The sequence below is a fragment of the Catenulispora sp. GP43 genome (assembly GCF_041260665.1).
GTDB lineage: Bacteria > Actinomycetota > Actinomycetes > Streptomycetales > Catenulisporaceae > Catenulispora.
The window spans coordinates 1-56,644 of record NZ_JBGCCT010000017.1 but is presented as its reverse complement, the minus strand read 5'-3'; the positions used below and the strand labels follow the sequence as shown (position 1 = coordinate 56,644).

Here is a 56,644-nt window from a genome sequence, read left to right as displayed (position 1 = left end):
CTCGGTGGCGTCCGACGGGTAGCCGGAGGTCATCACGCCCTCATAGAAGGTACCGTCCGAGCCCCGGCTGTTGTCCCCGCCGGTGCCGAGGATGATGGCGCCCTGCTTGCGCATCGGGTTGTAGCCGGAGACGTTCGGCCGCGGGCCGCTGTAGAAGGTGGACAGGCTGCCGGACTGGGCGTTGCCGCCACGGATGGCCCACTGGTTCGCGCCGCCCTTGATGATCGCGGTGGTGAAGCGGTCGCTGATGCTGGGGTCGTTGGCGTTGTAGCCGGCGTTCTGGCCGGAGTACAGGCCGTTCTCCATGTCGGCCATGATCCAGGGGCCGTTTCCGGAGCCGTAGCCCCAGACCCGGATGTTCCCGAAGTAGATGGCCTCCATGGTGCCGTTGCCGTCGTCGTTGTTGTTCGTCTCGGCGTTGCCGTAGTCGAAGCAGCAGCCGCCGTTGTAGTGCGAGCCGTCGAAGATCGCGTACTCGCCCTCGGGGTTGTCGCCGGTGGCGATGCCGTTGGTGGAGTCGTCGCGGTAGCCGGTGCCCGCCGGGATGAACACGCCATAGGCTTCGTGCCCGCTCAGCGTGACCGGGGCGGCGGTGGCGACCGCCAGGTTGTCCGCGCCGGGCGCGGCGCCGCCGCCGAGCGCCTGGGTGAGGTTGTTGCCGCGGCCCGACTGGTCGTAGATCACGGTGATCACACAGGTGGTGTTGGCGCAGAAGGAGTCCTGCGCGGCGGCGTTCGCGAAGCCTCCCGCGTTCAGCACGCCGATGTTCGTCGTGGCGTTGTCCGAGGATCGCCGCACCTGGTACAGCGGGCCGTTGTAGGCGCCGTACAGCGCACGCGTGGTGCTGTGGGCCGCCACGCACGGCGTGCCGCCGGAGGCGTAGATGTCGCAGGGCCCGGTGGTCGCCGCGCGGGCCGGGCCGGCGTTGACCATGCCGGTCGCCAGGACGCCGGCCACGAGGAGGATCGCCGCCGCGAGGAATGTTAGCGGTCGCAGCCGGTGACGAGCGGGCGGACTTCCGGATAGCAGTGCGCTGTAACCCATCTGAGCTCCTTGAACGTGACTCGTTCCGATGAGGGGCGCCGTCCTCCGATGCTCGCTGCTGCCGGTCAGGAGCGGCGGAATGTTAGCGCTAACATTTCTTCCCGCGCTTGTCGTCCTCTGACGGGGATGTCGCGGGGGTGTCTCGGCGGTAGACGGTGCTGCACGTTGCGTGTTCTGTCAAGGGCACTCTGATGACCAGTCACGTTGTGTCGTCCGAGCTACGAAACTTTCGCAGTTGCTTGACACCCGTCCGATCGCGAGCTTTCGTGTCACTCGCAGCGTCGCCCATCGCGGATGCCGGGCCGATCATCGCGAGCTGCTCCCCAGTCATGTCCCGAACAGCGGAGTCCTTGATGATCCATTGCAGAATCCCGGCACGTCGTGGCCTTGCCCGAGGCCTGGCCGTGGCGGCCGCGGCCGTCCTGGCCGTCCCCGTCGCCGCGGCGCTCACGGCCCAGCCGGCCGCCGCGGCCACATCGCTGCGAAGCCTGGCCGAAGCGCAGAACCGCTACTTCGGCACCGCCCTGACCGACGGTGACCTCGGCGTCAGCGGCGAGATGAACATCGCCGGGGCCCAGTTCGACATGGTGACGCCGGGCAACGAGATGAAGTGGGACACCACCGAACCGTCGAACGGCTCCTACAACTTCGGCCCCGGCGACCAGATCGTCTCCTGGGCCCAGAGCCACAACGCCCGGGTGCGCGGCCACAACCTGGTCTGGCACAGCCAGCTGCCGGGGTGGGTCAGCAGCCTGCCGTCGAACCAGGTCCAGGGTGCGATGGAAGCGCACATCACCACCGAGGCGACGCACTACAAGGGCAAGGTGTACTCCTGGGACGTCGTCAACGAGCCCTTCAACGAGGACGGCACCCTCCGCCAGGACGTCTTCTACAACGCCATGGGCACCGGCTATATCGCCGACGCCATCCGCACCGCACGCGCCGCCGACCCCAACGCCAAGCTCTACCTGAACGACTACAACATCGAAGGCGAGAACGCCAAGAGCGACGGCATGTACAACCTGGCCAAGTCGCTGCTGGCCCAGGGCGTGCCGCTGAACGGCGTCGGCTTGGAGAGCCACTTCATCGTCGGCCAGGTGCCCTCCAGCATGCTGGCGAACATGCAGCGCTTCGCCGCTCTCGGCCTGGACGTGGCGGTGACCGAACTCGACGACCGGATCCAGCTCCCGGCCAGCTCCTCCAACCTCCAGCAGCAGGCCTCCGATTACAGCTCGGTCGTCAAGGACTGTCTCGCGGTCAGCCGGTGCGTCGGCGTCTCGCAGTGGGGTGTGGACGACGGCCACTCCTGGATCCCCGGCACGTTCCCCGGGTACGGCGCGGCCACCATGTACGACCAGAACTACCAGCCCAAGCCGGCCTACAACGCCACGGTGACAGCCCTCGGCGGAACCGGTGGCGGTGGCGGTGGTACGGGTGGCGGTGCGTTGCACGCGGTCGGTGCGGGCAAGTGCCTGGACGTGCCCAACGCCACCACCACCGGCGGCACCCAGGTGCAGATCTACGACTGCAACGGCCAGAGCAACCAGAGCTTCACCCACAACTCCTCCGGCGAGCTCACCGTCACCGACTCCGGCACCACCGACTGCCTGGACGCCAACAACAAGGGCACCACCAACGGCACCAAGGTGATCATCTGGCCCTGCAACGGCCAGACCAACCAGCAGTGGAACCTCAACTCCAACGGCACCATCACCGGCGCGCAGTCAGGCCTGTGCCTGGACGTCACCGGCGCCTCCACCGCCGACGGAGCCCTGGTCCAGCTCTGGACCTGCAACGGTGGCAGCAACCAGCAATGGACCCTCGGCTGAGACATCGAATCGATTCGAGGAACGAGATGCGAATAAGACTTCGATCAAGCATGAGGCGGCTTGCGACGACGACCGCGGTGGTTCTGGCACTGGCGGTACCGTCACTGTCGCCGGCACATGGGCAGACGCTGTCGCAGCCACAGCCCGCGGCCGATGAAGCGTTGAGCGTGAACCTCGCGGCCCCGACCGGCCCGGCCACCGGGGTGGGGGAGGGCTTCCTCTACGGCCTGAGCGTCGATGGTACTCAGCCGGCCGACCAGTACCTGCAACCGCTCGGGGTCACAGCGCACCGGGGCGGCGGTTGGTACTCGGGCGGCTGGATCAAGGACGGCTACCGCAACGGCTCGGCTACCCAGGCGGACGTCGCCTCCATCATCGACCAAGCGCGCCGCCTCACCCAACCGCCGTACCACGCGCAGTACCAGGTGCTCCTCACGGACATCTACGGCCTGAACGGCGGCCAGCCCTCGAACACGACCTATCCGTGCGACAACGGCGACTGCTCGAACTGGACCGCTTTCATCGACTCGGCGGTCGGAGCGTTGCAGGCCTCGGGCTTGAAGCTCGCCTACGACATCGACAACGAGCCGGATATCTCGTACTTCTGGACGCGGGGTGTGAACAGCACGCAGTACTTCCAGATGTGGGACACCGCCTACCGCGAGATCCGCAGGATCGCCCCCGGTGCGCAGATCGTCGGACCGTCGTTCGCCTACACCCCGCAGAGCCGGTCGAGCCAATGGCAGACCTGGCTGGCGCACGTGAAGGCCGCCGGCACCGTGCCGGACATGATCACCAACCACGACGAGGGCGACGTGGACGACCCGGTCACGGTCTCCCAGTCCCTGAACGGTGCGCTGTCGGCGGCCGGGATCGGCTCGATCCCGCTGTCGGCCAACGAGTATCAGCCCGCTGACCGGCAGACCGCCGGGGTGACCGCGTGGTACCTCGCGAGGTTCGCACAGTCGGGCTACACCGACGCGATGCGCGGCAACTGGCAGTGTTGCATCTCGCCGAACCTGACCGGCGTCATCGATCCGAACGCGAGCGGCGGCGCCGCCTACACCGGCAACTGGTGGGCGATGCGTGCCTACGCGGACATGACCGGTTCCCTGGTCTCCACCTCCGGTCAGGTCGGATCGACCGCGATCTCGGCGGCGGAGGACAGCGCACATCGGCGCGCTGTGGCCGTCATCGGCGACGCGAACGGCTACACCGGCGCGGCGTCGGTGACCTTCAGCGGCTTGTCGGCGGTGCCCTGGCTGTCGAACAACGGCACGGTGGAAGCCGTCGTCTACCGGATCCCGGACCAGTCGGCGCTCACCGCGCCCCAGGTGGTGTCCGACCAGATCGTGAACGTCTCCGGGGGATCGGTGACGCTGCCGCTCTCCTTCCAGGCGTCGCACGACGCGTTCGCGGTCTACCTGCTGCCCGGCTTCGCTCAGGGGTTCGCCAGCGGTCTGGTGAACCAGGGCGACAAGCTGTGCATGGAGAACCCCGGATTCACCACAGTCGCCTCGGCACAGTTCGACCAAGGCGCCTGCGGAGCCGGGACTGACCAGCAGTTCCAGTTCGTCCCGACCTCGGCGGGCGGCAGCACGTACTTCATCCGTCCCATGACCCCCGGCGACTGCGTGGAGGTCGCCGGCGGCTCGACGACCGCCGGTGCGGCGGTTGTTCAGAACCCGTGCTCATACGGCAGCGACGAGCAGTTCACTCTGCACTCGGTGGCCACTGGTGTCTATCAGGTGACCTCCCAGAACTCAGGGCTCTGCATCGCCCCCAGCGGTAGTGGCACGACGGCCGGAGTGGGGCTCGTCCAGACCGCGTGCAGCACTGCGGCCTCCGACGAGTGGAAGACCCAGCAGGGGCAGACGACTGGCTTCCCGAGCGGCTACCACCAGCTGGTGGTCGGAAACGACAGCCTGTGCCTGGACGTCTACGGTGCCGGCGCGGCGGCCGGAGCCGCGATCGACCAGTGGACCTGCAACGGCCAGACCAATCAGCGGTTCCAGTTCGTGCCCGTGTCCGGCGGATACGGCGAGCTTCAGGCCCAGAACTCCGGCGACGACGTGGCGGTGTCCGGCGGCTCGACCACGGCCGGGCAGCCGGACATCGTGCAGCAGGCGCCGAACGGTGCCGCCGGCAGCTTGTGGCTTCCCGTCCAGCAATCCGACGGCGGCTACTCGTTCCGGAACCAGAACAGCGGTCTGTGCCTGGACGTCTACGGTGCCGGCAGCAACCTGGGCCAGCAGCTGGACCAGTGGCAGTGCAAGAACGCCTCCGGCGGCAACCAGGACTTCACAGTCCGTTGACATCCCGCCCGCGGTCGTACACTTCGGATCAGTCAACGGTTCGATCTGCCGACCGCGGAGGGCCATGAACATCGGAGAGATAGCGCGCCGCTCGGGGGTGGCGCGCAGCACCGTGTCGTATGCGCTCAGCGGCAAGCGGCCGGTCTCGGAGCAGACCCGGCAGCGCATCCAGGACGTCATCGACGAGCTGGACTACCGTCCCAACGCCTCGGCCCGCGCGCTGAAGGAGGGCCGGACCCGCACCGTGGGTCTGGTGATCCCGCCGGCCGGGGCGCGGATGACGTCCATGCAGTTGGACTTCGTCGCCAGTGTCGTGGAAGCCGCGGCGGAGGCCGACCTCGACGTTCTGCTCTCCCCGTCCGGCGGGGACCAGGACGGCTCGTTCGAGCGCCTGATCAGCGGTCGGCGGGTCGACGGCGTGATCCTGATGGAGATCCGGCTGGCGGATCCGCGTGTCGTCCGGCTCGAGCAGACCGGGATACCGTTCGTGACCATCGGCCGGGTCGCCGAACCGGACGGGACCTGGTGGGTCGACGTGGACTACGCGACGCTGGTCGGCCAGTGCGTCGACCACCTCGCCGACCTCGGCCATCGCGACATGGCGCTGATCAACCGTTCGTCCGGGCTCGTGGCCGCCGGCTACGGTCCCGCCCGCCGGGCGCACGAGGGGTTCGCCGAGGCCGTCGGCCGGCGCGAAGCGGCCGGATCGGAGTTCTGCTGCGAGGACGACGCCGCCGGGGGCGAGCGCTGTGTGGCGGAGATCCTGGCCGCGCGCCCCGCGACGACCGCGATCGTCACCGTCAACGAGGCGGCGCTGCCCGGGGTCCAGCGCGCACTGGAGCGGGCCGGCCACGAGATCCCGAGGACCTTCTCCATCGCCGGGGTCGCGGCGGATCAGTGGGCTGAGGAGTTCCGTCCGCCGCTCACCGCCGCAGACGTCCCGTCGCTGGAGATCGGCGCGATCGCGATGGAGCTGCTCATCGAGCGCATCGCCGACCCGGACGCGGTCGCCCGGCATCGCATGTTCACCCCGCCGATCTCGCTGCGAAGCAGTACCGGACCCGCGCCGCGGCCGTCGGCGCGACCGGCGTTCTTGAGACCGCCGGCCGCGCCGGTGTGGCTCAGCGGAACAGACGGGGATTGAACGTCAGTGCGGGTACGGCGTTCTGGGCCAGCGTGAGCGCCTGAGCGGGCCACCAGGCACCGGCCGCCGGGTCGACCGTGCCGCCGTACTCGGGGTCGCCGGGGCCGGCGGTGCCGCGGGTGCAGCTGCCGTCGGACTCGCCGATCGTCTTGATGTAGAGGTAGGCGTCGACGAGCGCGACGCCGGTGGCGGCGGTGGGTTCGGCGCCGATGCCGCGACCCGGCGGATTGCACCAGACCTGCGGATCGCCGGAGTATTCGCCCGGCGCCGGGGTCCAGGCGCCCTGGCCGTTGCGGCTGGTGTCCACGACGAAGTGGGTCAGCTGGGCGGCCGGGGGTGTGCCGACGTTCTGGTCGAACCAGGCGTCCGTCCAGTGCCAGGTGCTCGGATCGGTCGGGGACACCGCGTCGCCGGGCTTGCCGTCGTTCGGCGCGGCCGAGGAGTAGTACTGGCTGGCGCAGTAGTCGGTGTGTCCGGCCGCCCACGCCGGACCGTCGGTCGCGAACCACAGGCACTTGGCGATCCAGGTGCCGTAGTGGTCGGTCTGGTCGGTGGGCTGGTAGTTGGACACGTTCAGGAAGAAGCCCTGGGCCTGGCCGACGCCGGCCTGGATCAGGCGCTGCGCCATGTCCCCGACCGAGTGCCACTGGCTGTTGCCCGCGTCGAGGTAGACGACCGTCTGCGCATCGGATTCGAGCGTGGACACGGCGTACTTGATGTCGGCGATGCGCCCGGCGGTCAGGGTCCCGGTGGGGTCGGTGGTGGCACCGCAGTCCGAGGGCAGGTTCGCCAACGCGTCGGGCTCGACGATCACCACGGCCCGGCTGGCGCCGACGCCTTGTGCGAACGCTGATATCCACTGCTGATACGCGGCGTCGGAAGCCGCGCCCCCGGCCGAGTACTGGCTGCAGTCGCGCAGCGGGATGTCGTAGGCGACCAGCACCGGTACGGCGCGCTCGGCCGCGGCGGTCCGGACGGTGGCGCGCACCTGGTCGCGCACCTGGTCCGGTGTGCCGCCGGTGAACCAGGCCGCCTCGGGCCAGGTGGCCAGCTTCGCCATGGCCGCGGCGCCGGTGAGGTCGCCCTGGTGCAGATCGGTCAGAGCCTGCTGGGCCGCCTCGTTGTCGGGGGTGACGGCGAAGCGCGTGTCCGCCGGCAGGGTGTGGCCGGTGGCCGGGGCAGTCTGCGTGGTCGCGGTGGCCGCTGGGCCGAGGGCGACGGCCGATGCGGTGAGACCCGCGGCGAGCAGGAGTCTGGCGGTTTTGGACAGCATGATCCCCCACAGGTGTAGGTGTCGGTGGAAGCAATGTCCACGTGCTGCGAAATCGTGTCAACGCGTCGCTGTGTCGTCGGGGGCGGCCCGCTTCTCAAGGGCGGTCCGCCTTCCGCCGCCGATGAAAGTTTCATCCGGTCAGCCCTTGACCGGAAGACATGGGATGTCGCTGCTACGCTGCCGCCCATGTCCCTGTCCGACAAGGCGATCACCAGAATCCGCGAGCTCATCCAGTCCGGCCACCTGCCGCCCGGATCCCGGCTCCCGCCGGAGCAGCAGCTCGCCGCGGAGCTGGGCCTGTCCCGGAACCTGACCCGTGAGGCGGTCAAGGCACTCGTGGTGGCCCGGGTGTTGGAGATCCGGCGAGGCGACGGGACGTATGTGACCAGCCTGGAGCCGGCGGTCCTGCTCGAAGGGCTCGGCTCGGCCGTCGAACTGCTGCAGGGCGACACCCAGCTGGAACTGGCCGAGGTGCGCCGGCTGTTCGAGCCGGTCGCCACCGGTGTGGCCGCCGCCCGGATCACCGCCGCGGAACTCGGCGAGGTGGAGCGCCATCTTGCGGCGATGCGTGCGGCCAAGGACGACGTGGAGCTGCTGAACGAGCACGACGCCGCGTTCCACCGTGCCGTGTTCGCCGCGACCGGCAACCAGACTCTGGCCTCCCTGCTGGAGGGCATCTCCAGCCGCACCGTGCGGGCCCGCATCTGGCGCGGACTGGTCGACGACGCCGTCGCCGATCGCACCATCGCCGAACACCAGGCCATCTACGACGCGCTCGCCGCAGCAGACCCGGCGCTGGCCCAGGCCGCGGCGCTCCTGCACATCAGCGCCACCGAGAAATGGTTCCGTGGGCGTCTGGCCAGCTCCGAGGACGAAGTGTGAGATCTGGCCCACGGTGTATCAGGCCTCGGCATCGAGGGCAAATCATCTGGACGTGGCGGCACTGGACGAGCAGCTCCGCCGGCACACGCCGCGCATCGGCTCGTGGTTGGACACCTCGGAGCAGACCGCGAACGAGACCGTGGCGGAAATCCTCGCGCGGCGCGGTGAAGCAGAGGTCTGACAGCATTCTTCACCGCGCCGTGCTTCGTGAACGTCTTGACCTTCAGCTCAGCTGAGCGTCCACTGCTGGTTGGTCTGGCCATTGCACGTCCACAGCTCCACCGGCGTCCCGTCGGCGGTGGCCGCTCCCGTGACGTCCAGACACAGGCCGGACTGCACGCCGGTGATGGTGCCGTTGGAGTTGAGGGTCCACTGCTGGTTGGTCTGGCCGTTGCAGGACCAGATGATCACCTTGGTGCCGTTGGTGGTGCCCTTGTTGTCGGCGTCCAGACACAGCTGGCCGCTTCCGGTGTAGACCGTCAGCTGGTTGGCGCCGGTGTGTGTGAAGACCTGGTTCGCGGCGCCGGTGCAGGGGTTGATGTCCAGCTGGGTGCCGCCGGTGGTGGAGCTGCCCGGGACGTCCAGGCACTTGCCGGCGCCGACGGCGTGCACCTCACCGGGGCTGGACCCGCCGCCACCGCTGCTGGTGCCTCCGGCGACGCGGAACATGACCGTTCCGTGCCCGGGAACCGAGGCGCTGATCGTGTTCGTGGTCGTCGACGTCGCGCCGCTCCACACGTCGGTCAGGGTGTAACTGCTCGCGCCGGTCTTGCCGATCGCCGTGGCCGTGGTGGAGATTGTGGCGGTGCCGCTGTTCTCATTGAACAGCGCGACCGAGACGTCGCCGTCGGCCAGTGGCTTGGCCAGCACGTCCAGACCGCCGGAGGAGGAGACCTCAGTGCCCTGCTTGCCGAGCGAGTCCTGATCGACCGCGATCACGCGCGAGTTGGTGAGGATGCCCAGTGTCGCCGAGCTCGCGCTCGCGATGTTGGTCCCCGAGATCAGCGGAGCGGCCATCTCCGACCACAGGCTGAACTCGCTGCGGTCCTCGGTGGCGGACATGCCGTTGCCGACCTCCAGCATGTCCGGGTCGTTCCAGGCGCCGGGACCGGCGTAGGCGGCCAGGCCCACGTTGCTGTGGAAGATCGACAGCATGCTGCCGAAACTGGCGTTGATGTCACCGGTGGTGCGCCAGCTGTTCCCGACCCCGGCTCCCCAGCTCCACGGGTTCTGGAAGCCCCAGTCGCACAGGCTGAACAGGATCGGCCGGCCGGTGGCGGCCAGCGCGTCGCGCATGGTGGTGTAGCGGCTCTGGGCGCTGGGGCCGCCGTTGCTGGTTTGGGTGACCCCGTCGGAGTAGCAGTTGTCGTACTTCAGGTAGTCCACGCCCCAGGACGCGAACGAGTCCGCGTCGGTGGTCTCGTGGCCCAGGCTGCCCGGGAAGCCGGCGCAGGTCATGGTGCCGGCGTCCTCGTAGATGCCCAGTTTCAGGCCGAGGGAGTGGACGTAGGCGGCGGTGCCGGAGATCCCGTCGGGGAACTTGGCGGGGTCCGGGACGAGGTGCCCGGAGGAATCCCGGTTGTGGGTGAGCCAGCAGTCGTCGATGTTGACGTACTGGTACCCGGCGGCCTGCATGCCGTCGTCGTGCATGGCCAGCGCCGTGGACTTGATCAGTGACTCGGACACGTTGCAGCCGTAGGCGTTCCAGTCGTTGAACCCCATCTGCGGGGTCAGAGCCAGCGAGTTGTTCAGCGCGTGGGCGGGCTGCGCGGCCCCGAGGGCGAGAAGCGGTGCGGCGGTCAGCGATACGGCGACGGCCACGGTCGCCCGCCACGCCCCGCGCAGGCGTGTTCGCAGATTGTTTCGGTCCATGAGGTGCCTCCGGAGGCGGGCGGGAATGTTAGCGCTAACAATTGCACCGACGAAGACGGTGCATCGGTCGGTGTGCTGTGTCAAGGTTCGATGACGGGAGGCAGCCCTGGAAGCGCCGGGTTTCCTGAAAGTTTCGTTCCGCAGCCCGGCCGGAGGACCAGGGCGTCGGCCGGGCTGACGCGCCGTGACCTGCGGTGCCCGGCGGCCAACCGCCCCGGTCGCCAGCGAATCGAGTCGACTCGGCCTTGCGGTCCGGCTGCCTCCTTGGCAGCTTCACCGGCGACGCGGTGTACGTCGGCGGATGTTCGAAAGGATGGCAACCCGGTGTCTCGTCTTCTCAGACTGCGTGCCCTCGCGGCCGCTGTCGCGATCGCCTTCACGGCGGCGCTCTCAGCGGTCGCCATGCCGGCCGCGCAGGCCGCCACGACCACGTGCTCCGGGACCGGCACGATCCCGGCCGGCGACTACATGATCCAGGCCAACGAGTGGAACTCCACCGCGCAGCAGTGCATCACCTACAGCGGTGGGACGGCGTGGTCGGTGAGTACCGCGAACTTCAATCTCAGCGGCGGCGCGCCGGCCACCTACCCCTCGATCTACAAGGGCTGCCACTGGGGGCTGTGCACCAGCAACAACAGCTTCCCGATCCAGATGAGCAAGCTGGGCAGCGCCGTCACCTCCTGGAGCACCACGCAGCCCTCGTCGGGCGCCTATGACGTCGCCTACGACATCTGGTTCAATTCCACACCCACCGCCACCGGCCAGCCGGACGGCACCGAGGTGATGATCTGGATCAACAGCCGCGGCGGGGTGCAGCCGTTCGGCTCGCAGACCGGGACGTCGAACGTCGACGGCATGAACTGGAACGTGTGGACGGGGCAGCAGACCTCGTGGAAGATCATCTCCTACGTCCTGAACCCCGGTGCGACATCGGTGTCCAACCTCGATCTCAAGGCGCTGTTCCAGGACGCGGTGTCCCGCGGCTCCATCAACCCCTCGAACTACCTGCTCGACGTCGAGGCCGGGTTCGAGATCTGGCAGGGCGGCCAGGGGCTGGGGACCGACGGCTTCTCGGTGGCGGCGACCACCGCCGGATCCGGCGGCGACACCACACCGCCCTCCGTGCCGGCGAACCTCGCCGTCACCGGGACGACGGCGTCCTCGGCCTCGCTGTCCTGGTCGCCCTCCACGGACAACGTCGGCGTGGCCGGATACCGGGTGTACCGCGACGGGGCGCAGGTCGGCACGGCCGCCGGGACCACGTTCACTGACACCGGTTTGTCCGCCTCGACGCAGTACACGTACACCGTCGCCGCCTACGACGCGGCCGGCAACGTCTCGGCCCCGTCCACCGGCGTGACCGCGACGACGGCTTCGAACGGGGGAGGGGGAGGCAGCGGATGTACGGCGACGTACTCGGTGACCAACCAGTGGAACACCGGGTTCACAGCCAACGTGACCGTGACGAACAGCGGGAGCGCGCCCACCAACGGCTGGAAGGTGGCCTGGACCTGGGGCGGCAACCAGCAGATCACCAGTGTCTGGAACGGTGTGCTGGCCGGCGGCGGGCAGCCGGGAGTGGCCGTCACGAACGAGGGCTACAACGGCTCGATCGCCCCGGGAGGGAACACCTCGTTCGGCTTCCAGGCCGGTTACTCGGGTACTAATGCCTCTCCGACCCTGAGCTGCGCCGCGAGCTGAGAGGGACACGGCCGCAGCCCGCGCCGGTTCTAGTCGCGCGCGCCGCCGAGCCGCTTGCGGGCCGTCTCGGCGAGCGCCTCGACCGTCAGCAGCCGGGGGAGCAGTTCACGCTCGGTCGTCAGCGCGCGGAACGCCACGCCGATGGTGACCTCGTGATCGGGACGGTCCAGGACGGTGACCTCGTCCCCGGCCTGGACCTGCCCCTCCTGGATCACGCGCAGGTACGCACCGGGGGCGGCGCGTTGTGTGAACGTCTTGATCCAGGCGCGCTCGCCCAGCCATCCGGCGAAGGTCCGGCACGGGATCCGCGGCGCGGTCACCTCCAGCAGCACCGTGCCGACCCGCCAGCGCTCGCCGACGACCGCGCCGGTGACGTCCAAGTGCGAGGTGGTCAGGTTCTCCCCGAAGATCCCGTTGCTGAGTTCCCGTCCAAGAACGGCGGACCACTCGTCCAGATCCTCCCGAAGGGCCGAAGGGAAGCCGTTCGGCACGCTGACCGACGTGGCCGCCGGCGTCGGCTAGTCTGCTCGGGTGAGTCTCCTCGATGACGTGGCCGAACGCGACGGCTGGCGGTGCTGGGTGTGCGACGAGCCGGTCGACCCCGACATGTCGGTGAACGATCCGCGGGGCCCCAGCGTCGACAGCCGGACCGCTGACCGGAAGGCCAAGGTTGCCGAGCGGCTCGCGCACCGCGGATGCAACACCCGCAAGGGCGCGGTCCAGGTGGTGATCCCCTGGCCGGAGCACCTGTACGTGATCGAGCCCGCACCGCTGGCCACCGTGGCTGAGCGGCTGGAGCGCAAGGGCGGCCGCGAGATGGTGGGCCGTTGCCCGACCAAGCAGGACGCCCAGGACGCGGCGGAATGGCTGGTGGACCGGTTCTCCCGGCTGGTGCCGGGCATGCCGGTGACCGCCGGAGTCGAGGCGGGCGGCGGCCAGTTTCTCCTGATCGTCGCCACCGGCCGCCGCTGAGCGGGTGTATTCGGCACCGCTATCAGGACCGGGTTCATAGCAGCAGCCGTCGCGGTGCAGGCCGTAGGACCAGCACCGCGACACCCATCGCCTTCTTTGGGGGAGGCGGACGAAGTCTCAGCCGGTAGGCAACGTCGTCCACTTCTGGTTGGCGCCGCCGTTGCAGTCCCACAGCACCAGTTGCGTACCGTCGGTGGTGGACAGGCCGGGGTCGTCCAGGCAGCGGCCGGAGACTGGGTTGCGGTAGCCGCCGTTGTAGGACTGCCAGACCTGGTTGCCGCCGCCGTTGCAGTCCCAGAGCTCGATCTTCGTACCGTTCGCGGTGGCCGCGCCGGTGGCGTCCAGGCATTTGCCCTCGGCCCGCAGGGTCCCGTCGGTGTAGGCCGACCAGTATTGGGCGTCGGTGCCGTTGCAGCTCCAGATCTGGACGGCGGTTCCGTCGGTGTTGCTGCCGCCGTTGTCGTCCAGGCACTTGCCCGCGATGCCGGATTGGACCGCGCCGCCGGTGGGGACCGGGGCGTTGAGCCAGCCGGCGGCGTCGGCCGCCTGCACGCCGGCGTTGAAGGCATCGGCCATCTTCTGGTAGCCGCCGTCGTTCGGGTGCAGCGAGTCGGACAGGTCGGAGGTTGTCAGGGCACTCATGTCGACGAGGCGGACGTGTTTGCCGGCGGCCTGCTCGCTCTGCACGATGCCGGGGATCTGCTGGTTGAAGGCGCCGCGGTTGGCTTCCTCGACCGGACTCGTGGAGACGATGACCGTGCCGACCAGGATGGTCGCGTCGGGGGCGTCGAAGGTGAGCTGGTCGATCAGGGACTTGAGCCGCGCCGGGGCGGTGGCGACCTGGTAGTCCTGGTTGAGGTCGTTGGTGCCGATCTCCAGGGTGATGACGTTGGGCCGGTAGTGGTCCACGGTGGCGTCGGCGAGGGCGGAGATCTGGTCGATGCGGTAGCCGGAGTGGCCCTCGTTGTCCGGGTCGGACATGGTGCCGTTGCGGACGCTGCCGACGAAGTCCAGCGCGTGGCCCTCGGCGGACAGCTCGTTCCACAGCGGGCCGCGGTAGCTGTCGCCGGTGCTGCTGCCGATGCCCCAGGTGATCGAGTCGCCCAGCGGCATGAGCCGCAGCGTGGTGGCGGAAGCCGCGTTCGGGGTGGCGGCGGCAGCGGTGGCGGCACCGGTCGCCGCCGTACCGAGCGTGGCCAGTGCCGCGATCGTCAGGATCACTGTGAATCTGTTCATGGCCGGTCCTCACTTCACAAGCGGTTCGGTGGCATGAGCGGTTGCCAGGCGGTGCCGGGCGGTGCCGCGCGTCCGTCTGCGAAAGGCGTCCGCGCGGCACCGTGTCAGGCGGGTATTCCAGTGGGCATTGCGGAGGTCAGGACGACGGCAGCGTCCAGTTTTGGTTCACTCCGCCGTTGCAGTCCCAGATCTCGACCTGGGTGCCGTTGGTGGAGCTGAACCCCGGATCGTCCAGACAACGACCGGAGGCGGGGTTGACCAGCGTGTTGCCGTTCTGCTGCCACTGCTGGTTGCCGCCGCCGTTGCAGTCCCAGATCTCGACCAGCGTGCCGTTGGCGGTGGCCCCGGCGCCGGTGACGTCCAGGCACTTGCCGTTGACCTGCAGCGCCCCGCCGTTGTATGTCCACTGCTGCGCACTGGTGCCGTTGCAGTCCCAGATCTGGGCCTTGGTGCCGTTGACGGTCGAGCCGCCGTTGTCGTCCAGGCACTTGCCGGCGATGCCGGAGGTGATCGGGCCGGTCGGGGGCTGCGCGGTGCCGCTGCCCGGGGTGATCGTCAGGTTGTCGAACTCGTCGGTCTGGTAGCCGACGACCCCGATGCCGACCTGCCCGGACAGGAACGTGCTGTCGTTCACGGTGCTCACCGTGGCGCCGTCGACCGTCGCGGTGATCTGCGTGCCCTGGAACGTCAGCCCGAGCGTGTGCCAGGTGCCGGTGCCCAGCGCCGAGATGGTGCCGCTGGCCAGCGTGGTGGCGCTGCCGCTGGAGTAGTTCTTGACGATCGACCAGGCGCCGGTGTCGGAGACCCGGAACTTGTACAGGTTCTGATTCCCCTGCGGCCGGGACTGGGTGCCGGCCCGGCCCAGCAGCTCGGCGGTGCCGGCCTGCTGCAGGTCCACGTCGACCTTGACGGTGTAGTTCGACCAGGTCGGGTCGCCGAGCAGGGAGAACGCGTCGGAGTCGTTCTGCCACTCGATCGGGATGACTGGCGTGACCTGCTGGACGCACTGCCCCGAGCGGCCGTCGGTGCAGGGGCGGACCTCGAAGGAGCCCTGCATGTCCGACAGGTACTTCGCCTCGGTGTTGGTCGCGTAGCTGTCGAAGTTGTCGCTGTAGGGCAGTGCCATCGGGGCGGAGGCCGGGGAGGTCGCGGTGCCCTTGCCCTGACCGGTGGTGGTGGTGATCGAGTAGACGTAGCCGGGCTGGACGGTCAGCGAGTAGGAGCCGTTGCTCGGCGTGATGTCCTGGGAGTGGACCAGCGAAGCCCCGATGCTGGGGTTGTTCAGGTTGGTCGACCAGACGTGCGCGGTGCCGGTGGACAGGCCGCCGCTGAGGTTGATCGTGACGTTCTGCGCGGCGCCGGCCGTGGTGGTCTCCACGATCGTGGTGTAGTCGCTGTTGTTGGTGGACTTCAACGTCACGTAGGTGCCGTTGGACTCCGAGCCGCCCAGGTAGCCGGACCCCGAGTCCAGGAACTGCCAGCCAGGCTGGGTGAACTGCGTGACCTGCGCTGTCGCCCAGGTGTTGGCGCCGATGGTGTAGGCACCGGACCACGGCGAGTCGGCGCTGGACAGGCCGACGGTCGAGTAGGGGAGGTTGGAGTAGATCGCGGCGGTCAGCGGCCAGTTGAAGTAGCTGGTCATCTTGGCGTCGATGTATCCGCGGGTGATGGCGCGGATCAGCGCCGGCGCGCCGGTGTTCTCATCCTGCGATCCCTGCTCGCTGTCCCACAGCGGCTTGCCGTTCGCCTGCGCGGCGGCGTCGCTGGAGCACGTGTCGGCGTTGCCGCCGTCACCGCCGTTGCAGGAGTAGTGCGCACCCCAGATGGACACGGCGTTGTTGAACGCCGAGTTGGAGGCCGCGGCGTCGGCGGCGTCCCAGCCGGAGTCGTCGGCGACGATCTTCACGCTGCCGTAACCGGCGTTGTTCAGCGCCGTGCGCAGCTGGATGTACCAGTCGGCGTTGTAGCCGCGCTCGTTCCAGCCGCCGAGGTAGGACACCGGGACGCCGTCGGCCTTGGCGCAGCCGAGCCAGCTGATGAGGTAGTCGATCGTGTCGGTGGACCAGAACCCGCCGTTGATCCAGCCCGGTGCGGCCCAGGCCAGGCCGTAGAAGGCGATGTCGGGGTTGCGGGCCTTGGCCTGTTGGGCGAGCCAGAACTCGTAGCCGGCGTCGCAGTTGACGACGCCGCGGGTGTGCTCGATCGAGGGCTCGGAGCCGTCGGTGGAGTTGGCGTCTCCGCCGATCTCCAGCTTGAGCATCTGCAGGTCGGCGCCGTAGCCGGGCTTGAAGAGGTAGTCCAGGATCTGCGACTGCTGGGCGGCCGGATAGTCCTTGAGCAGGCGGGAGTTCCCGCCGCCGCCGCTGATCGCGCCGATGCCGTCGAAGGTCCGGCCGCCGCCGGCGCCGTTGGCGGAGATCGTCGTGGAGGTGGCCGCGCGGGCCGGGCTGCCGGTGGCGGCGACGAAGAACACCGAGGCCAGCAGAGCGGTCAGGGCGAGGTAGAGCAGGAGTCTGGGCGGTCGGACACGAACGGTGGACATCGGTTTCCCTTCTGGACGGCCGACCGTGCTGCCCGCGCCGACCGTCGGCGACAGTGGATCGCTGCCTGGCGGCAGCCGAGGTGGGACCCGTCGCGCGGACCGTGCCACGTCGCGGCGCACGCGAGGGAGACGCGAGGCCGGGGAGGGATCGTCCGCGCGAGATGTGTCAGGGTGCTGTCGAAAGCTGCCGACGAGCTTCAGTGTCGCATCGTGGTGACTGTTGAGTGGTTCTGTCAATACCCTGCGTGCAGGGTTGGTAATATCAACGAGATTCACCAGACTCGGACCGTTGCGCAACCTCGGATGCCTTGACAGGACTCTGAGTCGGGCTGATACTCACCCCGATGTGTGAACGTTCACGCGTGTATCGGCGACATTCTCGCCTTCTCTGTGCTCCTGTCGGCCTTGCGGTGGATGGGAACGTTCGCAACAGGAGTCACCCATGTTCCGTTCGACAATCAGACGTCTGATGGTGGCGACGGTCTCGGCTGCCTTCGCCCTGACGCTCTCTCTCGGTTCGGCCGGCTCCGTCAGCGCGGCCGGCTCTGCCAACGCGGCTGGTCCCGCCGTCTCCAGCCCGGCGGCGGCCTCCGGCGCGACGTACAACGGCGGGGCGCTGCAGGTCAACGGCAAGTGCCTGGACGTCACCGGGGCGGGAACAGCGAACGGAACCTTGGTCGAGCTGTGGGACTGCAACGGCGGCGGGAACCAGCAATGGCAGCAGAACGGCGACACGCTGGTCAACCCGGCCTCCGGTCGTTGTCTGGACGATCCGGGGTTCAGCTCCACCAACGGCACCCAGGTCGAGATCTGGGACTGCAACGGTGGAGTGAACCAGAACTGGACCATGTCGTAGCCGACCCGCTGCGACGCGGCGGAATTCCTGTGGCTCCACAGGGCCAAGGTGGGCAGACTGCCGGAATGGACGATCAAGAATCCAACCTCGACACCAGCGCCGCCCAGGATGTTGCCGTGGCTGAGGGATCGATGATGTCTGACACGACGCGCGCGGCTCGCCGGATGTCGTTCAACGCCGATGCGCTGACCTACCAACGGGGCAGGCCACGCTACCCGGACGCGATCTTCGAGCTGCTGACAGAGCGCTGCGGGCTGCGGCCCGGCGCGCGGGTGCTGGAGATCGGTGCCGGGACGGGCCTGGCTACCGGGCCGTTGTTAACGGCCGGCGCGCACGTGGTCGCGGTCGAGCCCGGCGAGAGCCTGGCCGCGATCCTCGCCGCCGATCATGCGTGTGAGCGGCTCGAGATCTTCGTCAAGGATTTTGAGGCCGTAGACCTGCCAGGCGGGTTCGACCTCGCCGTGGCGGCGACAGCGCTGCACTGGCTCGACCCGGCCACGTCGACCGCGAAGATCGCCGGACTGGTGCGTCCGGGCGGCTGGCTGGCGGCGTGGTGGAACGAGTTCGGCGACCCCAAGCGGCCGACGCTCTTCCGCGACCGGCTCGATGAGGTCTACCACGACCTGCTGCCCGCCGATTTCACCGGCTACCGGGACAGCCGCTCGCACGTGCTGGACACCGACCGGTGGCGCAGGCAGTTGACCGCGGGCGGCTACTTCGACGACGTCTCCGTCGAGATCATCGAATGGAATCAGATCCTGACCGCGCAGAGCGCGCGGGACCAGTGGTCCACATTCCCGAACATCGCCGAACTCGCCCCGCCGAACCGCGCGGAGTTTCTCACTCGCCTCGGTTCGCTCGTCGACGAACTCGGCGGCCAGGTCGCAGACCCGCGGCTGACGGTCATCTACACCGCTCAACGCGTCCACAGCTCGCCGTGATCTCATTGGACAGCGGTCCAGAAGAGCGCTCTGACGTGCGCGACGATCTGTGGGTTCCATCGAACGGAGTCGCAGCGACGGTTTCAGCCGTCGCCAGCAGATGACGCGCGATGGTGGCTTCCGGCTGGTCGCTGCCGCCGCGCCTACGACACTGCGCCCAAGGTAGTCCTGCGCGCCGCTCCGCCCCTACCGCCGCTCCGTCCGCCGAAGCACGCGGCGGACGTGACGCGGAACAGCCTGGGCGCCACCGGCCGGCGGTCCGAACTCGGCGATCACAGCCGCGCCTCCGAACCGTGAAGCGCCCAGAACCAGGGTGCCGCCGGTGCCGACGGCCACGCGGCGGGCGATGTCCAGGCCGAGTCCTGTGGAGTGGGGGCGGGAGCCGGTACCGCGTCGAGCGGCCGCCGTGGCGTCTGGGAAGCCGGGTCCGGCATCGGCGACCGTCAGCCGGGCGCCGCCGGCTCCCGTCGCGACGAGTTCCACCGCCATCAGCGTGCCTTCCGGGGTGTGCGTGAACACGTTGTCCAGCAAGGTGTCCACGCACACCGCGACATCGTCCGCGGTCGCGCCGACCGGCACGGCGGTCGGCGGCACGTCCACCAGCATCCGCCGGTCCTGGTCCTCGGCCAGCGCGGCCCAGAACGCGGCCCGCTCGGCCACGACGGCCGCGGCGTCGCAGTGGGCCTTCTCGGGGTCGGCGTCGGTGCGGCGGGCGGTGCGGATGATCTCGGTGACCGCGCGTTCGAGGCCGTCCAGGCCGTCTACTATCCGCTGTGAGTCCTCGGTGTCGGGCAGGGACTCGACATCGATGCGCAGGGCGGTGAGCGGGGTGCGCAGGCGGTGGGACAGGTCGGCGACGGTCTCCCGTTCGTGGCGCAGCAGCTCGGTGATGCGTCCGGCGAGCCGGTTCAGGGCGCGTCCCACATGACGGATCTCGGGCGCGCCCTGGTCTGCGGCGCGGACGTCCAGGTCGCCGGCTGCCATGGCGTCGGCGGTGCCGACCAGAGCGGACAGCGGGCGGGTGATGGATTTGGCGAGCAGCGCGGCGACGGCGGCGCTGACCGCGAGCAGGCCGGCGCCGACCGCGCCGAGGATCAGCCAGGAGCGGGTGACGCCCTGCTGGAGTTCGGCGTTGGTCACGAAGGCCCGCACCACCGCGGTTCCGCGCGGCAGCCCGGCCACCGCGACCAGTACCTCCCGGCCGCCGGGGGCCTGGGCGGTCAGCGAACGGCCGGTGGCGGCCAGGCTGACGGCGGCATCCTCGGGCGCCGGGTGGCCGATGACACTCCCGTCCGGCATGAACACCGTCATCTGGCGTCCGCCCTGGTCGACCACCAGGGGCAGCTGGCGTTGGTCGAGCGTGGCCACCAGCGAGGCCACGGACTGTGCCTGGGTGGCGGCCTGGTCCGAGGCGTGCTCGGCGGCGGTGGAGCGCAGCAGCAGCGCGAGCGGGATGAGGAACGCCACCAGGATCAGCGATCCGGTGGCCAGGGCGAGCAGGAGCAGCCGGCTCCTCATCGGGGCGGGGCCGTCAGACGCACGCCGACGCCGCGGACGGTGTGCAGGTAGCGGGGAGCCGAGGCGCTCTCGCCGAGTTTGCGCCGCAGCCAGGACAGGTGCACGTCCACGGTCTTGTCCGCGCCGCCGTAGGGCTGGCGCCAGACGTTGGTCAGCAGATCGCGTTTGGTCACCACCTCGCCGCTGCGGGAGGCCAGATGGTGGAGCATGTCGAATTCTCGCGGGGACAGCTCCAACACCGTCCCGTCGAGCCAGGCCAGTCGGCCGCGCGGGTCCAGGCGGAGTCCGCCGACGTCCAGCATCGCCGAGCCCGCGGCGGCCTCGGCGGCGGCGCGGCGCAGCACGGCGCGGATCCTGGCGTCCAGGTGGCCCGGGCTGAACGGTTTGACCACGTAGTCGTCGGCGCCGGCGTCGAGCACCTTGATGATCTGCTGCTCGTCGTCCAGCGCGGTGGCCACGACGACCGGCACCGGGCACACGGCGCGGATCATCCGCAGCGCCTCGTAGCCGTCGATGTCGGGCAGGCCCAGGTCCAGGATGACCAGGTCGGGCCGGTCGGCGGTGACCGTGCGCAGCGCCTCGGCCGCGGTACCGACGCTGGCCACGGCGTGGCCCCGCTCGCTGAAGGCGCGGATGAGCGAGCGGCGTATCGTGGGGTCGTCCTCGACCAGCAGTAACTGGGCCATCGCGCCACCATAACCCCGGTACCGGCGCGTTCAGTACCGTATGGCTGGTTCCTGGACCGCCCTTACCGCCGTGTTAGCCCCGCCTTAAGGAAACCGCCCGGACAATGCCCAGTGTGCGAGTACGGGTCACTGCCGGCGTCGGAGCCTGGATCGTCGGGGCGACGACCGCCACCGGCCTGTCGCTGTTCGCGGTGTCGTATCTCAGCGCCGATCCGCAGAGCCCGCAGGGCGCGACGCTCAGCCAAGCCCAGGTGAACCAGGCCTTGGCCTCGGTGACCCGGACCCAGGCTCCGGGGCCGTCCCCATCATCCGGCCCGAGCACTGCCGGGCCGGCCCAGACCGCGCCTGCCACACCCCCACCATCGTCCTCGTCCTCGGCGACCGGCGCTCCTGCCGCGCCCACCCGGAGCGCTCCGGCGGTGCAGCCCGTCCAACGCAGGCTGTCCGGCGGCGCCGGAACGGTCGTGGCGCAGTGCCAGGATGGCCTGGTCTACCTGGTGACATGGAGCCCGTCCCAGGGCTACCAGGCCGAAGCGGTGCAGCGCGGTCCGGCACGCCTGGCGACGATGGTGTTCACCGGAAACGGCCACCGTGTCGAGTTCCACATCGGCTGTGCGGCCGGGACCCCGGCTCTGATGGACGATGACGACGGCGGCGTCGACCACTGAGCAGCCGCCGCGCGGGACCGGCGATCACCGGCGCCGCGCGCCGTCCCCGTCCTCGACGGTCAGTGCCAGCGTCGGGCAGGCCGCGGCTGCTCGGCGGGCGTGGCCGAGGATGTCCGGCGGAATCGGGCGGCCGGCCAGGATCGGGTAGCCCCACGGGTCGATCTCGATCATCTCGGGCAGCAGCTCGGCGCACATTCCGTGGGCCCGGCAGCTGATCGGGTTCACTCGCACGACATGACTCATCGGCGGACCTCCTCGCGCTCGGATCGGGGCGGCAGCGGCAGCACCGGCCGCCTTTGCAGGCCCGCGCAGGGCCCGTGGCGGTCGTGGTCCAGGGCGTCGTCGGCGAACACGTCCAAGGCGCTGCGGGCGAGCGCGGCCACGCCGTCGGGATGCCGGCACGCCCCGCGCCGGTCCACCAGGTCGATGTGCCGCCGGACCTGCTGGATCGTGCGAGTGCGGCCGCCGGTGAACGCCAACTCCGAGAAGGCCTCGGCCAGCGCCGGCAGTCCGAAGACGCAGGGACCGCACTGTCCGGCCGTCTCCTGGGACATGTACTGGATCACGCGCGCCGTCTCGGCGAGTACGCACGCCGATTCCGGCAGTGCGATCAGGATGCCCGCGCCGAGGAACGACCCGGCGTGCCGCATGTCGGCGTGCGTCATCGGCACGTTCCAGGCCACCGCGGCGGGCAGCCACGTCCCGAAATAGCCGCCGCACAGCACGGCTTTGAGGCGTTCGGCCGGCCCTCCTGCCAGCAGCACAGCCTCGCCGACGGTCGTGCCCATCGGGATCTCGTGGACACCCGGCCGGTTCACCGCGCCGCCGATCGTGGTCAGCATGCTGCCGGGCGCGTGCTGCGTGCCGACCGCCCGGAACCAGTGCTCGCCGCGCCGGACGATCTGCGCCAGGTGGGCGAGCGTCTCGACGTTGTTCACCAGGGTCGGCCGACCGCCGACGCCCCGCTCATGGGGCCGCGGACCGAAGGTCGGCACGGCGGGGCCGCCGTCGAGGAAGCGCACGAGCGAGGACTGCTCGCTGGCGACATAGCGCCGGGGAAGCTCGGCCACCTCGATCCGGACGCGATCGATCCCGGCAGCGGCGCGGTCCTGGACACAGTCTCGCAGCCAGTCGGCGAAGTCCGGGTCGCCGCGGTGCACGCACAGGTAGGCGCGCTCGGCACCGACCGCGTGCGCGGCCACGGAGATCCCGTCCAGCACCAGGTGCGGAACCCGGGTCAGCAGCAGCCGGTCCTTGCTGCTGGCCGGCTCGCCCTCCATGCCGTTGGCCACGACCACGGGCGTTCCGCGGCCGGCTTCGGCGACCGAGCGGAGCTTGCGGCCGGTCGGGAAGCCCGCGCCGCCGCGCCCGGTCAGCCCGGAGCGCTCGACGATCTCGATCAGCGCTTCCCCGCCCAGGTTCAGGGGCAGCGGCCCGTGCCGGTCCAGATGGGCGTCAAGGCTCGCGGACCATTCGGACCAGGCACCGTCCAGCAGCCGCGGCAGACCCGCGGCCGGGGAGGTGCGCACATATTCCAAGCTTGTCATCTAATTACCAACCCTCAAGGCGCCAACGTGTCGGCTCGGTTCGGCCGGGCGCCGATGGCGACGCGCCATCCCACTACGCACGCGATGAACGCCACACAGCCGTATCCGATCCACCGTCCCCACGCCACGCCCGGATCGGTGCCGGTGCCCCAGGCGTGGACCAGCGCCACCGGCCAGCACAGATAGGACAACAGGTGCAGCGTCTTCCAGGTCCGGAAACCGATCCGCTCGCGCAGCAGCGAGGTCACCACCACGACGATGAGCGCGTCGCAGGCGAGAGCGCCCAGCCCCAGGTAGACCGGCCGGTACTGCGACAGGAACGGCACGAACGCGTCGAGCACCGAGATGTTCGTGTAGGAGTCGATGACCGTGGTGAGCACGTGCAGCGCCAGGAACACCATCACCATCAGCGAGACGTTGCGGTGCAGCCCGACGAGCACGAACCGCGGCAGCCGCCGGGTGGAGCGCCGAGACCGGGTGACCACGCCGAGGAAGACCGAGAAGGTCAGCATCAGCAGCGTGACGATGCCGGTGGCGCGGGTGACGTACCACAGGCCCGGACCGTTCAAAGACAGGTTCATCGGGCGGACTCCTCATCCATGGGCCAGCCGCCCAGCAAGGCGATCGTGCCGTCGGCGCCGACCAGACGCGTCGGGCACCCGGTCCCGGCCAGGAACGGCAGAGCCTGCGCGCCGCGCACGATCGCGGTCGTCGTCAGAGTGTTGGCATCGACGCAGGTGGCGGCGACGGCCGAGGCGGTCTGCCAGTACACCGGAGCCGCGTCGCCGGTTTCGGGGACGACGATGTGGTGCACGCTGCGATCGCCCTGCCGCCACTTCCGGGTCGTGGTCCCGGACGTGGCGACTCCGCCGTCGAACACGGCGATGGTCTGGCCCGGGTCGCCCGGGCCGGTCAGCTCGCCGTCGGCGGCCCGCACCGGCCAGCCGCCGGCCGGGGCGGGCCCGGCGATCGCGATGTCGCCGGACAGGTTCACCATGACCCCGCAGCCGAACTCCGCAGCCAGACGATGCGCGGCCCGATCGGCCGCCCGCGCCTTGGCCGTGGCGCCGAAGTCGAGCAGCACGCCGTCCGGGACGCGGACCGTACCGCGACCGGCGTCGACCTCGACGACCCGCCAACCGGCCACCGGACGAAGGACGGACGCACGGGCCCGGCCCTGTCGCAGCAGCCCGTAGTCACGGTCGTAGCCCAGCGCCACCAGCGCCGAGCCACAGGTCGGGTCCACGGCGCCGGCGCTGACGGAAGCCGCTTTGAGCGCGACGGCGAGGAAGTCCAGGAACAGCGGACTCACCGCGACCGGCCTGCCGGCGCGGGCGTTGACGACTGACAGCTCCGAGTCCGGCAGGAACCTCGAGCACGCCGCCCCGACCGCCGCCAACTCGACGGCCAGCGACCTCGCGGCGGCGTCGATCGCACCGGGGTCGGTGAGGAGCAGCTCCGCCGTCCCGCCCCAGACCGGGAAAGACACCTTGGCGATCGGCACGTCGGCGATCCACAGGGTCGCAGTACTCATCCGTGCTTGGAGGTGTGTGTCGAGGCGACCGGCGGCGCGCTGGTCGTGGTGGGCTGGGTCGTCGGCGGCTGCACCGGCGGTGCGGTGCTGGGCTGCGGCGCCGGCGCGCGCGTGGTGCCGACGGCCGGTGCGGGGGCGCTGGTGTGACGCTGCGGAGCCGGGGTGGCCGTGCTGGCGGAGGCGGGCTTGCCGGAGCCGGCCGAGGTGGTGGGTTTGGGGGCGGGGGCGGCCCCCGGTGCGGATCCGGACGGAGCGGCAGGCGTCGGGGCGCCGCTGGAGGCCGCGGGCGCGCCGGGCGGGGGCGTGGTGTTCTGCTGAGTGGTTCCGGTTTGTCCGGTCGTGCCTGACGACGAAGCGTCGGCATGCGCGGACCGCGATATCACCGTCGTGAAGACGAACGTGGCGGCCATCGCGACCTGCGCGGAACGCCAGGTCAGCGTGGACAGCCGTTTGAGTTGCGTATCGCGGAGTGCTTCACGATGTCCAGGACTGCTCATGGCCGCCAGTAGAACGAGCCGATTGATAAGACAACGCTAAGAGCGACTCAAAAAAGCCACTCTCGCCCGGGAGACGCTGTGCGTCTATGGCACCGGCGATCAGGAAGGACACCCACACCGCGGCTCCGGCGACCGCACCGGCGCGGCGATGCGGGCGGCGTCGGAGGCGGTCAGGGCCGCGGTCGGTGTGAAGGTGACCGGGATGTACGTCGTGAGGGCCTCGGACGGTGCCAACCGGTGGCCGTAGCGTACGCCGACCGTGGCGGGCATCGTCACTTCTTCTTGCCGGCGCCGCTCCTGGGGTCGCCGGCCGACGGGATGCACTGATGAGCGGGACGCGTCAGCGCTCACACGGCCCGTAGCTGGGCCCGGGCTGGTCGAAGAAGTTGGGGCGGACGACCGTCGGCTGGTAGCGGCGCTGCCATATCGGAGTCGCCGAGCCGCTGATCGGCGGGACTATCAGGTCCCAGCAGGCCGCGGTCTCCCGGCCGGCGGCCTGCTCGCGCTGCTCGTGCCGGACGAACTGGCGGGTGGCGAAGTGGTGGTCGATGACCGAGACCCCGGCCTGCTCGTAGGAGTGCACGACCGCGGCGGTGAGCTCGACCAGGGCCCGGTCCTTCCACAGACTGCGGTCGTTGCCCACGTCCAGGCCCATCTTCTCGGCCACCGTCCTGAGCATGTCGTAGCGGTCGGGGTCGGACAGGTTGCGGGCGCCGATCTCGGCGGCGGTGTACCAGGCGCTGAACGGGGCGGCGGTGTAGTCCAGGCCGCCGATGCGCAGACGCTGGTCGCTGATGCTGGGGAAGGCGTGCCAGCGCAGGCCCAGGTCGGCGAACCAGGGCAGGTGGGGGTGGGTGATCGGGACTTCGTGCGCGACGTCCTCGGGCAGCTCGAACACCTCCGGCGCCCGCCCCGGCATCTGGATGATCAGCGGGAGCACGTCGAACCGCCCGCCGGTGCCGGTCCAGCCCAGGTGCTGGGCGAAGGCGGTGAAGGCGGCGGACTTCGGGTCGCCGGTAATCCGTCCGTCCGTGCCCCGGTAGCCGGCGTAGCGGACCAGCTGGGGATTGAGGATGCGGATGCCGTCCCGGCCGGGCTCGCGAGGCGCGAACACCGTCATCAGCAGCCTGATCCGTCCGCCGTCACAGGCCAGGCGCAGGTGCTCGACCAGGGCGTCGAAGACGTCGCGCGCGCTCGTCAGATGTGGATGCAGGTGCCGCATGTCGCGCACGGCGAGGGCTTTCCAGTAGAACTTGCCGATACAGCGAGGCGTGTTGCGCCACGCGATGCGTGCGCCCCAGCGCAGCTCTTCAGAACTGTGGACGTAGGTGCCCGTCTCGCGCATCTGCTGGCAGACCTCGGTCGCCCGCTCCGGTGTGCCGCCGAGGTTTTCGGCCCGCAACAGGCGCTGGAACTCGATGGCCTCGCCGAGATCGCGGCCGAGCGCGAGCTCGTCGGGCCTGCGATCGATCGCCGCCTCACCGCTCATCTGGATCCGCCTCTCCTGTCGAACAGCGAATAAGAGTTTTGATTAACTCCGTGGCAACAACCTAGCCATCGCGATCGTGGTGCGCAGTATGCCCGGCATGCGGATGATGTGAGATATGTGTGGGGCTCCCGATCCGGTCGTGAGCGTGGAGGGGATCTCGTGGCCATAGAATTCAGGCAGGTGAGCCGGGAAGTCTGGTCGGCGCTTTCATCCGCGTACCCTTCCCGTCTGGATCCCGGCCATGCGATTCGATCTTCGTTCGGAGTGGCGCCGTGAGGCGCTGCGCACCAACCTGTGGCTGGTGCCCGCCTTCGAGGTGGCCGGCGCGGTGTTGTTGTTTGTTTTCACCTACACCGTGGACCGCGCGGTTTACCGCGGCGCGGTCAGGCTGCCGTTCTGGGTGATCAGCGGGACCGCCGACGCCTCCCGGCAGATCCTGACCACCATCGCCGCGGCCGTGATCACCGTGATCGGCGTGGTGTTCTCGGTGATGATCGTGGCGCTCACGCTGGCCTCGACCCAGTTCGGGCCGCGGATGCTGCGCAACTTCATGCGCGACCGCGGGACGCAGTGGACGCTGGGCACGTTCGTCGCGACGTTCGTGTACGCGGTGCTGGCGTTGATCGCCATCGGCCCGGGCCCGCACGGCGACTTCGTCCCGCACGTGTCCATCACCAGCACCCTGATCCTGGTGATCGTCGATCTGGCCGTGCTGCTGTACTTCATCCACCACATCGCGGTGCAGATCCAGCTTCCGCAGGTGATCGCCTCCATCGCCGGCGACGTCGCCAAGGCGATCGAGGCCGAGGCCCCGCCGCCGCGCTCCGGCCGTCCCGAGCGCGGCCTGTCCGAGGCGGAGCTGCTCTCGCGCATGGCGCAGGAGCCCGGCGAGGTGAAGGCCTCGGCGTCCGGCTATTTGCAGTATGTGCGCCACTCGACGCTGATCCGCATCGCGACGTCCACCAACTCGGTGATCCACCTGCTGCACCGCCCCGGACACTTCCTGGTCAAGGGCCGCACCCTGGCCGTGGTCTGGCCGGCCGAGGCAGCCCCGGGCGTGGCCAAGGCGCTGCAGCACGCGCACCTGTCGGGTGCCTACCGCAGCCTGTCGCAGGACATCAGCTTCGGCATCGACCAGCTCGTCGAGATCGCCATCCGGGCTCTGTCGCCCGCGGTCAACGACACCTTCACCGCCTTGACCTGCATCGACTGGATCGGTGACAGTCTGCGGGAGATCGCCCTGTTGTGGCGCCCGGAGCAGGTGCACCGGGACGCCCAGGGCTACATCCGGGTGATCACCACCCAGACCACGTTCGACCGGCTCGTACAGCGCTCGTTCGAGAAGATCCGGCAGGCCGCCGCCGGGATGCCGGCGGTGATGATCCGCCAGCTCGACGCGCTCACCGAGATCCTGGAGCAGGCGCCGCTGCGCGAGCAGCGCGGGGTGCTGATGGAGCAGGCCGAGATGATCAGGACCCTGTGCGTGGAGACGGTGGGGGAGAAGGCCGACCGCGAGGACGTGCTGCGCCGGTACGACGTGATCGCCGGGCTTCACGCCTCGCGGGTCGACCGGGACCGGTGATCCTCACTGCCGACTCATTGTCCGCATATGCCCTGCTAGCAATATTTGTCAGGGACTTGCGCCAGGGTTAACGTCCGCGTCAATCGGACATTTCTGGAGGCATCATGGAGGTCGTCGTCCCCGTCGTCGGGTTCCTGTGCTTGGCCACCCTGATCGTGGCGAGCCCGCGAGTCGGTCCCCGACGCGTGCGTCGCCGCGCGAGCACCGTCGCGGCCGGCCTGTGCGACATGTACGGCTTCAGTGCCGTGCCGGGTGTGGACCACGTCCTGCACGGCACGACCGCACCGCCGTTCCACTACGGCTCCGACCACCGGTTCGAAGACGTCGTCACCGGAGGGCTCGGCGGTCTTCCGGTCACCTCGGCGACGTACATCTGCCGCTACAACGGTTCCCCGCACCTGTACGGCGTCGTAGCAGTCACGCTGCCCGGGCCGGGGACGCCGGAGCGGATCGAGATCCGGTCCGAGCCCGTCTTCGAGAGCGCGTGGGCCATCGACACCCCGCCGGTGGACGGTGCGGACGGCCTGCTCGCGGCGGATGACGTCACCGCCCTGATGTCGGCCTCGGAACCGCCCAGCCTGAGAGTCGAGGATCGGCTGCTGCTGATGTGGCGCCGCGACGGCTGGTCGTCGCCGGCCGAGCTCGTCCAGGCGGTGACGGTCGCGGCCGAGGCGGTCGCCCGCATGCGGCTCGTGCGCTGACAGCCGACGTCGTTGCTACCGACGTCGTTGCTACGCGTGGGCCGGCGGCCTGCTTCGCAGCGAGGGCTCCTGCTGTGCGAACGAGATTCCGACCTGTGCCGCGAGCATCCCGGCGACCTCACGCGCCTGCCGCGACGGCGCGGTTCCCGGGACCGGGGTCATCATGAACCTGCCGAAGACCGTGCCCCGCGCGCCGGTCCGAAGCTCGACGTCCTGGTTCGGGAAGCCGTGCTCGTCGATGTCCCAGCGGGTGTCGCCCCAGGCCAGTGTGCCGTCGGCCTCGAGCCGCGGCGGGTGGCCCAGAAGCTGTCCGCGCTCGAAGCGGACGTCCCGCAGCCCGAGCAGCGCCACAAGCTCGGCCTGCACGTGCCTGGCGACTTCCTGGGGGTCGCGGCCCTCGGCGACGAGCCGGACCGTCGAGCGCAACTCGCTGAGATAGGCGGTGTCGAAGACGACCGTGCGCCGCGCGCGCCGGCCGCGTACCGCCAGCTCGCTGACCGCGATGCCGACGACCAGCAGCAGAACCGCCGTCGCGATGTCGGTGCCGCGGGTGATGGCGAACTGCTGGTAGGGCTTCGTCCAGAAGAAGTCGAACCAGACGGCGGCCGAGACAGCCGCCAGCGCCCCCGCTGCGCGGTGGCCGTTCGCGGCGACCGCGACGATGGTCACGACCAGGAGCAACGCGACGTCGGTGTTGGCCAGCGACGACCGCCACGGCAGCAGCACCGTGGCCATCGCGAGCGGCAGCACGACGGCGGCCAGCATTGCCCACCGGTCGCGGTGTACACGACCGAAGTACCTCATATGTCCTGTGTACCGCGCTCCATGCTCGGCGGCTGTTTGGATCGCGTGTGCGTTCCGGGCGCCGGCTACGGCTTACGGCTCCGGGAGCGGTGCGGGCTCGGTCCATCGGGGCAGCGTGATCACCATCGTCAGGCCGCCACCGGGCGTCTCCTCGGGTTCCAGCGACCCGGACATCGCCTCGACCAGCCCCCGCGACAACGCCAGCCCGAGTCCGACTCCGGTGGTGTTGTCGCGGTCCCCGAGCCGCTGGAAGGGAGTGAAGATCCGTTCGAAATCCTGCGGGGCGACACCCGGGCCGCGATCGATGACCCGCAGTTCGACCGAGTCGCCGAGCGCGCTGGCCGTCACCAGCACCCGGCCGTCGGCGCCGCCGTGCTTCAGGGCGTTGGCGACGAGGTTCGCCACGGCGCGCTCCAGCAGGACCGGATCTGCTCGGACGTCGGGCACGCTCTCCAGGCCCCGCGCCTCCACCCGGAGCCGGTCAGCGGCATCCAGGCCGTCCATGGCCGCCTCGGTGATGTCTTCGGCGTTCACCGCCTCCGTGTGCAGGTTGAGCGCGCCGGCCTGGAGCCGGCTCATATCCAGCAGGTTCTCGACCAGGCGCGTGAGCTGGGTCAGCGATTCGTCGGCGCTGTCGAGCAGTTCCGCCCGGTCCTCGGGCGTCCAGTCGACCGAGGTGTTCTTCAGCGACGCGACCGCCAGTTTCGCGGCCGCCAGCGGGGTGCGCAGGTCGTGCGAGACCGCGGCGAGCAGCGCCGTGCGCATCTTGTCGGCTTCGGCCAGCGGCACGGCCTGTGCGGCCTGGGCGGCCAGCCGCGAGCGTTCCAGCGCGACGGCGGTCTGCGCCGCGAACGCGGTCAGGACCCGCTGGTCGGCCGCCGGCAGGGTGCGGCCGGTCAGCGCGAGCACGGTGTCCGGCCCGGCGCCGACCAGCACGTCGGCCCGGCCCGGAGCGCGGGCCGGCATGGCGCCGGTCGCCGAGGTCGCCGCGACCAGGCGCCAGGCGTCCGGGTCGTCCAGTTCGTCGGGACGCGGCGGCAACGAGGGGTCGACGCGTTCCAGCAGCGCCGCCGAGTCCATGCCGAACGTCTCCCGGAACCGGGCCAGCATCGCGTTGATCGCCTCGTCCCCGCGCAGGACCGCCACCGCGAGCTCGGACAGTGTCTCGGCCTCGGCCGAGGCGGTCCCGGCGCGTCGTTCCTGCCGCGAGGCGAAGTCCACGACCGAGGCCACGATCAGCGCCACCAGCGCGAACACGACCAGCGCGACGATGTTCTGCGGGTCGTTGATGGTGAGCCGGTAGTAGGGCCGGATGAAGTAGTAGTTCAAAAGCACCGAGGCCGTCAGGGAGGCGAAGAACGCCGAGAGCAGGCCGCCCAGGCGCGCCACCGCGACCACCCCGGCCAGGAAGATCAGCACTTCGTTGACCAGGTTGAGTTGGGTCCGGAGGTTCGCCAGCACCAGCGTCAGCACGATCGGCACGACCAGCCCGGCCACCGGCCCCCACCATCGTGGCCCCGTCTCCGGCTGCCGCAGCACCCGCTTGATCCAGGCCAGCCGGCTCTGGTCGGCGGCCGATCGCTCGTGGGTGACCATGTGCACGTCGATGTCGCCGGATTGCTGCACCACGGTCTCGCCGATACCGAAACCGGCCAGGAACCGCTGCACCCGGCCCCTGCTGGAGACGCCGAGCACCAGCTGGGTGGCGTTCTCGGCGCGCGCGAACTGCAGCAGGGCCTCGGGGATGTCGTCGCCGACCACCGAGTGGAACGTCCCGCCGAGGGACTCGACCAGAGCTCGTTGCTCGGCCAGCGACTTCGGTGAAGCCGCGGTGAGCCCGTCGGAGCGGGCGACATGCACCGCGAGCAGATCGGAGGCTGGGGCGCCGGACCTCTGCGCGATGCGGGCCGCTCGGCGGATCAGCGTGGAGCCCTCCGGGCCGCCGGTCAGCGCGACCACGATCCGCTCCCGGGTCTCCCAGACCTTGTCGATGCCGTGCTGGTCGCGGTAGCGCTGAAGGGCCTCGTCGACCCGGCCGGCGACCCACAGCAGGGCCAGCTCGCGCAGCGCGCCGAGGTTGCCGGGGCGGAAGTAGTTGGACAGCGCGGCGTCGATCTTCTCCGGCTTGTAGATGTTGCCGTGCGCCATCCGGCGGCGCAGCGCTTCAGGAGTCTGGTCCACCAGTTCGATCTGGTCGGCCGAGCGCACCACCTCGTCCGGCACCGTCTCGCGCTGCGGGACCCCGGTGATCTTCTGGACCACGTCGTTCAGCGACTCCAGATGCTGCACGTTGACCGTGGTGATCACGTCGATGCCGGCGTCGAGCAGCTCCTCGACGTCCTGCCAGCGCTTGGCGTTGCGCGAACCCGGGACGTTCGTGTGGGCGAGCTCGTCGACGATCGCCACCTGGGGCCGCCGGGCCAACACGGCGTCCACGTCCATCTCGGTGAAGGTGGCGCCCCGGTATTCGATGGTCCGGCGGGGGACCACCTCGAGGTCGTCCAGCATGGCCTGGGTGTGCGGCCGGTCGTGCGTCTCGACCAGGCCGACCACCACATCCGCACCGCGTCCGGCACGCCGCCGCGCCTCGTCGAGCATGTGATAGGTCTTGCCGACTCCTGGCGCCGCGCCCAGGTAGACGCGCAGTCTGCCGCGCCCGCTCATCTCGCCTCCATCTCGGAACCGATCTTGTCACGGTCCTCCGACGATGCACCTCCGTCAGCCGTTTGGACGGCATGTGCGACTTGAGCGGGGGCGCTTGCATCGTGCTTGCGCCAGGTTGAGAGGGAACCTTTCCGGGATTCACTAGGCACGCCCTTTTCCCTCACACAAAGGAGCACCTGATGGCCGACGTGATTTTCGTCGGGATCACGATCGCGTTCTTCGCGCTTCTCGCGTTGATCATCAAGGGAGTCGAGCGTCTTGAGCGCTGAGAACATCATCGGCCTGATCGTGTCGGTCCTGCTGGTCGGCTATCTCATAGCGGCCCTGATCCTCCCGGAGAAGTTCTGATGTCGGACACCTGGGCCGGCCTGCTCCAAGTCGCCGCGCTGGTCCTCCTGCTGGCCGTGTCCTACCGGCCGCTGGGCGACTACATGGCGCACATTCTCACCACGAGGAAGCACTCTCGTGTGGAGAAAGTCCTCTATAAGACGATGGGTGTGGACCCCGAGGCGGACCAGACCTGGGGCACGTACCTGCGGTCGGTGTTCGCCATCTCCGCGGTCGGGGTGCTCCTGCTCTACCTGATCCTTCGGATCCAGAACCACCTGATGTTGGCGCTGGGGATGCCGAAGATGCAGGCCGACCTGGCCTACAACACCGCGGCGTCGTTCGTCACCAACACCAACTGGCAGAACTACTCCGGTGAGAACACGCTGGGCTACGTCGCGCAGATGACGGGCCTGGCGGTGCAGAACTTCGTGTCGGCCTCGGTCGGCATCGCGGTGGTCGCGACCCTGATCCGCGGCTTTACGCGCTCCAAGACCGACCGTCTGGGTAATTTCTGGGTGGACCTGACCCGGATCGTCTTCCGGCTGATGCTGCCGTTCTCGATCGTGTTCGCGATCATCTTGATCGCCTGCGGCGCCACCCAGGAGCTTTCGAGCCACCTGACCGTGGTGCACACGCTCAACGGCGACCAGAGCCTGTACACCGGCGCGACCGCCTCCCAGGAGGCCATCAAGGAGCTCGGCACCAACGGCGGCGGCATCTTCAACGCCAACTCCGCGCATCCGTTCGAGAACCCCACGGCGTTCACGAACCTGATCGAGATCTATCTGCTGCTGGTGATCGGCTTCGCGCTGCCGCGCACCTTCGGCAAGATGGTCGGCTCGCACAAGCAGGGCTACACGATCCTGTCGGTGATGGCGATCATCTGGATCGGGTCGCTGGCGTTCTCGACCTTCTTCGAGACCCACCACCACGGTGTCAATCTGGCCACCGGGCATGCGGCGTTGGAGGGCAAGGAGGCCAGGTTCGGCATCCCGGCCTCGACCTTGTTCATGACGTCCACGACGTTGACGTCCACGGGTGCGGTCAACTCCTGGCACGATTCGTACACGCCGTTCGGTGGCGGTGCGGCCATGTTCAACATGATGTTGGGTGAGATCGCGCCCGGCGGAACCGGCTCGGGCCTGTACGGCATGCTGATCCTGGCCATCGTGACCGTGTTCATCGCCGGTCTGATGGTCGGCCGCACGCCGGAGTACCTGGGCAAGAAGATCCGCCCGGCGGAGATGAAGTACGCGGCGCTGTACATCCTGACCACCCCGGCGGTGGTCCTGATCTTCGCCGGTCTGGCGATGGCGCTGAAGGGTGAGACGGCGTCGATCAACTCCGGGAACCTGGGGCCCAACGGCAGTCCGTCGCCGCACGGTTTCTCCGAGGTGTTGTACGCCTTCACCTCGATGGCCAACAACAACGGCTCGGCCTTCGCCGGCCTGTCCGGGAACACCCATTGGTGGAACACCGCCGGTGCGCTGGCGATGTTGTTCGGCCGGTTCCTGCCGATGATCTGGGTGCTGGCGCTGGCCGGGTCGCTGGCCAAGCAGAAGCCGGTCCCGGAGACCGAGGGCACGCTCAAGACCGCCTCGCCGCTGTTCGCGGGGATGCTGCTGGGCACCGTGCTGCTGGTCGTCGGCCTCACCTACTTCCCGGCCCTGTCGCTCGGGCCGCTCGCTGAAGGACTGCACTGATGTCTGTCTCCACTCATTCCGACACGCCGGAGCAGGCGTCGCAGCCGAAGGCGGGCGCTGAGTCGCACCGCATCGGCGGGGGGTTTCTGGATCCGAAGATGCTCTGGAAGTCGCTTCCGGACGCTTTGAAGAAACTCGACCCCAGGGTCATGTTCAAGAACCCGGTCATGTTCGTGGTCGAGGCCGGCTCGGTCCTGACCACCTGGCAGGCGATCGCGCACCCGTCGGTGTTCGCATGGGTGATCACGGTGTGGCTGTGGCTGACCGTGGTGTTCGCCAACCTGGCCGAGGCCGTGGCCGAGGGCCGCGGCAAGGCGCAGGCCGCCACTCTGCGCAAGGCCAAGACCACTTCGATCGCCCGCAGGCTTGCTTCCTGGTCGCCCGGCAATGCCGGCGCGGAGTCCGAGGTCCCGGGTACCGAGTTGCGGCTCGGCGACTTCGTGGTGGTGGAGGCCGGGCAGGTCATCCCCGGCGACGGTGACGTTGTCGAGGGGGTGGCCTCGGTGGACGAGTCGGCGATCACCGGCGAGTCGGCCCCGGTCATCCGGGAGTCCGGCGGCGACCGGTCGGCGGTGACCGGCGGGACCAAGGTGCTGTCCGACCGGATCGTCGTGAAGATCACCTCCAAGCCGGGGGAGACCTTCATCGACCGGATGATCAGCCTGGTCGAGGGCGCGAACCGGCAGAAGACGCCGAACGAGCTGGCGCTGAACGTGCTGCTGGCCTCGCTGACCATCGTCTTCCTGCTGGCCGTGGTGACCCTGCAGCCGATGGCTACCTGGGCCGGTGCCGCGCAGTCGCTGGTGGTCATGGTCTCGCTGCTGGTGGCGCTGATCCCGACCACGATCGGCGCGCTGCTGTCCGCGATCGGCATCGCCGGCATGGACCGCCTTGTCCAGCGCAACGTGCTGGCGATGTCCGGCCGCGCGGTCGAGGCCGCCGGCGACATCAACACCCTGCTGCTGGACAAGACCGGGACGATCACCCTCGGGAACCGCCAGGCCAGCGAGTTCGTGCCGGTGGCCGGGGTCGAGCAGAACACGCTCGCCGATGCCGCGCAGCTGTCTTCGTTGGCTGACGAGACGCCGGAAGGCCGCTCGATCGTGGTCCTGGCCAAGACCGCCTATGGTCTGCGTGAGCGGCACGAAGGCGAGTTGGGCGGCGCGGAGTTCGTGCCCTTCACAGCCCAGACGCGTATGTCGGGGGTGAACCTGGCCGACGGCAGGGAGGTCCGCAAGGGGGCCGGCAGCGCCGTCATGAAGTGGGTACGCGACAACGGCGGGCATCCCACCGACGAGGTCGGCGCCCTGGTCGACGGCATATCGGCGGCCGGTGGCACGCCGCTGGTGGTGGCGGAGAAGACTCCTGACGGCGTCGCTCGAACCCTGGGCGTCATCCACCTGAAGGACGTCGTGAAGGAAGGCATCCGCGAGCGGTTCGCCGAACTGCGGCAGATGGGCATCAAGACGGTCATGATCACGGGTGACAACCCGCTGACCGCCAAGGCCATCGCCGAGGAGGCCGGGGTCGACGACTTCCTGGCCGAGGCCACGCCCGAGGACAAGATGGCGCTGATCAAGAAGGAGCAGGAGGGCGGCAAGCTGGTCGCGATGACCGGCGACGGCACCAACGACGCCCCGGCGCTGGCGCAGGCCGACGTGGGCGTGGCCATGAACACCGGCACCTCGGCCGCCAAGGAGGCCGGGAACATGGTGGACCTGGACTCCAACCCGACCAAGCTGATCGAGATCGTCGAGATCGGCAAGCAGCTGCTGATCACCCGCGGCGCCCTGACCACCTTCTCCATCGCCAACGACGTCGCGAAGTACTTCGCGATCATCCCGGCCATGTTCACGGTGATCTACCCGGGCCTGCACGTGCTCAACATCATGGGCCTGCACTCGCCGAAGTCGGCGATCACCAGCGCCATCATCTTCAACGCCCTGATCATCATCGGCCTGATCCCGCTGGCGCTGCGCGGCGTGCGCTACAAGCCGTCCTCCGCCTCGGCGCTCCTACGGCGAAACTTGATCATCTACGGCGCCGGCGGCCTGGCGCTGCCGTTCGTCGGCATCAAACTGATCGACCTGGTCATCCAGTTCATCCCCGGATTGAAGTAGGAAGAGCCGACCAATGAAACTCGGACCAGCATTCCGACGCTACAGCGCCGCCATCCGGGCCATGGTGGTGTTCACGGTGATCCTGGGTATCGCCTACCCGCTTGTGATAACCGGGATCGCGCAGCTGGCGTTCAAGAACAAGGCCAACGGCTCGCTCATCAAGAACGCGCAGGGACAGGTGGTCGCCTCGTCGCTGCTGTGCCAGCAGTACGTCGACAAGTCCGGCAACGCCCTGCCGCAGTACTTCCAGGCCCGCCCGTCCGATGCCACCAACTCGGCCAACTCCAGCGACCCCGGCTGCAACTACGCCTACTCGGCCGGATCGAACCTGGGCACCGACAGCGCCACGCTGAAGAACACCATCGAGGGCCGGATCGCCGCCTACGCCAAGGCGTACGACATCGACCCGACCAAGGTGCCCGAGGACGCGGTCACCGCCTCGGCCTCCGGCATGGACCCCGGCATCTCCGTGGAGAACGCCAACGACCAGGCTGCTTCGGTGGCCAAGGCCCGCGGCATCGATGAGGCGACGGTGCAGAAGCTGGTCAAGGACAACACCACCGGCCGCTCCCTGGGCTTCCTGGGGGAGGAGTACGTGAACGTGGTGACGTTGAACATGGCTCTGGACAAGGCGCACCCGGTCACCACGGCTCAGAGCTGACACCAGGGACAGCAGAGGGACTGGCACCCATCGCGGGTGCCGGTCCCTTCGTGTCTCAGACGCCGGGGTCTTCCTTCTCAGGCGGCCGGGGTCTCCCTCCCGGTCAAGCGGGGCCGCGTACCGGTGCCTCGCGCCGTGCCGCCGTTCGGGTGCCAGTCGTGCGGGCTTCGTATGCGCCGTGTTTGATCGGTGCGGGTGCTCTTGTCCGGGTTGTCCGCGGCCTGCTTGGCTGGTCCTGTGATCACCGGAGGCGTGGAGCAGCGCCCTGCGAACGGCGGGGCGCAGCGCGCCGCAGTCCACGCACCCGGTGATCCTGGCGCCCGGCATGACGACCGGCCGCCTAGTCAGACGGAGCGCTGACAAGAACCCTGACAGCCCGGATCGCTGATCGGCCCTCGGCCCTGATCCGGCGCTTGCGAACGCTCCCGCGCCGGGCTCTCGATCCCGGCGTCATCCCTTCCCGGCGGTCATCCGCCACGCCGAGTCCGCGTCCCGTAGGCGGTGGAGCCGCCAGACGCGGTCCCGGCGGATCCCTCTCCAACATCGGAAAGCACCCATCATCATGTCGAAGAAGCCTGCTTCGTCCCGTACCGCCCTGGTCACCGGTGCCGACGGCGGTCTCGGTCTGGAGATCGCACGGCAGCTCGCCACCCAGCACGCGCACGTCATCGTGCACGCCCGCACCGCCGAACTCGGCGAGCAGACCGTGCACACCCTGGTGAAGAGCGGTGCGCAGGCCGGGCGGCTGTCCGTCGTCACCGCCGACTTCACCGACCTCGGCCAGGTCGCCGCCATGGCCCGGCAGGTCGCCGCCGAGAACCGGAAGCTGGACCTGCTGGTCAACAACGCGGCGGTGTTCGGGACGCAGACCCGCACCCTCACCGCGGACGACCACGAGCTCACCTTCCAGGTGAACTACCTCGCGCCCTACCTGCTGACCCGCCTGCTGTGGCCGCTGCTGACCTTCAGCCCGGGCAGCCGCGTGGTCAACGTCTCCTCCGCGCTGCACCGGGGCGGCCGGCTGCACTGGGGCGACGTCGAGTCGGCCAAGCGGTACTCGGCGGTGGCCGCCTACGCACAGTCCAAGCTGGCGCTGAACCTGTTCACCAAGGCCGTGGCCGTGCGCGGCGGCACCGATCTGATCGCGGCGAGCGTGCATCCCGGCATCCTGGCCACCGACATGGTCCGCAACTACACCCGCGAGCTCGGGCGCCCCGTCGCCGAGGGCGCGACGGCGGTCCTGCACCTGGCGAGCGCTCCGGTGGAGGACGGCGGCTACTACGAAGGCGTCGCGGCGTCCTTGCCGAACCTGCTGGTGAACGACAAGAGCTCGGTGGACCGGCTGTGGAAGCTCAGTGCGCGGCTGGTGGGCCTGGCCGCCTGAGACTCCGGCGGGTCAGCCGAGTCAGCCGAGCACGAACGCTGTGACGGCCCCGGCGAACGCGACCAGGCCCAGTGCGATGAAGAACGTGCTGGATCGGTCGCGTTCGCCGCCATGCGGTGTGTTCGCCGGCCAGCAGCCGTTGCCACCGGCGCCGCTCCGTGACCCCGGCGAGCAGGCTCACCAGGCCACCGAGGAGGATCACCGCGCCGAGCACCGTACCCCGTTCACGCTACGGCAGGGCAGGGCTGCGGCTCATGAGCGCCGCATTTAGCGGTCTGCGGAGCCCGCGCCGTCGCGGCTCGACGCCCAGGGTGTTCATGGACGCGCCGTGGGTGCCGCTGGGCGTCGCGGTGGCGGTGGTGGCGCTGCTCGTCATCGGCGTCCGGCCGCGGCTGGCGGAGTACCGCTGACCAGCCGCGCGTGCGCCCTGCCGTTGACACGGATCTCGAAGGCTCTGTGTTTGCGTTGTCACGCACCGCGTTTGCATCACGTGAGCAGCACACGGCTTCCGGCTGTACAGAGCGTTCACTGGATAGAACGTAGCCCCCGCTACCGAAAGGCAACGGCGCCGTGACCAACATCCTCGTCGTGGAAGACGAGCCGCAGATACTGCGTGCTCTCCGCATCAACCTGAAGGCCCGCTCCTACGAGGTCGCGACGGCCGAACGGGGCGTGGACGCGCTCGCGGCCGCGGCGCGCCACCTCCCCGATGTCGTGCTGCTGGACCTGGGTCTGCCCGACATGGACGGCACCGATGTCATCCACGGCCTGCGCGGGTGGACCGAGGTGCCGATCGTCGTGCTCTCGGGGCGCACCGAGCAGTCGGAGAAGGTGCGGGTGCTCGATGCCGGCGCGGACGACTTCGTCACCAAGCCGTTCTCGATGGAGGAACTCCTCGCACGGCTTCGGGCAGTCCAGCGCCGGCGGGACAGCGCGGCCGAACCCGGCGCCCCGGTGGGCGCGCCGGTCGTCATCGGGCCGAGCACCGTGGATCTGCTGTCGCACACCGTGACCCGTGACGGCTCCGGCGTCCGGCTCACCCGCACCGAATGGGCCGTGCTCGAGCCGCTACTGCGGCACCCGAACCAGCTCCTCAGCATTCCCCGGCTCCTGAGCGAGGTGTGGGGCCAGGCTGCTGCTGACGGCGGTCTTCTGCGCTTCCACATCGCGCGACTGCGCCGCAAGCTCGAAGCCGACCCGCAGCATCCCGTGCACCTGCTCACCGAGTTCGGCACCGGCTACCGCTTCGTCCCCGGGCCGCGGTCGGCGGTGGGCCCGGCGGGCAGCTGAAGCGGCGGCCTGCGATGCTCGAACAGGGAGCCGCCGCCTATCGGGAGCAGCCGGGCCTGGCACCGGCTGTGACCTTGGGGCGTGCTTTCGTGGCGGCGATGGCGGTGACGATCCTGCTCGCCGCGACCGGTGGCACGCGGCATGTCGACGCCGATCTGATTGCCTACGGAGCCCTTCGTCGACGCGACCGCTTCTGATCGGTGATCCGTCTCCCGCTTCGAATCAGTTCACGAATCCAAGCATGATCCGCCCTCCCCGCACGCTCCTCGCTCACCGATCGCAGGAGACCGTCCGCCAGCTGGACGCTGCCGGAGCATGGGAATCCGACCTTGTGCGCGACGCTGTGCTGCGGCTGTTCGTGATGCCGTCTCCGATCACGGCCGGCCGCGCGTCAGGAACACCACGGCGGTGAACGGTGCCAGGTCCGTGTACGGCGCCAGGGCGGCGCGCACGGCACCGCGGATGTCGGCGCGGGCTGCCGGGTCTATCTTCGAGGACGTGCTGATGTAGGCGGTGGCGATGCCGCCGTGCTCGACCACGGCGATCCTGGGCACCTGTTCGTGCCAGTTGGCCGCCAGACCGCGCTGCACAGCGAGCAGCACATCGCGGTGCGCGTCCTGGATCAGGCCGGGGGCGATCTGCGCCGGCGTCCTTTGTTGCGTGTCCTCGCTCATGCTGCTCATGACTGTGTGGCTCTCGGCAGTGGGAATCGATACGCACACCATCCGCCGTGCCGTGCGCTGCGCGTAGGGGCGAACGGCCTCGTCGCAGACGGGCCCTTCTGCTCGCCCCGTCCGCGGAAGTCCCGCCGGGAATGTCCGTTTCAGGTCCAGTGGCCCCTCGCCGGTCGGGCCGTCGTGCCCTGTTCGGGTGCCCGGGCTCGGCCCGAGGCTGGGTTCGACCCTGCCACGACCCGAAGGACGAGGAATGTTGTGAATACCCTGATGCTCGCGCGTTGGCAGTTCGGTATCACCACCGTCTACCACTTCTTCTTCGTCCCGCTGACGATCGGCCTGTCGGCGCTGGTGGCGATCTTGCAGACCGCGTGGCTGCGCACCGGCAAGGAGCAGTACCTGCGCGCCGTGAAGTTCTGGGGCAAGCTCTTCCTGATCAACTTCGCGCTCGGGGTGGCCACCGGCATCGTCCAGGAGTTCCAGTTCGGGATGGACTGGAGTGCCTACTCGCGGTTCGTCGGGGACATCTTCGGGGCTCCGTTGGCGATCGAGGGTCTGCTGGCCTTCTTCATGGAGTCCACCTTCCTCGGGCTGTGGATCTTCGGTTGGGGGCGGCTGCCGGCGCGGATCCACCTGGCCTGCATCTGGCTGGTGTCGATCGGCACGATGCTCTCGGCGTACTTCATCCTCGCCGCGAACGCCTGGATGCAGCATCCGGTCGGCTACCGGATCGACGCGGCCAGCAACCGGGCGGTGCTCACCGACTTCTTCGCGGTCCTGACCAACTCCACTGCGGTCATCGCGTTCTTCCACACGCTCACCGCCGCCTTCCTGTACGCCGGAATGCTGCTGGTCGGAGTCAGTGCCTGGCACCTGGGCCGTAGGCGGTTCACCGACGTCTTCCGGCCCTCGATGCGGCTGGGGCTGTGGGCCGCTCTGGTCGCGACCGCGGGGCTCCTGGTCACCGGCGACATCGACGGCAAGATCATGACCGAGCAGCAGCCGATGAAGATGGCCGCCGCCGAAGCGCTCTACCACACGTCCAAGCCGGCCTCGTTCTCCCTGTTCACCATCGGATCGCTCAACGGCGGCAAGGAAGTCTTCAGCGTCCGGGTGCCGGGGGTGCTGTCCTTCCTGGCGACCGGATCCTTCCACGGCAAGGTCGACGGGATCGACGACGTGCAGGCGCTGGAGGCCAGCCAGTACGGGCCCGGCAGCTACAAGCCGGTGATCCCGGTGACCTACTGGTCGTTCCGGCTGATGATCGGCTTCGGGCTGCTGGCCGCGCTGGTCGCGGCGGTCGGGCTGTGGTGGACGCGGCGCGGCCGGATGCCGGAGCGGCGCTGGTTCTGGCGGGTGTGCACCTGGTCGATCGCCCTGCCGATCCTGGCGAGCAGCTTCGGCTGGATCTTCACCGAGATGGGCCGGCAGCCGTGGGCCGTCTACGGAGTGCTCACCACCAGAGCCGGAGTTTCACTGGTCAGCGCCGGTGAAGTCCTCACCTCGCTCATCGTCCTGACTGCGCTGTACGGGGTCCTCGCCGTCGTCGAAGTCGGACTGATGGTCCGCTACGCCAAGGCCGACCCGCCCGAGATCGGACCGGCGGCCGGCGCCGGCAACGGCGAGGACGAGCAGCGCCTGAGCTTCGCCTACTGATCCCGAACCACCCCGTTCCCGGCTGAGGAGTTTCGCAGATGTCTCTCAACGAACTGTGGTTCGTCCTGATCGCCGTGCTGTGGTGCGGCTACTTCGTCCTGGAGGGGTTCGACTTCGGCGTCGGCATGCTGCTGCCGGTCCTGGGCCGCGACGACACCGAACACAGGGTCCTGATCAACACCGTCGGCCCGGTCTGGGACGGCAACGAGGTGTGGCTGCTGGTCGCCGGCGGTGCCACCTTCGCCGCCTTCCCGATGTGGTACGCCACGCTGTTCAGCGGCTTCTACCTGCCGCTGCTGCTGATCCTGGTCGCGCTCATCATCCGCGCGGTCGCCTTCGAGTACCGCGGCAAGCGTCCGGAGGCGGCGTGGCGATCCCGGTGGGACTGGTGCATCATCGCCGGCAGCGCCGTACCCGCCGTGCTGTGGGGCGTCGCGTTCGGGAACATTGTCCGCGGCGTGGCGATCGACGCCAACCAGCACTACACCGGTGGCTTCTGGGCACTGCTCAACCCGTATGCCCTGCTCGGCGGACTGACGACCCTGTCGGTGTTCCTCCTGCACGGCGCGGTGTTCCTGGCGCTCAAGACGACCGGCGAGATCCGGCAGCGAGCCGCCCGCACCGCGGCCCGCATCGCACCGGCAGCCATCCTCGCGGCCGGCGGATTCCTGCTGTGGACCGAGATCCACCAGGGCAAGCCCGCCGCGATGGTGATCGCGGCGGTCGCCGCCGCGGGCCTGGTCGGAACCGTTGTGGCGAACGCTCGCGGCCGGGAGGGCTGGGCGTTCGCCGGGACGGCGGTGGCGATCGGGGCGACGACGGTGGCCCTGTTCGTGACGCTGTACCCGAACGTCATGCCCTCCACGACGGCTGCCGCGAACAACCTCACCATCCACAATGCCTCCTCCTCGCACTACACCCTGCAGATCATGAGCGTGGTCGCCGTGCTGTTCACGCCGCTGGTGCTGCTGTATCAGGGCTGGACCTACTGGGTGTTCCGCCGCCGGATCGGCGTGGCGAACATCCCGAAGGACAGCGCGCAGGCCGCCGGTTCGGGCGCCGTGTCCGAAGCGCTCGGCGGGGCGCCCGGCGAGGCGGTCGGCGATGCGCTCGGCGATGCGCTCGGCGGGGCGTCGTGAAGCCTGTCGACCCGCGCCTGTTCGCGCAGGCACGGGTCGCCCGCGCCTACCTGCTGCTGTGCGTGGCCTTCGGCCTGGCTGACGCGATCCTGCTCGTGGTGGGCGCCGGAGCCCTGGCCGGTGTCGTCGCCGACGGGTTCCTGCACGGTCTCACCCCGGCGCGCGCCCTTCCGGCGCTGGCGGTCGTCACCGCGTGCGTGATCGGCCGCAGCGTCCTGGCCTGGGCCGGCGACGCGGCGGCGACCGCGACCTCGGCAGCCGTGAAGTCCCACCTGCGCCAGGCCCTGCTCGCCCACGATGTCGCGCTCGGCGCCCGCCGGCCGGACGCGGCCGCCAGGCACGGCGAGTCGGCCCTGCTGGCCACCCGCGGCCTGGACGCCCTCGACGGCTATTTCGCCCGCTACCTGCCCCAGGTGGTGCTCGCCGCCGTCGTCCCGCTCGTCATCGCGATCCGGATCCTCGCCGCCGACCGGCTGTCAGGGATCATCGTCGCGCTCACCGTGCCCCTGGTGCCGGTCTTCATGATCCTGGTCGGCCTGGCGAGCAAGGCCGCGATGGACCGGCAGCGGACGGCGCTGAACCGGCTGTCCGGGCACTTCCTGGAAGTGCTCAGCGGGCTGCCGACCCTCAAGGCGTTCGGCCGCAGCCGGGCCCAGTCCGACGTCATCCGCCGTGCCGCCGATGCTCAACGACGCACGACGATGACCACGCTGCGCTGGGCGTTCCTCTCAGCACTCGTCCTGGAACTGCTCGCGACGCTGTCGGTGGCCCTCGTCGCGGTCGCCATCGGACTCCGGCTGGTCGGCGGCGACCTCGCACTCCGAGACGGATTGCTGGCCCTGATCCTCGCCCCCGAGGTCTACCTGCCGCTCAGGCGCCTCGGCGCTCGCTATCACGACGCCGCCGAGGGCCTGGCCGCGACGGACCAGGTCTTCACGCGTCTGGCCGAACCGGTGCCCGACGCCGGGACCATCCGGATCCCCGGCGGATACGCACCCGGGATCCGGATGGACCACGTGACCGTGCGGCGCGGTGACCGCGGCGCTGCCGTGTTCGAGGACTTCGACGCCGAATTCGCACCCGGCCGCCTCACCGGTCTGGCCGGCCCGAGCGGCGCCGGCAAATCCACCCTGCTGCACCTGATCCTCGGGCTGGCCGCGTCGGAGTCCGGCCGCGTCCTCGTCGACGGCCGCGACCTGGCAGACCTCGATCTGCAAGCGTGGCGCTCGCGCATCGCCTGGGTACCGCAGAAGCCCTTCCTGACGGCCGGGACCGTCGCCGAGAACATCCGGCTCGGCCGGCCCGGCGCCTCGGACGCCGAAGTCGCCGCCGCCGCCGAACGGGCACGGCTCGACATCGCGCTGGACCGGCAGGTCGGCGTCCGGGGGACCGCGTTGTCCGGCGGCCAGGTACGGCGCCTGGCGATCGCCCGGGCCCTGCTGCGCGACGCCCCGATCGTCCTGTTGGACGAGCCCACCGAGGGGCTGGACGGGGACACCGAACAGGACGTGCTGGACGTGCTGGCGACAGTGCTTTCCGGCCGGACCTGTGTGCTGGTCACCCACCGCGCCGCCGTGGAGCGACTGTGCGACAGCGTGCTCACGATCGGGGAACCCCGACAGCTGCTGATAGGAGCCTCGGCATGACCGTCGCCCAGTTCACCGTCGGCGTGGTCAGGCAGCATCGCGCAGGCTTGTCGCGGGCTCTGCTGCTCGGTTTCGTCGCCGCCGCCTGCGCCGTCGGGCTGGCTGCCACCTCCGGCTGGCTGATCAGCAAGGCCGCGCTGCGGCCGCCGATCCTGAGCCTGGAGGTCGGCATCGCCGCCGTGCAGGCCTTCGGGCTGGGCCGGGCCGTCGCCCGCTACGGCGAACGCCTCGCCGGCCACGACGTCGCGCTGCGTATGCTCGCCGAGCTGCGGGTCCGCGTGTACCGGGGCCTGGAACGGATCGCGTCGGCCGGGCTGCCCGAGCGCGACCGGGGCGATCTGCTCAGCCGGCTGGTCGCCGACGTCGACGCGGTCCAGGACCTGATCCTCCGGATCCTGCTGCCGGTCGCGGTCGCGGTGACGGTCTGCGGGGCCGCCGTGGGGTTCGTGACGGCGGTGCTGCCGCCGGCCGGCGCGGTGCTGGCGCTCGGCGTTCTCGGTGCGGGCGCCCTCGCCCCGTGGATCAGCCATCTGATCGCGCGGCGCGCTGAGGGCCGGCTCGGAGCCGAGCGGGCCGTGCTGACGTCGGCGATCGTCGACCTCTACGAGGGCATGCCCGAGCTCGTGGCCTGCGGTGCCGCCGCCGGCCGGCTCGGCGCGGTCGGCGAGGCGGAGCGGCGGCTGCTGCGCGCCGAGCGCCGCGGGGCGCGCGCGGTGGGGGTCGGAAGCGCGCTGACGGCGCTGTTCGGCGGGCTCACCACGGTGGCGATGGCGTGGCTGGGGCTGAGCGCGGTGCGGGCCGGACGGATGGACGGCGTGATGCTGGCCGTGCTGGTGCTCACGCCGCTGGCGCTGTTCGAGGCGATCTCCACCCTGCCGGAGACGGCCCGCGCGATTCCCCGGGTCCGCTCGGCGGTGCGACGCGTTCTGGAGGTCGCGGACTCCTCGCCGCTGACCCCTGATCCCGCACAGGCGGACGAAGCGGAGGTCGCGTGGACTCCGGACTCGGTGCTCGCCATCCGGAACGCCGACATCGGCTGGCCCGGCAGCGGTCTTCCGGTGCTGCACGGCGTCGACCTCGAGGTGCACGCCGGTCAGCGGGTGGCGGTCACCGGCCCCAGCGGGTCCGGCAAGTCGACGCTGGCGGCCGCGCTGCTCCGCTTCGTGGACCCGACCGCCGGAACGGTCACCATCGACGGCATCGACCTGCGCCGGGTTCCCGAACCGCGTCTGCGCTCCCTGATCGGCTGGTGCGGCCAGGACGCCCACCTCTTCGACACGACGCTGCGGGAGAACCTCCGCGTCGGCTGCCCCGGCGCGGACGAGGAGCGGCTGTGGTCCGTGCTGCGCACGGCGGGCCTGGCCGACTGGGTCGCGAGCCTGCCGAACGGCCTGGACACCGCAGTCGGCGTTCTGGGGGACGCGGTATCCGGTGGAGAACGCCAGCGCCTGGCGCTGGCCCGGACGCTGCTGGCTGATACACCCGTCCTGATTCTCGACGAGCCGACCGCGCATCTGGATCCGGCGACCGCCGCGGCCGTCAGCGCCGACCTCCTCGCCGCCACCGCGGACCGCACCGTCGTATGGATCACGCACCGTCCTGAGGTGGTCGGTGTGCTCGATGCGGTGCTGACGGTCGATCGTGGGCGGGTGTCGAGCTGAACCCACACCGGACGGCGGAGCCCCCGCGCGGAGCACGATCGGCTCCGGCGCGGGGGCTCTGTCCGAGGTCAGGACGCGCCCGAAGACGGGACGACGGCGATCGGGCAGAACGCGTGATGCAGCGCGGTGTGGGTGACCGGCCCGAGCCGGTTGGCGTGGCGGTGGCCGGTTTCCGAGCGCATGCCGACGATCAGCAGGTCGACCGTCTTCGACGCCTCGACCAGGCAGCCGCCGGCCGCGCCGGAGCTGACCGCGGTGTAGACGCGGGTGACGACGGCGACGTCGGGGTGCTTGCGCTGCCACGGGTCCAGCAGCTCCGTCAGCCGGTCGGTGTGCGCCTGCTCGTAGGCGACGCCGTCTTCGTCGCCGAGCCGGGCGGAGTGGGACATGGTCCACGGCTCGCTCCAGACGTTGGCCGCGATCAGGCCGGTGCCGCGCCGGGCGGCGGTGTCGAAGGCGAACTCCAGGACCTCCGCGCCGGGCTCGTCGTGGTCGAGGCCGACCATGATCTGGCCCTTGGACTCGAAGGAGGTGTCGTGGGTGACGATGACCGGGCAGGGGGCGTCGGCCAGCACCCGCTGGGAGGTCGAGCCGAGCAGCAGACCGGAGAAGCCGCCGCGGCCCCGGCTGCCGACGACGAGCAGGGCGGCCGTGGAGGCCTCGGCGAGGATCGCGCGGGGGGCGTCGCCGGGCACCGCGCGGGTCTCGATCGCCAGCGCGGGGTACTCGTCCTTGGTCTGTGCCGCGACCTCTTCGAGGATCTCCTCGGCGTCGTGGCGGCTGGTCTGCTCGAAGCCCGGCGTCGGGACCACCGTGGTGAACGGGCCCATGGGGAGGCGCTCGTCGGTGGTGTAGGCGTGGACGATGCGCAGGTCGGTGCCGCGTGAGGCGGCTTCCCGGGCGGCTTCGGCCAGGGCGCGCTTGCTGTGCGGGGTCTGGTCGTAGGCGACGACCACCGGTGCGCTCATGGAGTCCTCCAGCTTCGATGCGGCCCCCTCGCGGGGCCGGTGTGCTCAGCCTCCTGCGATGCCGGCTTGCCGGTCAGGGGCCCACGGCCCGGCTTGCGGACTCTGAAGTGCCCGGGTGGGTCCGGGACTTTCGCCTCTGATGCCGGGCGGCCGCGCCGATGCCGGCGGCCGCCGAACCGGATCGGCGCCTCCGCGTCATCAGGGCTGCTCGCGCCAGGCGAGTTTGATCAGCAGGTTCTTGGCGTCATCGGCGACCTCGGTGTCGGCGACCACGTCGTAGCGTGCGGCGACGACCGTGCTGCGGGCGAGGAACTCGTGGCCGCCGCTGACGGTGGCGTGCGCGATGAAGCCCCAGACCGCGCCGAAGACGGCACCGTAGAGCAGGCCCCCGCCGATGAGGGAGAACACGGCCGAGTGCCTCGCGGTGAACAGCGACAGCAGGATGCCGACGAACAGCCCGAACCACGCGCCGCTGCCCGCGCCGGCGAGCGTCGCGCGGGCCCGCGTAACCCGGCCGAGGACCGCCTCGACCATGCGCAGATCGGTGCCGATGATGGCGGTGCGCTCGACCGGGAAGCCGTGGGTGGCCAGGTGGTCGACGGCGTGCTCGGCCGCGTCGTGGGTCGGGAACGTCCCGACAGTCTGTCGTTCCAGGACTGTTGAGATGTCGGGGCTCATTGCGGTTCGGAGCCGGGGTGTGGTGGGCATGGAAGCCTCCTGGGATGGCCTAGGGCAGGGTGTCTGGTTCGGGATTCGCGGTGCTGAACCGCGCGGCACGACGGCGCAGGCGGCGCAGGCGCCGGGCTGCCGGAGGCACGACGTGCGGCGGCGTCCGGTCGAGCGCGGCGGTGCGGTAGAAGATGTACTTGCCGATCTCGATCAGGCCGAGGTAGCCCACGACCATGCCGACCAGGGCGGCGAAGAAACCCGCGGGCAGTGGTTGGAAGCCCAGCGTGTGGGCGAAGGGCATGGCCGGCAGCAGCGCGCCCACGGCGACCACGGCGAGTGCGGACAGGGTCAGCGGCAGGCTGGGACGGCTGCGGAAGAACGGGATCCGCCGGGTGCGGATGGCGAAGATGACCAGGGTCTGGGTGGCCAGGGACTCCACGAACCAGCCGGAGCGGAACTGGGCCGGGCCGGAATGGAAGACCCACAGCATCACGCCGAACGTCAGGAAGTCGAACACGGAGCTGATCGGCCCGAAGTAGATCATGAATCGGCGGATGAACCGGATGTCCCAGTGCGAGGGGCGGCGCAGTTGCTCCTCGTCGACGTGGTCGGTCGGGATGGCCAGTTGGCTGGTGTCGTACAGCAGGTTGTTGAGAAGGATCTGGGAGGGCAGCATCGGCAGGAACTTCAGGAACAGCGAGGCGCCTGCGGCGCTGAACATGTTCCCGAAGTTGCTCGACGTTCCCATGAGCACGTACTTGATGGTGTTGGCGAAGATGCGCCGGCCTTCGGCGACGCCGTCGGCGAGCACGTCGAGGTCCTTCTCCAACAGGATGACGTCCGCCGCGTCCTTGGCGACGTCGGTCGCGGAGTCCACCGAGATCCCGACGTCGGCGGCGTGCAGCGCGAGGGCGTCGTTGACCCCGTCGCCGAGGAAGGCGACGTCCCGGCCGCTGAGCCGCTGGACGCGGACGATGCGCGCCTTGTCTTCGGGGCTGACGCGGGCGAAGACGGTGGTCTCGGCGATGGCGGCGGCGAGCTGGGTGTCGTTCAGCGCGTCCAGGTCCGCTCCGGTGAGGGCCCCGCCGGCGGGCAGGCCCAGATCCGCGCAGACCTTCGCCGCCACGACGGGGTTGTCGCCGGTGACGATCTTCACGGCGACGCCGAGCCCGGCCAGCCGCTTCAGCGCCGCGGCGGCGTCGGCCTTCGGGGCGTCCAGGAACACCAGCAGGCCGGCGAGCCGCAGTCCCTGTTCATCGGTCGCGCTGACGGTTTCCAGGTCCGGCGCCGGCCTGACGGCGACGGCGACGACGCGGTTCCCGGCGGCGAACTCGGCGTCCAGCGTGGCCCGGGCCGAGGCGGGAACGTCCACGCACCGGTCCAGGACCGTCTCGGGCGCCCCCTTGGTGATCAGGGTCTTGCTGCGATCCGTCCCGCGGACCAGGACGGACACCATGCGCCGCTCGTGGTCGAAGGGCAGGAGCGACACCGTGGCGAAGTCGGCCAGCGCGGGCTCCAGGGCCGCCGCGGCCTCGGACCGCCACAGCGCCGCGTCCAGCGGGTTGCCGCCTTCGGCGCGTCCGGCCTCGGCGGTGACCTCGGTGCACAGCAGGCTCCAGCGTAGGGTCTCCTGCGCGGTGGAGCCGTCGGCGGGCACCGCGCGCAGGAAGCTGATCCGGCCCTCGGTCAGGGTGCCGGTCTTGTCGGTGAACAGCGTGTCGACGTCGCCGAGGTCTTCGATGCAGACCAGGCGCTTGACCAGTACCTTGCGCTTGGCCAGCCGGTGCGATCCGGCGGCCAGGCTGGTGGAGACCACGGCTGGCAACAGCTGCGGCGTGATGCCGACGGCGATCGCCAGCGAGAACAGCAGCGCGTCGATGATCGGTTTGTGCAGGGCCACGTTGACGACAAAGATCCCGGTGGTCAGCGTGCCGGCGACGTACACCAGCAACATCGAGAACTTGCGCAGACCGACCTGGAACTCGGTCTCCGTCTGGTGGGTGCCCAGGCCCGCCGCGATCCGCCCGAACTGGGTGCTCGTACCGGTCGCCACGATCACGCCACGTCCGCTTCCGGCGTGGACCACGGTCCCCATGAGGGCGCAGTCGGCCAGCTCCGCCAACGGTGTACCGGAGGGGACCGGCGGGGTGCTCTTGTCCACGGGCAGCGACTCGCCCGTCAGGGTCGACTCGTCGCACTCCAGGCCCGAGCAGTGGATCAGCCGCAGGTCGGCCGGGACGATGTCGCCGAGTTCGAGGTCGACGACGTCTCCGGGCACGAGATCGGTGACGTCCACGGCCACCGGGTGCCCGTCCCGCAGCACGAGCGCCCGGTGGTGGATCTGCGAGTGCAGCGCTTCGGCGGCCTTCTCGGCCCGGTACTCGTTGACGAAGCCCAGGCCGACCGACAGCGCCACGATCACACCGATGATCAGGGCGTCGGTGCGCTCGCCGACGAAGTACGACGCGGTCGCGGCGGCGAGCAGCAGCCCGAGCAGCGGCGAGCGCAGCTGGTGCCACAGCACGAGGGCGAACCGTGCGCGGTGTGAGGACACGGCGTTGCTGCCGAACCGCGCCAGCCGTCGCGCCGCCTGTGCCGACGACAGGCCGTCGCCGGTCGTCGCGAGCCCGCGCAGCACGTCGTCGACGGGCAGCGCGCACGCCTGGGACACGTCGATGACCTCACCGAGCGGGTCCGGCCGGCCCGGCGCGGCGACAGCTGGTTCGCCGAACGGGTCGCGCGGGGCCTGGGGAACATGGAGTTCGGCGGACATGTGTCTAGACCACCAGGCGCGATCCGGCCGCGACAGGGCCGAACTGCTCTATCGGTGTCGGTCCGTGCGCCCTGATCGTGGTGCCCGCGGATCCGTCGAGGATCGCGGCCGCCTCGGTCAGCGCCCCGATCGCCGACGGTCGGCCGGTGGCCGTGGTGAAGGCCCCGCACGCCTGGACCTTGGGCCCCATCGAGCCGGCCGGCAGGTGCAGATCCGGCAGGTCTTCCAGGGCCAGGGTGCTGATCGGCGCGGCTTGCGGGGTCCCGAAGTCGCGCATCACCGCGCTCACGTCGGTGAGCACCAGCAGCCGGTCGGCGTCGAGCTCCACGGCCAGGTGCGCGGCGGTCAGGTCCTTGTCGACGACGGCTTCGACGCCGACCAGGCCGCCGGAGGCGTCCTCGGCGACCGGGATCCCGCCCCCTCCGCCGCACACGACGATCGTCCCAGCCTCCAGCAGGCCGGTGATCGAGGCCAGCTCCGGGATCCGCAGCGGCCTGGGGGAGGGCACGACGCGGCGCCAGCGCTCGCCGTCGGCGGCGACGCTCCAGCCCCGCTCGGCCGCCAGGCGCTCGGCCTGGTCCCGGCGGTAGCCGGAGCCGATGAACTTGGTCGGCCGGGCGAAGGCCGGGTCGCCGCGGTCGACGACGACCCGGGTGAGGACGGCGACGGCCGGCTGCTCGACGCCCGCGTCCTGGAGCTCCTGGACCAGCCAGTAGCCGATCATGCCCTGGGTCTGGGCGACGAGGAGGTCCAGCGGGTAGGGGCGGCTCAGGTTCGGATCGGCTTCGCTCTCGACGGCCAGCACCCCGACCTGCGGTCCGTTGCCGTGACAGATGATCAGCTGGTGGTCCCGGGCCAGCGGGGCCAGGGCGGCGGCTGCGCGGCGGACGTGTTCGCGCTGGATCTCGGCGTCGGGCTTCTCGCCGCGCTCCAGCAGCGCGTTGCCGCCGAGGGCGACCATGATGCGCATCTCAGCCTCCGAAGGCGGACCGCAGGACCGCCTTGATCGTGTGCATGCGGTTCTCGGCCTGGTCGAAGACCACGGAGCGCTCGGACTCGAAGACGTCGTCGGCGACCTCGGCGCCGACCAGGCCGAACTTCTCATGCAGGCGCCGGCCGAGGTCGCTGTTCGTGTCGTGGACCGCCGGCAGGCAGTGCAGGAACTTGGTCGCCGGCTTGCCGGTGGCCGCGATCAGCTGCTCGGTGACGCGGTAGGGCAGCAGCAGCGGGACGCGCGCCGCCCACTGGTCGTCGGATTCGCCCATGCTGACCCACACGTCGGTGTAGAGGAAGTCGGCGCCCCGCACGGCCTGCTCGGCGGAGTCGGTGACGTCGATCCGCGCGCCGCTGACGTCGGCCAGTGCCCGGGCGATCGCGACCACGTCCTGCGGCGGCCACAGCTCGCGAGGGGCCGCGATCCGCACGTCCATGCCCAGCAGCGCCCCGGTGACCAGCAGCGAGCGGGCGACGTTGTTGCGTCCGTCGCCCAGGAAGCAGTAGGTGATGGCCTCCAGCGGGGCGTCGCAGTGTTCGGTCATGGTCAGGATGTCGGCGAGCATCTGCGTCGGGTGCCACTGGTCGGTCAGCCCGTTCCACACCGGGACCCCGGCGTAGTCGGCCAACTGCTCGACGGTGTCCTGCGCGAAGCCGCGGAACTCGATGCCGTCGAACATCCGGCCCAGGACGCGCGCGGTGTCCTTGATGGACTCGTCGCGGCCGATGTGCGAGCCCTCCGGGCCGAGGTAGGCGACGTGCGCGCCCTCGTCGTGGGCGGCGACCTCGAACGCACAGCGGGTGCGGGTGGAGGCCTTCTCGAAGACCAGCGCGATGTTCTTCCCGGCCAGCGGCTGGGTCTCGGTGCCGGCGGCCTTCGCCTGCTTCAGGTCGCGGGCCAGGTCCAGCAGGCCGAGGAACTGCTCCTTGGTGAGGTCGATCTCCTTGAGGAGCGATCCGGGGTGCCGGTTGTCGGTCATGATTCTCAGTCCTTTGTTTGGGGTTGGTCGTCGGTGGTCGAATCGCGCCGGTGTCGGCGGTGGCGGTTCGGACCGCCTCAGATGCCGTCGCGCTGGATCGGGCAGGTCATGCAGCGGGCTCCGCCCCGGCCGCGTCCGAGTTCGCTGCCGGGGATCGGCAGCACGGTGATGCCGTTGTCGCGCAGCATGGTGTTGGTGACCGTGTTGCGCTCGTAGCCGACGACGACGCCGGGCGCGACGGTGAGGAAGTTGTTCGCGTCGTCCCATTGCTCGCGCTGGGCGGCGCGCAGGTCCTCGTCGGCGGACAGGACCCGGATCTTGTCCAGGCCCAGGGCTTCGGCGATGGTCGCGAACAGATCGTCGCGGTGCTCGATGTGCAGCCCGGCGGCGTCGTGATCGACGATCTCCTCCGGGTCGGCCGGGGTGATCACCCAGGGGCGCAGCGAGGCGGGGTCGAGGTAGGGGTAGCGGACGAACGTGTCGACGTCGATCATGGTCAAGACCGTGTCCAGGTGCATCAGCGCGTGCGACTTGGGCAGCTGGACGGCGATGACCTGCCTCGCGGCGTGGTGCCGGAACAGTTCGCGGGCCAGGATCTCCACGCCCATCGGCGTGGAGCGCTCGCCCATGCCGATCAGGACGACGCCGCGTCCCAGGACGTGGATGTCGCCGCCTTCCAGGGTCGCCGGCTGGTGGTCGGCGTCGTCCCCGCCGTAGAACACCGGGAACCCGGCGTCGGCGAACATCGGGTGGAAGCGGTAGACCGCGCGGCTGTGGATCGATTCGCGCTGCCGGGCCGGCATGGCCATCGGGTTGATGCTGACCCCGGAGTGGATCCAGGCCGAGTTGTCGCGCTGGAACAACGTGTTCGGCAGCGGGGGCAGCACGAAGTCGTCGGCGTCCAGACTCTGCCAGCGCAGGCTCCGGGACCGCAGCGGAGACAGGTCGTTCTTGGTGACGCCGCCGATGAGCAGTTCGGCCAGCGCGTCGGGTTCGGCGTCCTCGGCCAGCGCGCGCAGCGCCGGCGCCAGGGTCGGGCCGACGCGGTGGTCGGTGACGATCCGGTCCAGGACGAAGGCTCTGGCCTCCGGCGCGCGCAGCGTCTCGCCGAGCAGGTCGGCGAAGTGGTGGACGCGCACCCCGTGATCGCGCAGCAGCTGGGCGAACACGTCGTGTTCCTCGCGGGCCTTGTCAGCCCACAGCACGTCGTCGAACAGCAGCTCGTCGCAGTTGTCGGGGGTCAGCCGGGTCAGCTCCAGACCGGGCCGGTGAACGATCGCCTGGCGGAGTTGTCCGACTTCCGAGGCGACACCGAGGGCGCGGGTCATGGTCCTCACTCACCCGCCCGCGTCAGCTCGGCGGGGATGACGACGCTCTCGCCGTACTCGCGGCGTCCGATCTTCATCCAGACGTAGACCGGGATGCCGAGGAACAGGCAGAACACCCCGAAGTACACGGCCTGATAGCCGCTTCCGGCCAGCGACCAGAAGGAGAAGACCAGGGCGATCGCCGAGACGGCCGAGTCGCGGACCAGGTGCGGCCAGTCGGTCGCCTTGCCTCGGGTGAGCAGCCAGTACAGCTGGGCGGCGGCGCTGAAGATGTACGGGATGACGGCGGTGACCACCGTCAGCAGCACGATCGTGACGAAGACCTTGTCGAAGCGGGTGTAGCTGACGACGGTCAGGACCGAGGCCAGGATCGTGGAGACGATGATGCCGAACGCCGGGGTGCCCCGGCGGCTCTCGACGGCGAACCGGGCCGGGAACAGCCGGTCGCGGGCGGCGGCCTGCGGCATCTCCGCGACGATCAGGGTCCAGCCGACCAGCGCGCCGATGCCGGAGATGATCGCGGCGATCGCGACAGCGTTGCCGGCCCAATGCCCGCCGAAGATGGCGTTCGCCGAATCGGTGAACGGCGCCGCGGACGTGCGCAGCGCGGCGTTGGAGACCGTGCCGAACACCGTGACGGTGCCCAGGATGTAGACGACCGCGCAGCCGATCGTGCCCAGAACCGTGGCCCGGGCGACGTTGCGCTTCGGGTTCCGGACCCGCCCGGCCGCGACCGAGGCGGTCTCGATGCCGAGGTAACTGAACAGCGCGATCGCCGCGGCGGCGGAGACGGCGCTGCCGACGGAGGTTCCGGAGGCGTTGAAGGCACCGAAATTGTGGGCCTTGATGAACAGCAGGCCGACCGTGGCCATGAACAGCAGCGGGATGAACTTCACCACGGTGGTGACCACCTGGGCGGCGGCGAAGTTCCGCACACCGGACAGGTTGACCAGCGCCGGGATCCACAGCCCGATCATCGCGATGACGATCGACCAGGACTTGGCGTGCCCGCTGTTCCAGAACACCTCGACGTAGCCGACCCAGGCCACCACGATCGCGGCGTTGCCGGCCCACGCGGTGATCCAGTAGGACCAGGCGTTCAGGAAGCCGCCGAAGTCACCGAACGCGTCCCGGGCGTAGACGTAGGGACCGCCGGATCCGGGGACCCGCTTGGACAGCTTGCCCAGCGTGAGGGCCAGTGCCAGTGCGCCGACCGTCACCAGGACGAAGGCCACGAGGCTGATCGGCCCGTACGGCGCCAGGGCCGAGGGAAGTGCGAAGACCCCGGTGCCGATGACCGTGCCGACCACCAGCGCGGTCGCGGTCGGCAGGCCGAATCGGTGCGGCTCTGTCGCGGTAGTGGTATCGGTATCGGTATCGGGCTGCGATGGGCTGGGAGACGCTGTGCGCCCCGGATCGGTGTGGGTGTCGTTGCTCATGACGACCGCCTTGGTGGGATAGGTGTCCGGGCTGTTGCCCGGCTGATCCACGATCTAGGACGGGGCGCTGTCGTCCTCAGAGTCGAAGGCACTGTTCGGGCCGGGACTTTGGGCCCTGGGGCTCGTGGGGCGTCGGCCGTGGAATGGGTGGCGAAGGAAGGGCCCGGCGATAGAGGCGGAGGAAGCGGTTCCCCGTGCCGCGCACCACGCGCATCGCGATTCCCGAGAAGGGGAGCGGGCCCTTCCTCGAATGCGCGGCAAAGCTCAAGGTGTTGAGTTGGATGCTCGCCACGCACTGGCGGCCGGTGGTTCGGGTGGACACGAGCGAAAGTCAAGGTCAAGAGCGACAAGCAAGGTCAAGGGCTTAAAGGCGCCTCCGCTGCGGTGTCAAGCCGGATCACACGCTGCTGTGGTGCGGTTCCGTGCGGCTGGACACCGCCAGTCCGGGATGGTTGTGCAAGCACCGCCGAAGCGACGGGGAATCCGGGACAACCCCGGCCTGTGGTGTGGACGGGGTCCACTCCGGGACGCACACGCTGCGGTGGCGACTGGCGAGCTGGTAGTGCGGGGACCCTTCCCACGGGTGGGGTTGTCCCGGATCCCTCGTCGCTGTCGGCGGGCTCTGCCAATCATTCCGGACTGGCGGTGTCAAGTCGGACGAAAATCAACCACAGCAACAGCGATCCGACTTGATACCGCCAGTCCGGAATGATTCCGTTTACGGCGACGACAGCCACGAGGGATCCGGGACAGAGGCGACCAACATTCGGACCGTCACCAGCGCGGGGTCTTGTGCACCCTCCGAGCCGAGGCCGCTCGCCGCGCAGGCGCCGCCGGAGGCAATGCCACGTAGCTTAGTTTGATCATGGTGTTGGTCTGTGGTTTTCGTCTGTGGTTCGGGGTGGTCGGTTAGGGTCGGTGTCGTGTCCCAGG

Annotated in this window: 48 protein-coding genes and 1 pseudogene (1 of these 49 cut by a window edge); 24 read left to right on the top strand and 25 right to left on the bottom strand. The window is 69.9% G+C overall.

All coding sequences use genetic code 11. From position 1 onward, the window contains the following. A protein-coding gene (locus ABH926_RS30275) for an arabinofuranosidase catalytic domain-containing protein (protein WP_370369281.1) crosses the window boundary here: on the bottom strand, nt 1-1,044 show its 5' portion. 453 nt of this gene lie to the left of the window's left edge; only the first 1,044 of its 1,497 coding nucleotides appear in the window; its start codon is at nt 1,042-1,044; its stop codon lies beyond the left edge, outside the window. A gap of 353 nt (nt 1,045-1,397) precedes the next feature. Between ABH926_RS30275 and ABH926_RS30270 the strand changes: the two genes are divergently transcribed. The 3 genes from ABH926_RS30270 to ABH926_RS30260 all read left to right on the top strand — a co-directional run bounded on the left by ABH926_RS30270 (nt 1,398) and on the right by ABH926_RS30260 (nt 6,332). After that, nucleotides 1,398-2,873: a lectin gene (locus ABH926_RS30270; protein ID WP_370369279.1), complete on the top strand. Its 1,476-nt coding sequence runs from the start codon at nt 1,398-1,400 to the stop codon at nt 2,871-2,873. A gap of 50 nt (nt 2,874-2,923) precedes the next feature. Further along, nucleotides 2,924-5,188, top strand: a complete 2,265-nt coding sequence (locus ABH926_RS30265; RefSeq protein WP_370369277.1) for an RICIN domain-containing protein — start codon at nt 2,924-2,926, stop codon at nt 5,186-5,188. Between the two features lie 64 nt (nt 5,189-5,252). Beyond that, entirely contained in the window at nt 5,253-6,332 is a 1,080-nt protein-coding gene (locus tag ABH926_RS30260) for a LacI family DNA-binding transcriptional regulator (RefSeq protein WP_370369276.1), read from the top strand. On the opposite strand, the gene ABH926_RS30255 is transcribed toward ABH926_RS30260, so the two are convergent. Next, nucleotides 6,310-7,605, bottom strand: coding sequence for a glycoside hydrolase family 6 protein (locus tag ABH926_RS30255; protein WP_370369275.1), 1,296 nt, complete (start codon nt 7,603-7,605; stop codon nt 6,310-6,312). The genes ABH926_RS30260 and ABH926_RS30255 overlap by 23 nt on opposite strands. Before the next feature lie 186 nt (nt 7,606-7,791). On the opposite strand from ABH926_RS30255, the gene ABH926_RS30250 reads away from it, so the two are divergent. After that, nucleotides 7,792-8,487: a FadR/GntR family transcriptional regulator gene (locus ABH926_RS30250; protein ID WP_370369274.1), complete on the top strand. Its 696-nt coding sequence runs from the start codon at nt 7,792-7,794 to the stop codon at nt 8,485-8,487. 52 nt (nt 8,488-8,539) lie between these two features. Next, a complete protein-coding gene (locus tag ABH926_RS30245) occupies nt 8,540-8,668 on the top strand; it encodes a hypothetical protein (RefSeq protein WP_370369273.1) in 129 nt (42 codons plus the stop codon). A 47-nt stretch (nt 8,669-8,715) separates the two neighbouring features. On the opposite strand, the gene ABH926_RS30240 is transcribed toward ABH926_RS30245, so the two are convergent. Continuing rightward, nucleotides 8,716-10,359, bottom strand: a complete 1,644-nt coding sequence (locus ABH926_RS30240; RefSeq protein WP_370369272.1) for a ricin-type beta-trefoil lectin domain protein — start codon at nt 10,357-10,359, stop codon at nt 8,716-8,718. A gap of 324 nt (nt 10,360-10,683) precedes the next feature. Between ABH926_RS30240 and ABH926_RS30235 the strand changes: the two genes are divergently transcribed. Next, nucleotides 10,684-12,060, top strand: a complete 1,377-nt coding sequence (locus ABH926_RS30235; RefSeq protein WP_370369271.1) for a cellulose binding domain-containing protein — start codon at nt 10,684-10,686, stop codon at nt 12,058-12,060. 29 nt (nt 12,061-12,089) lie between these two features. On the opposite strand, the pseudogene ABH926_RS30230 reads toward ABH926_RS30235, so the two are convergent. Then, nucleotides 12,090-12,524, bottom strand: a pseudogene (locus ABH926_RS30230) (MOSC domain-containing protein); the annotation flags it as partial. A 67-nt stretch (nt 12,525-12,591) separates the two neighbouring features. Between ABH926_RS30230 and ABH926_RS30225 the strand changes: the two are divergent. Then, on the top strand, nt 12,592-13,032 hold the full coding sequence (locus tag ABH926_RS30225) for a hypothetical protein (protein ID WP_370369270.1): 441 nt from the start codon (nt 12,592-12,594) through the stop codon (nt 13,030-13,032). A gap of 117 nt (nt 13,033-13,149) precedes the next feature. On the opposite strand, the gene ABH926_RS30220 is transcribed toward ABH926_RS30225, so the two are convergent. Both ABH926_RS30220 and ABH926_RS30215 read right to left on the bottom strand, forming a co-directional pair. Then, nucleotides 13,150-14,268, bottom strand: a complete 1,119-nt coding sequence (locus ABH926_RS30220; protein WP_370369269.1) for a ricin-type beta-trefoil lectin domain protein — start codon at nt 14,266-14,268, stop codon at nt 13,150-13,152. A 136-nt stretch (nt 14,269-14,404) separates the two neighbouring features. Then, entirely contained in the window at nt 14,405-16,810 is a 2,406-nt protein-coding gene (locus tag ABH926_RS30215) for a ricin-type beta-trefoil lectin domain protein (RefSeq protein ID WP_370369268.1), read from the bottom strand. 442 nt (nt 16,811-17,252) lie between these two features. Between ABH926_RS30215 and ABH926_RS30210 the strand changes: the two genes are divergently transcribed. Together ABH926_RS30210 and ABH926_RS30205 are read left to right on the top strand one after the other, a co-directional pair. Beyond that, nucleotides 17,253-17,666, top strand: a complete 414-nt coding sequence (locus tag ABH926_RS30210; RefSeq protein WP_370369267.1) for a ricin-type beta-trefoil lectin domain protein — start codon at nt 17,253-17,255, stop codon at nt 17,664-17,666. Nucleotides 17,667-17,695: 29 nt separating this feature from the next. After that, nucleotides 17,696-18,607, top strand: coding sequence for a class I SAM-dependent methyltransferase (locus tag ABH926_RS30205; RefSeq protein WP_370369266.1), 912 nt, complete (start codon nt 17,696-17,698; stop codon nt 18,605-18,607). 186 nt (nt 18,608-18,793) lie between these two features. On the opposite strand, the gene ABH926_RS30200 is transcribed toward ABH926_RS30205, so the two are convergent. Together ABH926_RS30200 and ABH926_RS30195 are read right to left on the bottom strand one after the other, a co-directional pair. Next, nucleotides 18,794-20,125, bottom strand: coding sequence for a HAMP domain-containing protein (locus ABH926_RS30200; RefSeq protein WP_370369265.1), 1,332 nt, complete (start codon nt 20,123-20,125; stop codon nt 18,794-18,796). Further along, nucleotides 20,122-20,811, bottom strand: coding sequence for a response regulator transcription factor (locus ABH926_RS30195; RefSeq protein WP_370369264.1), 690 nt, complete (start codon nt 20,809-20,811; stop codon nt 20,122-20,124). Before ABH926_RS30195 ends, ABH926_RS30200 begins: the two co-directional genes overlap by 4 nt. Nucleotides 20,812-20,924: 113 nt before the next feature. Here ABH926_RS30195 and ABH926_RS30190 point away from each other — a divergent pair, with 113 nt between their 5' ends. Further along, entirely contained in the window at nt 20,925-21,479 is a 555-nt protein-coding gene (locus tag ABH926_RS30190) for a hypothetical protein (protein ID WP_370369263.1), read from the top strand. 24 nt (nt 21,480-21,503) lie between these two features. Here ABH926_RS30190 and ABH926_RS30185 read toward each other — a convergent pair whose 3' ends face one another. The 7 genes from ABH926_RS30185 to ABH926_RS30155 all read right to left on the bottom strand — a co-directional run bounded on the left by ABH926_RS30185 (nt 21,504) and on the right by ABH926_RS30155 (nt 26,546). Beyond that, complete coding sequence (locus ABH926_RS30185; RefSeq protein WP_370369262.1) at nt 21,504-21,722, bottom strand: ferredoxin; 219 nt, start codon at nt 21,720-21,722, stop codon at nt 21,504-21,506. After that, nucleotides 21,719-23,026, bottom strand: coding sequence for an NADH-ubiquinone oxidoreductase-F iron-sulfur binding region domain-containing protein (locus ABH926_RS30180; RefSeq protein ID WP_370369260.1), 1,308 nt, complete (start codon nt 23,024-23,026; stop codon nt 21,719-21,721). The genes ABH926_RS30185 and ABH926_RS30180 overlap by 4 nt, the downstream gene beginning before the upstream one ends. Before the next feature lie 14 nt (nt 23,027-23,040). Beyond that, a complete protein-coding gene (locus tag ABH926_RS30175; RefSeq protein ID WP_370369259.1) occupies nt 23,041-23,607 on the bottom strand; it encodes a ferric reductase-like transmembrane domain-containing protein in 567 nt (188 codons plus the stop codon). Next, a complete protein-coding gene (locus ABH926_RS30170) occupies nt 23,604-24,560 on the bottom strand; it encodes an FAD:protein FMN transferase (protein ID WP_370369257.1) in 957 nt (318 codons plus the stop codon). Before ABH926_RS30170 ends, ABH926_RS30175 begins: the two co-directional genes overlap by 4 nt. Beyond that, entirely contained in the window at nt 24,557-25,057 is a 501-nt protein-coding gene (locus tag ABH926_RS30165; protein WP_370369256.1) for a hypothetical protein, read from the bottom strand. The genes ABH926_RS30170 and ABH926_RS30165 overlap by 4 nt, the downstream gene beginning before the upstream one ends. 99 nt (nt 25,058-25,156) lie before the next feature. Further along, nucleotides 25,157-25,327, bottom strand: a complete 171-nt coding sequence (locus ABH926_RS30160; protein ID WP_370369255.1) for a hypothetical protein — start codon at nt 25,325-25,327, stop codon at nt 25,157-25,159. A 70-nt stretch (nt 25,328-25,397) separates the two neighbouring features. Then, a complete protein-coding gene (locus ABH926_RS30155) occupies nt 25,398-26,546 on the bottom strand; it encodes a nitric oxide synthase oxygenase (RefSeq protein WP_370369254.1) in 1,149 nt (382 codons plus the stop codon). Between the two features lie 241 nt (nt 26,547-26,787). On the opposite strand from ABH926_RS30155, the gene ABH926_RS30150 reads away from it, so the two are divergent. Next, on the top strand, nt 26,788-28,128 hold the full coding sequence (locus ABH926_RS30150; protein ID WP_370369253.1) for a DUF2254 domain-containing protein: 1,341 nt from the start codon (nt 26,788-26,790) through the stop codon (nt 28,126-28,128). Nucleotides 28,129-28,232: 104 nt separating this feature from the next. Then, nucleotides 28,233-28,829 carry a hypothetical protein gene (locus ABH926_RS30145; protein WP_370369252.1) on the top strand — a complete coding sequence of 199 codons (597 nt, stop codon included), beginning with the start codon at nt 28,233-28,235 and terminating at the stop codon, nt 28,827-28,829. A 30-nt stretch (nt 28,830-28,859) separates the two neighbouring features. Here ABH926_RS30145 and ABH926_RS30140 read toward each other — a convergent pair whose 3' ends face one another. Both ABH926_RS30140 and ABH926_RS30135 read right to left on the bottom strand, forming a co-directional pair. Continuing rightward, a complete protein-coding gene (locus ABH926_RS30140; RefSeq protein ID WP_370369251.1) occupies nt 28,860-29,633 on the bottom strand; it encodes a DUF4118 domain-containing protein in 774 nt (257 codons plus the stop codon). 72 nt (nt 29,634-29,705) lie between these two features. Next, nucleotides 29,706-32,297: an ATP-binding protein gene (locus tag ABH926_RS30135; protein ID WP_370369250.1), complete on the bottom strand. Its 2,592-nt coding sequence runs from the start codon at nt 32,295-32,297 to the stop codon at nt 29,706-29,708. A gap of 258 nt (nt 32,298-32,555) precedes the next feature. On the opposite strand from ABH926_RS30135, the gene kdpF reads away from it, so the two are divergent. The 8 genes from kdpF to ABH926_RS30095 all read left to right on the top strand — a co-directional run bounded on the left by kdpF (nt 32,556) and on the right by ABH926_RS30095 (nt 39,982). Continuing rightward, nucleotides 32,556-32,645, top strand: coding sequence for a K(+)-transporting ATPase subunit F (gene kdpF / locus ABH926_RS30130; protein ID WP_194899130.1), 90 nt, complete (start codon nt 32,556-32,558; stop codon nt 32,643-32,645). Beyond that, complete coding sequence (gene kdpA, locus ABH926_RS30125) at nt 32,645-34,330, top strand: potassium-transporting ATPase subunit KdpA (RefSeq protein WP_370369249.1); 1,686 nt, start codon at nt 32,645-32,647, stop codon at nt 34,328-34,330. Before kdpF ends, kdpA begins: the two co-directional genes overlap by 1 nt. Beyond that, nucleotides 34,330-36,450 (top strand): potassium-transporting ATPase subunit KdpB, encoded by a 2,121-nt coding sequence (gene kdpB / locus ABH926_RS30120; protein ID WP_370369248.1) that lies wholly within the window; start codon nt 34,330-34,332, stop codon nt 36,448-36,450. Before kdpA ends, kdpB begins: the two co-directional genes overlap by 1 nt. A gap of 13 nt (nt 36,451-36,463) precedes the next feature. Continuing rightward, the gene (gene kdpC, locus ABH926_RS30115) at nt 36,464-37,111 is read left to right on the top strand and encodes a potassium-transporting ATPase subunit KdpC (protein WP_370369247.1); all 648 of its coding nucleotides are present in this window, start codon (nt 36,464-36,466) and stop codon (nt 37,109-37,111) included. A 562-nt stretch (nt 37,112-37,673) separates the two neighbouring features. Next, the gene (locus ABH926_RS30110; protein WP_370369246.1) at nt 37,674-38,495 is read left to right on the top strand and encodes an SDR family NAD(P)-dependent oxidoreductase; all 822 of its coding nucleotides are present in this window, start codon (nt 37,674-37,676) and stop codon (nt 38,493-38,495) included. Nucleotides 38,496-38,749: 254 nt separating this feature from the next. Next, nucleotides 38,750-38,905, top strand: coding sequence for a hypothetical protein (locus ABH926_RS30105; protein WP_370369245.1), 156 nt, complete (start codon nt 38,750-38,752; stop codon nt 38,903-38,905). A gap of 160 nt (nt 38,906-39,065) precedes the next feature. Next, nucleotides 39,066-39,785: a response regulator transcription factor gene (locus ABH926_RS30100; RefSeq protein ID WP_370369244.1), complete on the top strand. Its 720-nt coding sequence runs from the start codon at nt 39,066-39,068 to the stop codon at nt 39,783-39,785. A gap of 14 nt (nt 39,786-39,799) precedes the next feature. Next, nucleotides 39,800-39,982, top strand: coding sequence for a hypothetical protein (locus tag ABH926_RS30095; RefSeq protein ID WP_370369243.1), 183 nt, complete (start codon nt 39,800-39,802; stop codon nt 39,980-39,982). Between the two features lie 177 nt (nt 39,983-40,159). Here ABH926_RS30095 and ABH926_RS30090 read toward each other — a convergent pair whose 3' ends face one another. Next, nucleotides 40,160-40,468 carry a hypothetical protein gene (locus ABH926_RS30090; protein WP_370369242.1) on the bottom strand — a complete coding sequence of 103 codons (309 nt, stop codon included), beginning with the start codon at nt 40,466-40,468 and terminating at the stop codon, nt 40,160-40,162. Between the two features lie 249 nt (nt 40,469-40,717). Between ABH926_RS30090 and ABH926_RS30085 the strand changes: the two genes are divergently transcribed. Genes ABH926_RS30085 through cydC form a run of 4 tightly spaced genes read left to right on the top strand, consistent with a single transcriptional unit; the run spans nt 40,718 to nt 46,561 of the window. Beyond that, a complete protein-coding gene (locus tag ABH926_RS30085; protein WP_370369241.1) occupies nt 40,718-42,115 on the top strand; it encodes a cytochrome ubiquinol oxidase subunit I in 1,398 nt (465 codons plus the stop codon). Between the two features lie 38 nt (nt 42,116-42,153). Beyond that, nucleotides 42,154-43,254 (top strand): cytochrome d ubiquinol oxidase subunit II, encoded by a 1,101-nt coding sequence (gene cydB / locus ABH926_RS30080; RefSeq protein WP_370369240.1) that lies wholly within the window; start codon nt 42,154-42,156, stop codon nt 43,252-43,254. Then, entirely contained in the window at nt 43,251-44,900 is a 1,650-nt protein-coding gene (gene cydD, locus ABH926_RS30075) for a thiol reductant ABC exporter subunit CydD (protein ID WP_370369239.1), read from the top strand. The genes cydB and cydD overlap by 4 nt, the downstream gene beginning before the upstream one ends. Beyond that, a complete protein-coding gene (gene cydC, locus ABH926_RS30070) occupies nt 44,897-46,561 on the top strand; it encodes a thiol reductant ABC exporter subunit CydC (RefSeq protein ID WP_370369237.1) in 1,665 nt (554 codons plus the stop codon). Before cydD ends, cydC begins: the two co-directional genes overlap by 4 nt. 68 nt (nt 46,562-46,629) lie before the next feature. Here cydC and ABH926_RS30065 read toward each other — a convergent pair whose 3' ends face one another. From ABH926_RS30065 to ABH926_RS30035, 7 genes are all read right to left on the bottom strand, one after another. Further along, nucleotides 46,630-47,529: a universal stress protein gene (locus ABH926_RS30065; protein WP_370369236.1), complete on the bottom strand. Its 900-nt coding sequence runs from the start codon at nt 47,527-47,529 to the stop codon at nt 46,630-46,632. A gap of 198 nt (nt 47,530-47,727) precedes the next feature. After that, the gene (locus tag ABH926_RS30060; RefSeq protein WP_370369235.1) at nt 47,728-48,237 is read right to left on the bottom strand and encodes a general stress protein; all 510 of its coding nucleotides are present in this window, start codon (nt 48,235-48,237) and stop codon (nt 47,728-47,730) included. 19 nt (nt 48,238-48,256) lie between these two features. Continuing rightward, nucleotides 48,257-50,971, bottom strand: coding sequence for a magnesium-translocating P-type ATPase (gene mgtA, locus ABH926_RS30055; protein ID WP_370369234.1), 2,715 nt, complete (start codon nt 50,969-50,971; stop codon nt 48,257-48,259). Between the two features lie 4 nt (nt 50,972-50,975). Then, nucleotides 50,976-51,941 carry a carbamate kinase gene (locus tag ABH926_RS30050; RefSeq protein WP_370369233.1) on the bottom strand — a complete coding sequence of 322 codons (966 nt, stop codon included), beginning with the start codon at nt 51,939-51,941 and terminating at the stop codon, nt 50,976-50,978. A 1-nt stretch (nt 51,942) separates the two neighbouring features. Next, complete coding sequence (argF, locus tag ABH926_RS30045; RefSeq protein ID WP_370369232.1) at nt 51,943-52,944, bottom strand: ornithine carbamoyltransferase; 1,002 nt, start codon at nt 52,942-52,944, stop codon at nt 51,943-51,945. Nucleotides 52,945-53,021: 77 nt separating this feature from the next. Next, a complete protein-coding gene (locus ABH926_RS30040) occupies nt 53,022-54,272 on the bottom strand; it encodes an arginine deiminase (protein WP_370369231.1) in 1,251 nt (416 codons plus the stop codon). Nucleotides 54,273-54,277: 5 nt separating this feature from the next. After that, nucleotides 54,278-55,711 (bottom strand): amino acid permease, encoded by a 1,434-nt coding sequence (locus ABH926_RS30035; protein WP_370369230.1) that lies wholly within the window; start codon nt 55,709-55,711, stop codon nt 54,278-54,280. Nucleotides 55,712-56,644: the final 933 nt, after the last annotated feature.

Excerpts from the sequence above, each read along its gene's own strand:
- ABH926_RS30165 (WP_370369256.1), bottom strand. The coding sequence starts at position 25,057 with ATGAGCAGTCCTGGACATCGTGAAGCACTCCGCGATACGCAACTCAAA.
- ABH926_RS30060 (WP_370369235.1), bottom strand. The coding sequence starts at position 48,237 with ATGCCCACCACACCCCGGCTCCGAACCGCAATGAGCCCCGACATCTCA.
- ABH926_RS30215 (WP_370369268.1), bottom strand. The coding sequence starts at position 16,810 with ATGTCCACCGTTCGTGTCCGACCGCCCAGACTCCTGCTCTACCTCGCC.
- ABH926_RS30145 (WP_370369252.1), top strand. The coding sequence starts at position 28,233 with ATGGAGGTCGTCGTCCCCGTCGTCGGGTTCCTGTGCTTGGCCACCCTG.
- ABH926_RS30155 (WP_370369254.1), bottom strand. The coding sequence starts at position 26,546 with ATGAGCGGTGAGGCGGCGATCGATCGCAGGCCCGACGAGCTCGCGCTC.
- ABH926_RS30105 (WP_370369245.1), top strand. The coding sequence starts at position 38,750 with ATGAGCGCCGCATTTAGCGGTCTGCGGAGCCCGCGCCGTCGCGGCTCG.
- ABH926_RS30180 (WP_370369260.1), bottom strand. The coding sequence starts at position 23,026 with ATGACAAGCTTGGAATATGTGCGCACCTCCCCGGCCGCGGGTCTGCCG.
- ABH926_RS30050 (WP_370369233.1), bottom strand. The coding sequence starts at position 51,941 with ATGCGCATCATGGTCGCCCTCGGCGGCAACGCGCTGCTGGAGCGCGGC.
- ABH926_RS30255 (WP_370369275.1), bottom strand. The coding sequence starts at position 7,605 with ATGCTGTCCAAAACCGCCAGACTCCTGCTCGCCGCGGGTCTCACCGCA.
- ABH926_RS30090 (WP_370369242.1), bottom strand. The coding sequence starts at position 40,468 with ATGAGCAGCATGAGCGAGGACACGCAACAAAGGACGCCGGCGCAGATC.
- ABH926_RS30200 (WP_370369265.1), bottom strand. The coding sequence starts at position 20,125 with ATGAGGAGCCGGCTGCTCCTGCTCGCCCTGGCCACCGGATCGCTGATC.
- ABH926_RS30135 (WP_370369250.1), bottom strand. The coding sequence starts at position 32,297 with ATGAGCGGGCGCGGCAGACTGCGCGTCTACCTGGGCGCGGCGCCAGGA.
- ABH926_RS30160 (WP_370369255.1), bottom strand. The coding sequence starts at position 25,327 with ATGCCCGCCACGGTCGGCGTACGCTACGGCCACCGGTTGGCACCGTCC.
- ABH926_RS30240 (WP_370369272.1), bottom strand. The coding sequence starts at position 10,359 with ATGGACCGAAACAATCTGCGAACACGCCTGCGCGGGGCGTGGCGGGCG.
- ABH926_RS30260 (WP_370369276.1), top strand. The coding sequence starts at position 5,253 with ATGAACATCGGAGAGATAGCGCGCCGCTCGGGGGTGGCGCGCAGCACC.
- cydB (WP_370369240.1), top strand. The coding sequence starts at position 42,154 with ATGTCTCTCAACGAACTGTGGTTCGTCCTGATCGCCGTGCTGTGGTGC.
- ABH926_RS30040 (WP_370369231.1), bottom strand. The coding sequence starts at position 54,272 with ATGACCCGCGCCCTCGGTGTCGCCTCGGAAGTCGGACAACTCCGCCAG.
- ABH926_RS30195 (WP_370369264.1), bottom strand. The coding sequence starts at position 20,811 with ATGGCCCAGTTACTGCTGGTCGAGGACGACCCCACGATACGCCGCTCG.
- ABH926_RS30035 (WP_370369230.1), bottom strand. The coding sequence starts at position 55,711 with ATGAGCAACGACACCCACACCGATCCGGGGCGCACAGCGTCTCCCAGC.
- cydC (WP_370369237.1), top strand. The coding sequence starts at position 44,897 with ATGACCGTCGCCCAGTTCACCGTCGGCGTGGTCAGGCAGCATCGCGCA.
- kdpB (WP_370369248.1), top strand. The coding sequence starts at position 34,330 with ATGTCTGTCTCCACTCATTCCGACACGCCGGAGCAGGCGTCGCAGCCG.
- kdpA (WP_370369249.1), top strand. The coding sequence starts at position 32,645 with ATGTCGGACACCTGGGCCGGCCTGCTCCAAGTCGCCGCGCTGGTCCTC.
- mgtA (WP_370369234.1), bottom strand. The coding sequence starts at position 50,971 with ATGTCCGCCGAACTCCATGTTCCCCAGGCCCCGCGCGACCCGTTCGGC.
- kdpC (WP_370369247.1), top strand. The coding sequence starts at position 36,464 with ATGAAACTCGGACCAGCATTCCGACGCTACAGCGCCGCCATCCGGGCC.
- argF (WP_370369232.1), bottom strand. The coding sequence starts at position 52,944 with ATGACCGACAACCGGCACCCCGGATCGCTCCTCAAGGAGATCGACCTC.
- ABH926_RS30270 (WP_370369279.1), top strand. The coding sequence starts at position 1,398 with ATGATCCATTGCAGAATCCCGGCACGTCGTGGCCTTGCCCGAGGCCTG.
- ABH926_RS30110 (WP_370369246.1), top strand. The coding sequence starts at position 37,674 with ATGTCGAAGAAGCCTGCTTCGTCCCGTACCGCCCTGGTCACCGGTGCC.
- ABH926_RS30220 (WP_370369269.1), bottom strand. The coding sequence starts at position 14,268 with ATGAACAGATTCACAGTGATCCTGACGATCGCGGCACTGGCCACGCTC.
- ABH926_RS30185 (WP_370369262.1), bottom strand. The coding sequence starts at position 21,722 with ATGAGTCATGTCGTGCGAGTGAACCCGATCAGCTGCCGGGCCCACGGA.
- ABH926_RS30150 (WP_370369253.1), top strand. The coding sequence starts at position 26,788 with ATGCGATTCGATCTTCGTTCGGAGTGGCGCCGTGAGGCGCTGCGCACC.
- ABH926_RS30065 (WP_370369236.1), bottom strand. The coding sequence starts at position 47,529 with ATGAGCGCACCGGTGGTCGTCGCCTACGACCAGACCCCGCACAGCAAG.
- ABH926_RS30140 (WP_370369251.1), bottom strand. The coding sequence starts at position 29,633 with ATGAGGTACTTCGGTCGTGTACACCGCGACCGGTGGGCAATGCTGGCC.
- ABH926_RS30175 (WP_370369259.1), bottom strand. The coding sequence starts at position 23,607 with ATGAACCTGTCTTTGAACGGTCCGGGCCTGTGGTACGTCACCCGCGCC.
- ABH926_RS30095 (WP_370369243.1), top strand. The coding sequence starts at position 39,800 with ATGCTCGAACAGGGAGCCGCCGCCTATCGGGAGCAGCCGGGCCTGGCA.
- ABH926_RS30210 (WP_370369267.1), top strand. The coding sequence starts at position 17,253 with ATGTTCCGTTCGACAATCAGACGTCTGATGGTGGCGACGGTCTCGGCT.
- ABH926_RS30265 (WP_370369277.1), top strand. The coding sequence starts at position 2,924 with ATGAGGCGGCTTGCGACGACGACCGCGGTGGTTCTGGCACTGGCGGTA.
- ABH926_RS30170 (WP_370369257.1), bottom strand. The coding sequence starts at position 24,560 with ATGAGTACTGCGACCCTGTGGATCGCCGACGTGCCGATCGCCAAGGTG.
- ABH926_RS30250 (WP_370369274.1), top strand. The coding sequence starts at position 7,792 with ATGTCCCTGTCCGACAAGGCGATCACCAGAATCCGCGAGCTCATCCAG.